Source organism: Verrucomicrobiia bacterium (assembly GCA_035946615.1).
Lineage (GTDB): Bacteria > Verrucomicrobiota > Verrucomicrobiia > Limisphaerales > UBA8199 > DASYZB01.
In genome coordinates this window covers 1-57,671 of sequence record DASYZB010000003.1, presented here as the reverse complement: position 1 = coordinate 57,671, position 57,671 = coordinate 1, and the positions used below count along the sequence as shown (strand labels likewise).

General features: G+C 58.5%; 51 protein-coding genes and 1 pseudogene (1 of these 52 running past the window's edge). 26 read left to right on the top strand and 26 right to left on the bottom strand.

The features are described from left to right. Positions 1-867, bottom strand: the 5' portion of a protein-coding gene (locus VG146_00530) for an acetate/propionate family kinase (protein HEV2390823.1). 366 nt of this gene lie to the left of the window's left edge; only the first 867 of its 1,233 coding nucleotides appear in the window; its start codon is at positions 865-867; its stop codon lies off the left edge, out of view. Positions 868-1,075: 208 nt separating this feature from the next. On the opposite strand from VG146_00530, the gene VG146_00525 reads away from it, so the two are divergent. After that, the gene (locus VG146_00525; protein HEV2390822.1) at positions 1,076-2,341 is read left to right on the top strand and encodes a Gfo/Idh/MocA family oxidoreductase; all 1,266 of its coding nucleotides are present in this window, start codon (positions 1,076-1,078) and stop codon (positions 2,339-2,341) included. Positions 2,342-2,345: 4 nt separating this feature from the next. Here VG146_00525 and VG146_00520 read toward each other — a convergent pair whose 3' ends face one another. From VG146_00520 to VG146_00500, 5 genes are all read right to left on the bottom strand, one after another. Next, the gene (locus VG146_00520; protein HEV2390821.1) at positions 2,346-5,012 is read right to left on the bottom strand and encodes a bifunctional YncE family protein/alkaline phosphatase family protein; all 2,667 of its coding nucleotides are present in this window, start codon (positions 5,010-5,012) and stop codon (positions 2,346-2,348) included. A 76-nt stretch (positions 5,013-5,088) separates the two neighbouring features. Beyond that, positions 5,089-6,450: a sulfatase-like hydrolase/transferase gene (locus VG146_00515; protein HEV2390820.1), complete on the bottom strand. Its 1,362-nt coding sequence runs from the start codon at positions 6,448-6,450 to the stop codon at positions 5,089-5,091. 142 nt (positions 6,451-6,592) lie between these two features. Further along, complete coding sequence (locus tag VG146_00510; protein HEV2390819.1) at positions 6,593-7,282, bottom strand: response regulator; 690 nt, start codon at positions 7,280-7,282, stop codon at positions 6,593-6,595. Continuing rightward, positions 7,248-9,935, bottom strand: coding sequence for a sensor histidine kinase KdpD (locus VG146_00505; GenBank protein HEV2390818.1), 2,688 nt, complete (start codon positions 9,933-9,935; stop codon positions 7,248-7,250). The genes VG146_00510 and VG146_00505 overlap by 35 nt, the downstream gene beginning before the upstream one ends. A gap of 27 nt (positions 9,936-9,962) precedes the next feature. Continuing rightward, the gene (locus VG146_00500) at positions 9,963-10,544 is read right to left on the bottom strand and encodes a DUF1080 domain-containing protein (protein HEV2390817.1); all 582 of its coding nucleotides are present in this window, start codon (positions 10,542-10,544) and stop codon (positions 9,963-9,965) included. 214 nt (positions 10,545-10,758) lie between these two features. On the opposite strand from VG146_00500, the gene VG146_00495 reads away from it, so the two are divergent. The 14 genes from VG146_00495 (at position 10,759) to VG146_00430 (ending at position 24,248) form a co-directional block, all read left to right on the top strand. After that, entirely contained in the window at positions 10,759-11,010 is a 252-nt protein-coding gene (locus VG146_00495) for a hypothetical protein (GenBank protein ID HEV2390816.1), read from the top strand. Continuing rightward, entirely contained in the window at positions 10,994-11,806 is an 813-nt protein-coding gene (locus VG146_00490) for a DNA polymerase IV (GenBank protein ID HEV2390815.1), read from the top strand. The genes VG146_00495 and VG146_00490 overlap by 17 nt, the downstream gene beginning before the upstream one ends. Before the next feature lie 259 nt (positions 11,807-12,065). Continuing rightward, positions 12,066-12,443 (top strand): NADH-quinone oxidoreductase subunit A, encoded by a 378-nt coding sequence (locus VG146_00485; GenBank protein HEV2390814.1) that lies wholly within the window; start codon positions 12,066-12,068, stop codon positions 12,441-12,443. A 15-nt stretch (positions 12,444-12,458) separates the two neighbouring features. Continuing rightward, positions 12,459-13,073 (top strand): NADH-quinone oxidoreductase subunit B, encoded by a 615-nt coding sequence (locus tag VG146_00480; GenBank protein ID HEV2390813.1) that lies wholly within the window; start codon positions 12,459-12,461, stop codon positions 13,071-13,073. A gap of 16 nt (positions 13,074-13,089) precedes the next feature. Then, entirely contained in the window at positions 13,090-13,710 is a 621-nt protein-coding gene (locus VG146_00475; protein ID HEV2390812.1) for an NADH-quinone oxidoreductase subunit C, read from the top strand. A gap of 112 nt (positions 13,711-13,822) precedes the next feature. Further along, positions 13,823-14,899, top strand: a complete 1,077-nt coding sequence (locus VG146_00470; GenBank protein ID HEV2390811.1) for an NADH-quinone oxidoreductase subunit D — start codon at positions 13,823-13,825, stop codon at positions 14,897-14,899. Positions 14,900-14,930: 31 nt separating this feature from the next. Beyond that, positions 14,931-15,569: a 4Fe-4S dicluster domain-containing protein gene (locus VG146_00465; GenBank protein HEV2390810.1), complete on the top strand. Its 639-nt coding sequence runs from the start codon at positions 14,931-14,933 to the stop codon at positions 15,567-15,569. Then, positions 15,566-16,732, top strand: coding sequence for an NADH-quinone oxidoreductase subunit NuoH (nuoH, locus tag VG146_00460; GenBank protein HEV2390809.1), 1,167 nt, complete (start codon positions 15,566-15,568; stop codon positions 16,730-16,732). Before VG146_00465 ends, nuoH begins: the two co-directional genes overlap by 4 nt. Before the next feature lie 31 nt (positions 16,733-16,763). Next, the gene (locus VG146_00455) at positions 16,764-17,255 is read left to right on the top strand and encodes an NADH-quinone oxidoreductase subunit J (protein ID HEV2390808.1); all 492 of its coding nucleotides are present in this window, start codon (positions 16,764-16,766) and stop codon (positions 17,253-17,255) included. After that, on the top strand, positions 17,255-17,566 hold the full coding sequence (gene nuoK / locus VG146_00450) for an NADH-quinone oxidoreductase subunit NuoK (GenBank protein ID HEV2390807.1): 312 nt from the start codon (positions 17,255-17,257) through the stop codon (positions 17,564-17,566). The genes VG146_00455 and nuoK overlap by 1 nt, the downstream gene beginning before the upstream one ends. Before the next feature lie 12 nt (positions 17,567-17,578). Further along, positions 17,579-19,702, top strand: a complete 2,124-nt coding sequence (gene nuoL, locus VG146_00445) for an NADH-quinone oxidoreductase subunit L (GenBank protein HEV2390806.1) — start codon at positions 17,579-17,581, stop codon at positions 19,700-19,702. Beyond that, complete coding sequence (locus VG146_00440) at positions 19,699-21,249, top strand: NADH-quinone oxidoreductase subunit M (protein HEV2390805.1); 1,551 nt, start codon at positions 19,699-19,701, stop codon at positions 21,247-21,249. Before nuoL ends, VG146_00440 begins: the two co-directional genes overlap by 4 nt. Before the next feature lie 6 nt (positions 21,250-21,255). Next, positions 21,256-22,761: an NADH-quinone oxidoreductase subunit M gene (locus tag VG146_00435; protein ID HEV2390804.1), complete on the top strand. Its 1,506-nt coding sequence runs from the start codon at positions 21,256-21,258 to the stop codon at positions 22,759-22,761. Then, positions 22,761-24,248: an NADH-quinone oxidoreductase subunit N gene (locus VG146_00430; GenBank protein HEV2390803.1), complete on the top strand. Its 1,488-nt coding sequence runs from the start codon at positions 22,761-22,763 to the stop codon at positions 24,246-24,248. Before VG146_00435 ends, VG146_00430 begins: the two co-directional genes overlap by 1 nt. A 168-nt stretch (positions 24,249-24,416) precedes the next feature. Here the strand turns inward: VG146_00430 and VG146_00425 are convergent, their stop codons facing one another. The 5 genes from VG146_00425 to rpmI all read right to left on the bottom strand — a co-directional run bounded on the left by VG146_00425 (position 24,417) and on the right by rpmI (position 29,969). Then, on the bottom strand, positions 24,417-25,583 hold the full coding sequence (locus tag VG146_00425) for a hypothetical protein (GenBank protein ID HEV2390802.1): 1,167 nt from the start codon (positions 25,581-25,583) through the stop codon (positions 24,417-24,419). A gap of 130 nt (positions 25,584-25,713) precedes the next feature. After that, a complete protein-coding gene (pheT, locus tag VG146_00420) occupies positions 25,714-28,233 on the bottom strand; it encodes a phenylalanine--tRNA ligase subunit beta (protein ID HEV2390801.1) in 2,520 nt (839 codons plus the stop codon). Positions 28,234-28,250: 17 nt separating this feature from the next. Further along, positions 28,251-29,327 carry a phenylalanine--tRNA ligase subunit alpha gene (gene pheS, locus VG146_00415; GenBank protein ID HEV2390800.1) on the bottom strand — a complete coding sequence of 359 codons (1,077 nt, stop codon included), beginning with the start codon at positions 29,325-29,327 and terminating at the stop codon, positions 28,251-28,253. A gap of 26 nt (positions 29,328-29,353) precedes the next feature. Then, positions 29,354-29,725, bottom strand: a complete 372-nt coding sequence (gene rplT / locus VG146_00410; protein ID HEV2390799.1) for a 50S ribosomal protein L20 — start codon at positions 29,723-29,725, stop codon at positions 29,354-29,356. 34 nt (positions 29,726-29,759) lie between these two features. Continuing rightward, positions 29,760-29,969 (bottom strand): 50S ribosomal protein L35, encoded by a 210-nt coding sequence (gene rpmI, locus VG146_00405; GenBank protein HEV2390798.1) that lies wholly within the window; start codon positions 29,967-29,969, stop codon positions 29,760-29,762. 328 nt (positions 29,970-30,297) lie between these two features. Here rpmI and VG146_00400 point away from each other — a divergent pair. The 7 genes and pseudogenes from VG146_00400 (at position 30,298) to VG146_00370 (ending at position 37,615) form a co-directional block, all read left to right on the top strand. Beyond that, positions 30,298-30,384 (top strand): annotated as a pseudogene (locus VG146_00400) (DUF3641 domain-containing protein). Between the two features lie 147 nt (positions 30,385-30,531). Then, positions 30,532-33,291 (top strand): twin-arginine translocation signal domain-containing protein, encoded by a 2,760-nt coding sequence (locus VG146_00395; protein HEV2390797.1) that lies wholly within the window; start codon positions 30,532-30,534, stop codon positions 33,289-33,291. A 786-nt stretch (positions 33,292-34,077) separates the two neighbouring features. Next, complete coding sequence (gene ispF / locus VG146_00390; protein HEV2390796.1) at positions 34,078-34,560, top strand: 2-C-methyl-D-erythritol 2,4-cyclodiphosphate synthase; 483 nt, start codon at positions 34,078-34,080, stop codon at positions 34,558-34,560. A gap of 7 nt (positions 34,561-34,567) precedes the next feature. Then, a complete protein-coding gene (locus VG146_00385) occupies positions 34,568-34,840 on the top strand; it encodes a hypothetical protein (GenBank protein ID HEV2390795.1) in 273 nt (90 codons plus the stop codon). A 12-nt stretch (positions 34,841-34,852) separates the two neighbouring features. Beyond that, positions 34,853-35,629 carry a gamma-glutamyl-gamma-aminobutyrate hydrolase family protein gene (locus VG146_00380; GenBank protein ID HEV2390794.1) on the top strand — a complete coding sequence of 259 codons (777 nt, stop codon included), beginning with the start codon at positions 34,853-34,855 and terminating at the stop codon, positions 35,627-35,629. Continuing rightward, the gene (locus VG146_00375) at positions 35,626-36,987 is read left to right on the top strand and encodes a sigma-54 dependent transcriptional regulator (protein ID HEV2390793.1); all 1,362 of its coding nucleotides are present in this window, start codon (positions 35,626-35,628) and stop codon (positions 36,985-36,987) included. Before VG146_00380 ends, VG146_00375 begins: the two co-directional genes overlap by 4 nt. A 313-nt stretch (positions 36,988-37,300) precedes the next feature. Then, positions 37,301-37,615 (top strand): RNA-binding protein, encoded by a 315-nt coding sequence (locus tag VG146_00370; protein ID HEV2390792.1) that lies wholly within the window; start codon positions 37,301-37,303, stop codon positions 37,613-37,615. A 158-nt stretch (positions 37,616-37,773) separates the two neighbouring features. Here the strand turns inward: VG146_00370 and VG146_00365 are convergent, their stop codons facing one another. After that, on the bottom strand, positions 37,774-38,301 hold the full coding sequence (locus VG146_00365; protein HEV2390791.1) for a metallophosphoesterase family protein: 528 nt from the start codon (positions 38,299-38,301) through the stop codon (positions 37,774-37,776). After that, positions 38,298-38,963, bottom strand: a complete 666-nt coding sequence (locus VG146_00360) for a DUF6580 family putative transport protein (protein ID HEV2390790.1) — start codon at positions 38,961-38,963, stop codon at positions 38,298-38,300. The genes VG146_00365 and VG146_00360 overlap by 4 nt, the downstream gene beginning before the upstream one ends. A gap of 365 nt (positions 38,964-39,328) precedes the next feature. Between VG146_00360 and VG146_00355 the strand changes: the two genes are divergently transcribed. After that, entirely contained in the window at positions 39,329-40,690 is a 1,362-nt protein-coding gene (locus VG146_00355; GenBank protein HEV2390789.1) for a Gfo/Idh/MocA family oxidoreductase, read from the top strand. Positions 40,691-40,767: 77 nt separating this feature from the next. On the opposite strand, the gene VG146_00350 is transcribed toward VG146_00355, so the two are convergent. The 4 genes from VG146_00350 to VG146_00335 all read right to left on the bottom strand — a co-directional run bounded on the left by VG146_00350 (position 40,768) and on the right by VG146_00335 (position 47,203). Further along, a complete protein-coding gene (locus tag VG146_00350; protein ID HEV2390788.1) occupies positions 40,768-41,985 on the bottom strand; it encodes a glycoside hydrolase family 27 protein in 1,218 nt (405 codons plus the stop codon). 115 nt (positions 41,986-42,100) lie between these two features. Next, complete coding sequence (locus tag VG146_00345; protein HEV2390787.1) at positions 42,101-43,555, bottom strand: DUF1501 domain-containing protein; 1,455 nt, start codon at positions 43,553-43,555, stop codon at positions 42,101-42,103. Positions 43,556-43,558: 3 nt separating this feature from the next. Beyond that, positions 43,559-46,711 (bottom strand): PSD1 and planctomycete cytochrome C domain-containing protein, encoded by a 3,153-nt coding sequence (locus VG146_00340; protein ID HEV2390786.1) that lies wholly within the window; start codon positions 46,709-46,711, stop codon positions 43,559-43,561. A 177-nt stretch (positions 46,712-46,888) separates the two neighbouring features. Beyond that, positions 46,889-47,203, bottom strand: a complete 315-nt coding sequence (locus VG146_00335) for a hypothetical protein (protein ID HEV2390785.1) — start codon at positions 47,201-47,203, stop codon at positions 46,889-46,891. A gap of 125 nt (positions 47,204-47,328) precedes the next feature. Between VG146_00335 and VG146_00330 the strand changes: the two genes are divergently transcribed. Then, on the top strand, positions 47,329-48,069 hold the full coding sequence (locus tag VG146_00330) for a DUF1080 domain-containing protein (GenBank protein HEV2390784.1): 741 nt from the start codon (positions 47,329-47,331) through the stop codon (positions 48,067-48,069). 8 nt (positions 48,070-48,077) lie between these two features. Here the strand turns inward: VG146_00330 and VG146_00325 are convergent, their stop codons facing one another. From VG146_00325 to VG146_00310, 4 genes are all read right to left on the bottom strand, one after another. Continuing rightward, a complete protein-coding gene (locus VG146_00325) occupies positions 48,078-49,178 on the bottom strand; it encodes a type II secretion system F family protein (GenBank protein ID HEV2390783.1) in 1,101 nt (366 codons plus the stop codon). 318 nt (positions 49,179-49,496) lie between these two features. After that, complete coding sequence (locus VG146_00320) at positions 49,497-50,087, bottom strand: NAD(P)H-dependent oxidoreductase (protein HEV2390782.1); 591 nt, start codon at positions 50,085-50,087, stop codon at positions 49,497-49,499. A 117-nt stretch (positions 50,088-50,204) separates the two neighbouring features. Continuing rightward, positions 50,205-50,540 carry a hypothetical protein gene (locus VG146_00315; protein HEV2390781.1) on the bottom strand — a complete coding sequence of 112 codons (336 nt, stop codon included), beginning with the start codon at positions 50,538-50,540 and terminating at the stop codon, positions 50,205-50,207. Positions 50,541-50,630: 90 nt separating this feature from the next. Continuing rightward, on the bottom strand, positions 50,631-52,220 hold the full coding sequence (locus VG146_00310; GenBank protein ID HEV2390780.1) for an alkaline phosphatase family protein: 1,590 nt from the start codon (positions 52,218-52,220) through the stop codon (positions 50,631-50,633). Between the two features lie 193 nt (positions 52,221-52,413). On the opposite strand from VG146_00310, the gene VG146_00305 reads away from it, so the two are divergent. After that, complete coding sequence (locus VG146_00305) at positions 52,414-52,710, top strand: hypothetical protein (protein HEV2390779.1); 297 nt, start codon at positions 52,414-52,416, stop codon at positions 52,708-52,710. A 3-nt stretch (positions 52,711-52,713) separates the two neighbouring features. On the opposite strand, the gene VG146_00300 is transcribed toward VG146_00305, so the two are convergent. The 4 genes from VG146_00300 to mutY all read right to left on the bottom strand — a co-directional run bounded on the left by VG146_00300 (position 52,714) and on the right by mutY (position 56,685). Next, complete coding sequence (locus VG146_00300; GenBank protein ID HEV2390778.1) at positions 52,714-52,908, bottom strand: hypothetical protein; 195 nt, start codon at positions 52,906-52,908, stop codon at positions 52,714-52,716. 69 nt (positions 52,909-52,977) lie between these two features. Beyond that, on the bottom strand, positions 52,978-53,859 hold the full coding sequence (locus tag VG146_00295; GenBank protein ID HEV2390777.1) for a glycosyltransferase: 882 nt from the start codon (positions 53,857-53,859) through the stop codon (positions 52,978-52,980). Next, positions 53,859-55,301, bottom strand: coding sequence for a sigma-54 dependent transcriptional regulator (locus VG146_00290; GenBank protein ID HEV2390776.1), 1,443 nt, complete (start codon positions 55,299-55,301; stop codon positions 53,859-53,861). The genes VG146_00295 and VG146_00290 overlap by 1 nt, the downstream gene beginning before the upstream one ends. Before the next feature lie 277 nt (positions 55,302-55,578). Further along, a complete protein-coding gene (gene mutY / locus VG146_00285; protein HEV2390775.1) occupies positions 55,579-56,685 on the bottom strand; it encodes an A/G-specific adenine glycosylase in 1,107 nt (368 codons plus the stop codon). A 278-nt stretch (positions 56,686-56,963) separates the two neighbouring features. On the opposite strand from mutY, the gene VG146_00280 reads away from it, so the two are divergent. Continuing rightward, positions 56,964-57,422, top strand: coding sequence for a hypothetical protein (locus VG146_00280; protein ID HEV2390774.1), 459 nt, complete (start codon positions 56,964-56,966; stop codon positions 57,420-57,422). 9 nt (positions 57,423-57,431) lie between these two features. Here VG146_00280 and VG146_00275 read toward each other — a convergent pair. Further along, positions 57,432-57,671 (bottom strand): hypothetical protein (locus tag VG146_00275; protein ID HEV2390773.1); only part of this gene is annotated, 240 nt, incomplete at its 5' end.

The window sequence follows — 57,671 nt, the reverse complement described above, 5'->3', positions numbered from 1 at the left end:
GAGCAAGTCCTGCATATCCGAACTGGTTTCAGAAATGCCCAGCAATCCGGATTGAAAATTGACCATCTCATTCCAATGCCGCGCGTCAAGACGTTCAGTCCTGGCCAAGTACCAAACTAACCCTGGGTCCAGGTCGCCTGAACGAGTGCTCATCGGGATGCCTCCGGCTGGCGTCAGGCCCATGGTCGTATCGACAGGGCGCCCCTCACGAACGGCGGCAAGGCTGGCGCCGTTGCCCAGGTGCGCCAGCACCAGCCGGCCACGGGCTATTTGAGGCCCCGCAACACGCGCCAGTTCTTCGAGGAGATAGGCATAGGATAAACCGTGAAATCCATAGCGGCGGACTCCTTTGGCTGCGTAGCCTCGCGGGATAGCCAGCAGACGCGCCACGGGCGGCAGGTCGTGGTGGAAGACCGTATCGAAACAGGCGATTTGGGGCACATCGGGAAACCGCTCCTGAAAGGCCTCTGTCAGGAGAGTTTCTTCGGGCAGGTGTTCCGGATCGAATGGTTCGAGCTGATGCAAGGCCTGGACCAATTCAGGGGTGATGCGTTGGGGTTGTGTGTAGTTTGGCCCTCCGTGAACCACTCGATGGCCAATAGCGGCCAGGCCCGATTTCGTCATCTTTTGTTCAACCCAATCCATCAACACCCCGACTGCTGCCCGATGGTCCGGGGCCTTTACGACGCGGGTGAAGGAATCAGCGCCGGTTGGCCCTTTGACACGAAACCGCGGGTCCTCAAGCCCGATGCGTTCGATTCTCCCCTCCAGAACCCGGCGCAATCCCTGAGCCGCCTCGAACAGAGCAAACTTGATGCTCGACGAGCCGCCATTGATTGTCAGGATGCAAGCCTTGGCCGGATTCATGACAGGCACTATCGATAGTAACGCAGAGGCGCCAAGGTGCAATGGTTCAGGTCAGGGCCAATGACAAGGTCAGGGCCAAACCTTTGTAGGAGAGACTCCTTACGTCGTCTCCTACACTCAGGAATGGCGCTCGCTGGCGCGCCATCTTGTGCCGGTCCTCGGGGAATGGCCTGTTGACATCCGTGTTTTTCCGGCGTTATCTCGTGTCGTGAACACGCAAATTCCACAGAAATTCCACTCCCAAAAGGAAACCTGCGCATCGGGCAGCCTGGACATCACCCGGCGTAAATTCCTGGCCGGCGCCGGGTCTGCCGCGCTCGGTTTGACTCTTCTGAAACCGCAACTGGCTCGCGCGGCGCAGGAAAACTCCAAGCTCAATCTCGGTGTGATCGGCTGCGGCGGGCGCGGGGCCTGGATTGCCGAGCTGTTCGCTAAAAATGGCAACTATAACGTGGCCGCCCTCGGCGACTATTTCCAGGATCGCGTAGATGCGGCCGGCACAAAACTCAACGTCGCCCCTGCCAAACGGTTCACAGGATTGTCGGCATACAAACGGCTGCTCGATGAGAAGCTCGACGCGGTCGCCATCATCTCCCCGCCTTACTTCCACCCGGAACATGCCGCCGCAGCGGTCGAAGCGGGCAAACACGTTTACCTGGCCAAACCGATAGCCGTCGACGTTCCAGGCTGCCGGTTGGTCGAAGGGAGCGGGCGCAAAGCGACCGCGAACAAATTGACCTTCCTGGTCGATTTCCAAACACGCGCCATGCCCGCCTACCAGGAGGTGCTTTCGCGCATTCATAAAGGTGACATTGGCAAGCTGGTTACTGTCTATGCCGAATACCAGACCAGCCTCATGTTCGAGGACCGCGACAACCAACTCCGCAAGGACCCGAAAAATCCCGAGACCCGCCTGCGCGCCTGGGGCATCGACCGGCTCATCTCCGGCGATGTGATTACCGAACAGAACATCCACGCCCTCGATGTCGCCACATGGATTGTTAATGACCATCCGCTTCGCGCTTACGGGCGTGGCGGGCGCGCCCGCCCGTTCCTGGGCGATTGCTGGGACCATTATTCGGTGCTCTTTTTCTTCCCCAACGATCTCATGGTGACCTTTACCTCGAAACAGGTCGGCTTTGGCTTTGATGACATCATGGTCCGCGCACACGGGACCCTTGGAACGGCTGAAACCAATTACGGCGGCAAATGCTGGCTGCACAGCCGCGATGATGTCTTTGAGGGCAAGACAGACAATATTTACCAGGTCGGCGTCGAGCATAATATCGCCACGTTCTATGAGAACGTCACTCAGGGCGAATGCTCGAACCCCACGGTGGCGCCCAGCGTCCGCAGCAATCTGACTACCATCCTGGGCCGCACCGCCGTTTACAAGCAAACCGAGGTGACCTGGGACGAAATACTCAAGGCCGGTGAAAAATGGGAGTTAGACACAACCGGTCTGAAGACATAAGGCGTTACTGCCCAAGCGCGCGCGTAAAGAGCATCCGATGGATGGGCGCCGGGTAAGGCTCGCTTGGACGCGCCTCAGCCCACAGAATCCGGTTCAATTCGTCCTCCGGGGCAAGGTCGTAGGCCTTGAAATTCATCCGGCTCGATTCCTTCGCATAAGGTGATTTGGCGGTGTTTCTGGCATTGAGATCGACTTGCGGCGTTAAGACCGCCCATTGCGTCGCTATCGGCTGACTTTGGAAACAGTTGAACATGGGAGTCGCGCCGGCATCAAACTGGGTCAGCGGAGGCAGGCCGAGTATCAGCTCGATGGTGCGCACCATGCTGGCGGTGGTGTAGAGGGTGCTGTCAACGAAGTGGCGTTTGCAATAGGGGCTGATGACAAAGCCCGCCGTCCGATGCGCATCGACGTGGTCCGGACCATTCTGGGTGTCATCTTCAATAACGAAGATGGCCATTTGATTCCAAAACCGGCTATGGCTGGCCGCCTCAACCAATTGGCCAAGGGCCAAGTCGTTATTGCCCACACAAGCCTCGGGGGTCGGGGCGCCGGGGCGGGTGCCTTGGGTATGGTTTTCGCCCAGGGCCATGATGCTGAACCGGGGCATATCGCCGCTCTGTTCGGCGCGGTAGAGGTCGGCAATCCAGTGCTTCACCCGCGCGGTATCGCGGCCTCCGCTCCAATCGCCGCGGTTAACTGAAGGCACCCGCTGGGACCCTTCGCCGTAGGTCTTAAAGCTCACCCCATTGCGCCGGCACAGGTCCCAGAGATAACCGTTGACCGGAGTTTCCATCTCCTCGTTGCCGGGGAGCCGGCCATGTCTCGAATAGGAAATGATCCACGAACGCTGGTTGAAATCAGTCGCCATAGCAGCGTCGCACCAGCTATGACCATCCACGCTCACCTCGCTGTTGCTGAAAAGGTCGTCGAACAGCACATACTCGCGCGCCAAGGCATGCTGGTTCGGTGTGACCTTTTCGCCGTAAATGGTCAGCTTCGGGTCGCCATTGCCCAACGGGCGGCCCTGAGCATCGGTCATGTCGCCCAGGACTTGGTCGTAAGTGCGGTTCTCTTTAATGATGTAAATGACGTACTTGATCGGACACGGGTCGCCCACGTGCGCGGGAATGACAGTGTCACCGGGCAAGGGAGCCTGCATCAGGTGCTCGGGGTGATAAGATGAATTGCGCCGAACCTGTTCGGTATACGCCGCCATCTGGGCGGTGTCTGGCCGCGGGATAAATGAGATGCTCCCTTCGAAAATGCGGCCCGTTGTATCAAAGCCCACGCCCCGGTAGCCTTTGGTGGGCGAGGAGAATTTAGGCGGATAGCTTTGCCGCGACATCAGGCCCTTGCCGTTGGCAACCAGAAGAAATCTGTTGTCCGGCGAGACGGCCACAGCGGTTGGATACCAGCCGACTGGGATGAATCCATTTACAACGGAAATCTTCTCCCCGTGCCGGCTTGCATCCTCCATCAGCGCGCCCGAGATATCGGCCACCAGCACACTGTTCTGGTCCGCGTTGACCACAAATAGCGTTTTGCCGTCCGGTGAAACGGCCACACCGCAGGGAGTGCTGCCCTCGGGCGACTGCGGATAAAGGGAGGTGCTGATAATCTCACGGGACCCCTCCCACAAGCGCCGGGTCGGGCCCGGCTCCTCGCCTGGTCTTTCGATGTGGCCGGTGGCAATTACATGCACCGTGTTATCGCCGGCGCACGCCACAAACAATCGTCCATCAGGGGCCAGGGCCATATCATTGGGGCGAACCCCGACCATCAAATCGCGCACGCGGCGCTGCAGTTTGGTGTCAATGATGCTCACGCTGCGGCTGCCCCAATTGCTCACATAAAGGTGCCGGCCATCCCCCCCAATGAGACAGGAATGCGGATGTTGGCCCACGGCAATCGTCCTCTCCAGCTTCAACGTCTCGGGTTCCAAAACCCAGACCTCGTGGTTGGCTTCATTGCAGACATAAATAATTCCGCTAGAAGCCTGAACGGTCATGCCTGCCAAAAACACAAAATTCTCGTCCGGATTGGGTTGGACCTCCTTCTCCAGCTCGGCCTTGCCGCTGCTATACTTGAAAACGTAAATCGCCCCACGGTCTCCCCCGGTAACATAAAACTTCTTGCCGTCCGGAGCGAAGGCCAAGCCGTTGAATGCTTCCTTAAGGGAGATGAACTGCATGGTCCGTTTGCCATCCAGGCCGACGAGGTTCACTCCCGCCTGATTGTAACCTGAGCAGACAGCCACTACTGCTTTGCCATCGGGCGCGATGACCATTTTTAAAGCCATATCGCTGATGCGCACAGCCTCACCGGCGGGGGATAAACCTAAGCCGTTGAAGAGCAGATTGCGGTTCGGCGCCAGATGCTGCCGGGTGCGGAATGAAGGGCTATCGACATCCTCCCCTGGCGCGCGCGTTTGCACAGCGATTGGCGCCCGTGCCCGCGCCTGGCCAGTTTTGGGAGCATCGGCCACAGCGCTCCCGGGCTCGGCTTGAATAGCCTGCCGGGCAAAGCACGCGCTACTGAACACCCCGGCAACAAAAGCCAGAACCAACCAACCCCCGCCCGACGAAGGAATTCCATAGCACCGCCTGGAAATACCCTTGCAGAAACGCAGGACTATCGAAAGGGATGGCGTACCCCGAGAAATAGCATTCATAACGGGATTCTAGCCTGCGTGCCGGCCAGGTCAACCATTGCCCGCCACGCAAGCGCTCCGGTCGCGACCGGAAAATCTATCTGGCGGGTTCCAGTGCTTGCAGGCGGGTGACAATATCCGGGTGCAGCGCCGCGAGATTTGTCCGTTCGCCTGGGTCATCCTCGATATTGGCCAGAAACCATTTCTTATCGCGCGGGGCAAGTTTTTGCTTGTCGGCCTGATCGTTGGGATTGTGCAGCAGTTTCCAGGGGCCCTCGCGGACAGCCCATTGGTCATTGAGCCGCCATTGGAGCACATCATTCGGGCTGGGCGCCTCGGCAGACTCGATTGCCGGCACGAGGCTGCGCCCGTTTAATTGGGTTTTGGGCAAAGCCACGCCGCAAATTTGCGCCAGTGTCGGCATCCAATCGCAGGCATGGGCCACCTGGCCGCGCACCTGGCCTTCCGGTAAGTGGCCCGGCCAGGAGATAATAGCCGGCAGCCGGATGCCCCCCTCGAACAGGCTGAACTTGGCCCCGCGATAGGGCCCGCTGCTCCCGCCACCATAATGGGCGCGCTCCTCGACCGAATGCCCGTTATCGGATTGGTAAACGATAAGCGTCCGCTCACGCAGCCCGGAATCTTCCAGGAACTTCATCAGCCGCTGAACTCGCTCATCGAGCGTCGAGACAAATGCCGCGTACAAGTTGCGCGGGAACTTCAAGTCATGATAATGCTCGATCCATTTGGGGTCTCCCTGGTACGGGTAATGGGGCATGTTCATTGCAAAATACATGAAGAATGGACGGTCGCGATTGGTCGAAATGAAGGCCTCGGCCCTTTCGACCATGAGGTCTGGAAAGTAATGGCCCGGCAGACGGACGCGTTGGTTGTTTTCCCAAAGGTCGTGCCGGTTTGGCCCCGCCCAATAGAAAAAATGGGTCCAATTATCGATGCAACCGCCCATGAAACCGAACGAGTAATCGAACCCATGGTCCAGAGGACGATGCCCGGCGCCGAGCCCCAGGTGCCATTTGCCGATATGCGCGGTGGCATAGCCTGCGGCGCGGAACATGTCGGCCAGGGTCTTTTCACTCGCGGGCAAGCCCTGTCCCGTCAATGTGTCCAATTGATCCGCCGCTTCGGTCGGCGGGGCGGCTCCATTATTGGGCATGCCGGCGAGCCAGGGGTAGCGACCCGTAAGCAGGCCGGCGCGCGAAGGCGAACAGACCGGGGCGGCGGAATAAAACTGGGTGAAGCGCACGCCCTGGGCGGCGAGCCGGTCCACACCAGGGGTCACCAAGTCCTTGGCCCCGTAGCAATTGGCGTCCACGCTTCCCTGATCGTCTGCCAGGATGAAGATGACATTGGGGCGGGTTGGCACAGGCGCGCCCCGGGCGGTGAAACTGAGTGAGAGCGCCGCAATGAACGCGATTGCGCTGATAGAAAGCCTGGCCATGGACAACTAAGTAGCAAGGACCCTCAAGCAGAGCAAATCTTTGTACTAATCGCGCATTAACCGCGAATGGCCGCGAACTGGGGAACTTTTTACAGGTCGGGCGGCCAGATTAGGATTTGCGTTCGTTAGCGTTCATTCGCGGTTACAAAAGAGCAAGGCGGTAGCCAATCCCCGGTTCGGTTCGCAGGCTCTGCGGGTTAATCCCAGCCTCGGCGAGCTTTTGGCGCACGTGGGCTAAATGGACGCGCAGATACTGCGATTGCTGTTCGGCGTTTGGACCCCAGACCTCCCGCAGAAGTTGACGATGGCTAACCACTTTCCCCACATTACGCGCCAGCACCCGCAGCAGCGCGTACTCAATTGGGGTCAGATGAATCTCCCGCTCTCCGACCCTGACCAGCCGGGCTACGAAATCAATGCGCAGCGAGCCTGCAATAAACTCGGGCGCCTCGCGCGCCGGGTCAGCGCGGCGCTGGATAGCGCGCAAGCGGGCCAGCAGTTCAGTCGAATCGAATGGTTTGGTGACATAATCGTCAGCCCCTGCGTCCAACGCCGCCACTTTGTCCTCGGGATCATCCCGCACGCTGGCCACCAGCACGGGCACCCGGCTCCATTCACGAATCCGGCGCAAGACCTCGCGCCCTTCCATGTCGGCCAGTCCCAAATCCAGCACCACGACATCAGGCCGGCAGAGGGCGGTTTGGGAAATTCCAAGCTGGCCGCTATCGGCTTCGACAACGCGGTAGCCTGCCCCTTCCAACCCGGCGCGAAGCAGGCGTCGAATCTGCAGTTCATCGTCAATGATGAGAGCGGTGGGGAGACTCGGCTTCATGAGGGGTTAGTTCCAGGGTTTCCACGGGCAGCACGAGGCTGAACTGCGCGCCGCCACCTTCGCGTGGCCGGGCGAAGGCCTCGCCGCCATGGGCGCGAGCAAACCCGCGCGCAATCGCCAGGCCCAGACCGGACCCGCCGGCCGGGGCGGATGGGCCGCGCGCAAACTTTGCGAACAGCGCCTCAGGGTCACCTTCCGGCAGACCCCGCCCGCGATCGAGCACAGAAAGGTCGAACTGTCCCGAGGCGACCCGTGCCCGGAGAGTGACTTCGGTGCCTGGCGGGGTGTGCATTGCGGCATTAATCAGTAAGTTCGCAAGCGCTTGCTCGATCAGCGCCTGGTCCACTTTAACAAGGGGCGGGTTGGGTTGAATCTCTCGCACCAGAGGATGGGCGGCAAGGGCGCCGCCAGTCAGGTCCAGCGCTGCGGAACATATCTCCGTCACGTCGGACCAGTCGAGTCGAGGCTGGACGGTTCCCGCCTCGAGACGCGTCATGTTCAGAAGGTTATTCACGACTCGATTGAGCCGTTCCAACGCGGTGCGGAACTCGGCCAAAGTGGTCGCGCGGTCATCGCGATTCGCTTCAAGGCTGTCCGCCACTGCTTGCAGCGCGGCCAAAGGGGTCTTCAACTCGTGTGAGACGGAGTTCAGCAAGGTCTTGCTGAGCCGCTCAGATTGGGCGATCAATTGCGCCTGCTGCTCATCATCCCGCAGGCGCTGCCGATCGAGCACCAGCGCAATCTGCGGAACGAAGGCATCGAGCAAATCCCGTTGGGCAGGGGCGAGCGGGCCGGGCTCACGGAACCGCAGGCTCAATACGCCGGCCACGCGCTCGCCGGCCACCAGGGGCAGGTGCAATCCCTCGGCTGAGGGGAGGGTGTCGGTGGCCCGCCCGGCCGGTTGCCGATGACGGTACGCCCAGCTTGCCACGCTTTGCTCCTTCTCGGGCAGCGCCCACGTGCTTGCGAAATAAGGAGTCAGCGGAGAAGAGTTGTCATCGCCTGGCAGCGAAACGGCGACCTCAGCGAGGAAGGTCTTGCTGACTTCGCGAACGACAATGGCCAGCAGATCGGCAAGGTCGGTGCCTTTGGCCAGTTCACGCGTGAGCAAATAAAGGGCGGTGGCACGTTGCTCCCGGTGCCGTTCGGCAGCCTGCTGGGTCCGCAACCGGGCCGTCAAATGGCCCATTGCCAAGGCGACCAAAAAATAGGTCAGAAACATCATTGTATCGGCGCCGTTGGAGATACGCAGCGTGTAGCGCGGTTCAGTAAAGAAAAAGTCCCACAAAAGTGCCGTTAAAGTTGCCGCCGCCAGCGTTGGGCCGCGTCCGACAAATATCCCGAGCCCAACCACAGCGACGAGGTACAACAACGAGACAGGGAGGTAGCCGATCCATCTTTGAAGAATCAGGTTAATGACCGTGACAGCCGCGACCACTCCGGCGGCCACAGCGTAGCCGCGAGCGTCCGTAATGGCAAAACGCGGGACCTCCAGCCGGCGCCCCCTCACCGGTTCTTCTTCAGCTCTGACGACATGAACGTCAACCTGCCCGCTTTCGCGAATCAGCCGATTCAGAAACGAGCCGCCGCGCAAGAGGTCCAGCACCCGCCAGCCCGCCGGTTTGCCCACGATCAGCTCGGTTGCGTTTTGTTCCCGCGCCACGCGCATAAGGCCGCGGACCACATCATCATCGGTGGTCGTGAGCACCTGCGCGCCCAGTTCGCGGGCAAGGCTCAGATGCTTGGCCAGCCGGCCCTGGTCATCTGAGGAAAGCTGGCGCGGCAGCTCGACATAGACCGCCAGCCATTGCGCATGCAGTTCCCCGGCCAGGCGTCGGGTCCAACGCAACAACGCGGCTGAGGTGGGACTGGGGCTTAAGGCGACCAGCAGGCGCCGGCCCGATTTCCACGGGTCCGTAATGCCCAGCGATTGGCGGTAGCCCAGCACATCCTGGCCCACGTGCTCGGCCGCAAAACGCAGCGCCAGTTCCCGCAACGCCGCGAGATTGCCCGGACGGAAAAAATTCTCCTGCGCCGCCCGGGCCGATTCCGGAACATAAACTTTGCCGGCGGCCAGGCGGGCGCGCAGCTCCTCGGGCGGCAAATCCACCAGCTCAAATTCCGCCCCATCCAGCGCGGTATCCGGCAGCATTTCGCGAATCGGGACGCCGGTGATTTGGCGCACGGCTTCGGCGCGGCTTTCAACATGCTGCACATTGAGGGTGGTGAAAACGTCGATACCGGCTTCAAGCAACTCGAGCACGTCCTGATACCGCTTGGGATGCCGGGCGCCGGGCGCGTTGGTGTGCGCGAACTCATCCACCAAGGCCAGTTGCGGGCGCCGGGCCAGAACGGCATCCAGGTCCATCTCCGTCAGAGTCACACTGTGGTACTCGACGGTGAGCCGGGGGATGACCGGAAGACCCTGGGCCAGCGCATCGGTCTCCTTGCGCCGATGGGTTTCCACATAGCCGGCGACCACGTCGCGCCCGGCGGCCAACTCCCGCCGGGCAGCTTCGAGCATGGCGTAGGTCTTGCCCACACCGGGAGCCATGCCGAAAAAGACCTTCAACTTCCCGCGACGTGATTTGGCCTCCTCCTTTTGCAAGGCGGCCAGCATCGCGTCTGGATTCGGGCGCTGAACCTCGGTCATGTTTCCAATAAGGAGATGATGCCAGTATCAGTTCAAATCCAAATAGCACAACTCCTTGGCTTCAACCTTCATGCCGGGATTGTGACCCTGGATCGCAAAGTGGCCGCTCTTGTATTCGGTGTCATCATAACTCATAACCAATTTGCCATCGATCCAAAACTGAATGTGTGCGCCCACGGCCCGAATGCGATAATTAAACCATTCACCGTCTCTGGTGAGCAGTTCTGCCGCTTTGCCGGTCGGCTTGCCCGGTTTCCAGAGCCATCCGGTATAGCCTTCGCCGTGACTACAAATCTGAGCCTCGTAACCCCGTGGAAAGTCATTCTCGTCATCTACTGGCGAATTGGCGCGAAAATAAAACCCGCTGTTGGGTATCGCTCCCTGGCTGGTCACGCGGAACATGCCCTTTGCCTCAAAATTTGTACATGCGGCGTCCGTATAGATGTGGCCCATGCCCCCAATGCCCACCAGGACTCCGTCTTGGACTGACCAGGTTGCCTTGCCGCGAACCGTCCAGCCGCTGAGGTCTTTGCCGTTGAACAAAGAAATCCATCTCGGTTTGGTTTCTCCGCCGGTCACGGCCAGCATCGTCCAAATCGAAATTGTCAAACATTTCCTCATCGGATTTCCCGGGAAGCTTTGCAAAATCTTGCTTTGCTGACCAGCGACCCCGTTGCTGCTGGTAACCTTGAATTCCATGAGCATCCATGGTACTGGCTCCTTCCGATTTGTCGAGGAATCCTGTTGGAGTTTCCGGGACTTCTATTTTTGAGAGAACCTGCCAATCTTTTCTAGGGTGTTTCGTGTCGTCTTTCATTTGGACATGGACGCGTTCTATGCGTCTGTGGAGCAAAGGGACAACCCCGCGTTGCGAGGCAAGCCGGTTATCGTGGGCGCGCCGCCAATCCAGCGCGGGGTGGTCTGCGCCAGCAGCTACGAAGCGCGGAAATTTGGCGTCCGTTCGGCCATGCCCAGCGTGACGGCTGGGCGGCTTTGTCCCAGCGGCATCTTTGTCCGGCCGGCGGATGGAGCATTACCGGCAGGAGTCGCGCCACATTATGAACCTCCTCATTGAGATGGGCGCGAACATCGAGCAAATGTCCATTGACGAGGCGTACCTGGATGTGTCGGCCATGTGCCAGGCAGAGGACCAGGATGGGTCCCTGCTTAAGTCCGTGCCTTTTGCGCAAAAGCTGAAGGAGCGTATCCGCTCAGAGCGCCAATTGACGGCCACAATCGGGATAGCCTCAAATAAATTGCTGGCCAAAATCGCCAGCGACCACAAGAAACCGGATGGCCTGACGCTTATCCCCGAAAAACAGAAGCTGGAGTTTTTGCGCCCGCTGCCGGTGCGCGCCTTATACGGGGTAGGCAAGGTGACGCAGGGGATTTTGAACCGGGTCGGGATTGAGACCGTCGGCGACCTTCAGGATTATCCAGGGGATTTGCGCGCGCTGGTCGGCTCGTTTGGGCCAAAGCTCAAGGAATTTGCGTTCGGCCAGGATGACCGCGCTCTGGACTCAGGTGATGAGATCAAGAGTATCAGTGGTGAGGAGACGTTTTTGAAAGATACCCAGGATCGGAGGGTGCTGCGCGGCTGTTTGCGCGCGCAAGCCGAGGACATCGCGGCGAGGCTCAAGCGCCGGCGCCTGGGCGCCCACACAGTGCAAGTCAAAATCCGATATGGCGACTTTACCACACTCACGCGGCAGATCACGGTCGAATCTCCGCTGACGGAAGCCCGGGAAATTTACCGGCTGGGCTGCTTTCTGCTTGGCCGTGAGAAGCTGGTGTCACGCCCGCTGCGATTGCTGGGCCTTGGCGTGGCCGGCTTGCGCGAACCCAGCGCTGAACAACTGGTGTTGCTTTAAAAGGGAAACCTCCGGCGACCTGTAAGAGCCTGCTTCAAGAATAGAACTGCCGCCATTCGTCCTCGTCCTCGTTCTTGTTCTCGAAAGAGCTGAAAATCGAGGACGAAGGACGAGGACGAGAACGAAGAGGAACGGGAGCCATCCATTTTTAAAGTACGCTCTAAGTGCCTCGTTCACGGTTTAAAACCCTTTGGCTTCCTTGACTGCCCCAGCTTCGGCTGGTACGGTCTGCTTATGTGGATGTTAATGAGATTGAATTATGCCGGCTGAAAGCCAACCCTATTTATTCATTGTTCTTTTGCTGGCTGGCGCTGTGGTTTTCGCCTTGGCTCCCTTGGCCCTGGCGTGGCTGTGGGCGCGCAAGTTTTCCCCTCGCAAACCGGGTCCGACCAAGAATGCCATCTACGAGTGCGGTTTGGAATCCAAAGGTGATGCTTGGGTGCAGTTCAAAGCCGAGTATTACATCTATGCGATTATCTTTTTGATCTTTGATGTCGAGACGCTGTTTGTGCTGCCGTTTGCTGTCTCGTTCCGAGGGTTGTCCGCCGGGGGTTTTCTGGCGATGCTGGTCTTTCTCCTGTTGTTAGCTGAAGGACTGGCTTGGGCCTGGCAGAAGGGGGTTTTAACGTGGAAATGAGGTGTTTTTTCTGCCATGGATGATGGACTGCGCAGCGAACTGAGCAAACAGGGTATCTTCACCACCACGCTCGAAGACCTCTACAACTGGGGCCGCAAGAATTCCATTTGGCCACTGGGTTTTGGCTTGGCCTGCTGCGCCATTGAAATGATAGCCGCGTCGATGGCCCGATACGACCTGGCCCGTTTCGGGGCTGAGGTGTTCCGTCCCTCGCCGCGCCAGGCGGACCTGATGATCGTGGCGGGGACCGTCACCAAAAAAATGGCGCCGCAAGTGGTCCGTTTGTACAACCAGATGCCCGAGCCGAAATATGTCATCGCGATGGGGGCCTGCGCGATTTCCGGCGGGCCATTCAAGCAAGGCTATAACGTGCTCAAGGGCATCGACCGCTACATCCCGGTGGATGTCCACATCCCGGGCTGCCCGCCACGACCCGAGGCGCTGCTGCACGCGCTGATGACGTTGCAGCAAAAGATCGATGACCAATCCCTCACCGGTGAACATCGCCCAGCCCATCTGGTTGCCGAGGCGCCCAGCGAATTTCCCGTCCCTGCCTTCGGTGATCACGACCTGGTTCCCCCGAACAACCCTCAACTGTGGCGGCCCCCGGCTCTGAGGAGGAGCGAATAGGGAATCGAAACGCTTAATGGAACCTTTGGAACAAATCAAAGCACGAGCTGAAGCAGCCGTCCCTGGCGCCCGCATCGAGGTGATTGCCAACGGCAGCCCCTCGGGGCAGCATTCGTTTCTCGTGGATAACAAACACGCGTTCGCTGTGGCTCAATTCCTGAGGGACGACCCGCTGCTTCGGCTGGATTATGCCTCGAATGTCACGGGCGTGGATTGGCTGGATGCGGTGATTAAAGAAAGCATCAAGAGCAAGCAAACTATCGAGGGAGCGGAGCGGGAGATTGTGCAGACGACGGAGACAAAGAAGCCTGGGTTTTTGGAGGCCGTTTACCACCTTTACTCCATGGAATTAAGGCATGGCCCGCTGGTTCTGCGGTTGCGCACCCAGGACCGGACTGAGAATAACCATCTGCCCTCCCTTACGCCGCTGTGGCGCGGGGCCGAGTTCCAGGAACGGGAAATCTACGATCTATACGGCATTATTTTTGATGGTCACCCCGACTTGCGCCGTCTGCTGATGTGGGAAGGCTTCAAAGATTTCCCGATGCGCAAAGATTATGTCGAGCCCGACGATTACGAATACGAGCCGACGCCTCACGACGAGGTGCTCGAGCGGGCTAAAGAGCATTACAGCTAACGCGCAGATGACCACCACTCCAGATAGCCTGCAAGAGACCGCCAAGCTCTACGAGCTTCGTTCGAAGGCCTCGGGCAACGGCGAGATAGCCGGCGAGTATCTGGAAGTGTCGATGGGGCCGCAGCATCCCTCGACTCACGGCGTGTTTCGCATGGATGTGGTCCTGGATGGAGAGCGGGTCCTCAAGCTCAAACCGGTGTTTGGTTACCTGCACCGCAATCATGAGAAGATTGGAGAAGGAACAACGTTTCTGGCCTCGATGCCTTATACGGACCGGCTGGATTATTTCTGTTCGCTGACCAACAACTGGGCCTATGCCTTGGCGGTCGAGAAGCTCGCCGGCCTGCAAGTTCCCGAGCGGGCCGAATACATCCGCATCATCGCCGCCGAGTTGACGCGCCTCCTGAACCACACCTGCCTGGGCGGCTTTCTGCTCCAAGACATGGGCGCCTCGGGCACGCCGCTGATGTATGCTTTCCGCGAACGGGAGAAGATACTCGACCTATTCGAGTCGCTCACCGGGGCGCGGATGATGTGCAATTACATGCGCTTTGGCGGCTGCCGCTGTGACCTGCCCCCCGGCTGGCTCGAACAAGCCCGCCAAGTCACGGCGCAATTCCCGCAGTTCCTGGACGAGTTCGAGGCGCTGCTGAATGAAAACGAAATCCTCATGTCTCGCACGCAGGGGGTGGGCGTCCTGCCAGGCGCTCTGGCCATCAACGCCAGTGTCACCGGGCCGATGCTTCGCGCCAGCGGCGTCAATTATGATATTCGCAAGACGGACTCCTACGGCATTTATGAGCGCTTTCAATTCCGCGTTCCTCTGGGTGAGCACGGGGATGTTTATGATCGCTACATGATTCGCGTGCTGGAGATGCGCGAATCCACAAAAATTCTCGAACGGGCCTTGCGCGATATCCCCTCAGGCCCGATTATAGACCCTAAAGCCAAGCTGCGCGGGTTCCGGCCCAAACCGGGCGAGGCATACGGGCGGATTGAAGGCCCTAAAGGCGAGTTGGGTTTTTATCTAATTAGCGACGGCTCGCCCAACCCGTATCGCTACCGGGTGCGTCCGCCGAGCCTGATTAATTTGACGATATTGGAAGACATGTGCCTTGGGCATCATGTGGCGGATGTGGTCATCATCCTGGGCAGCGTGGATATTGTTTTGGGCGAGGTCGATCGATGAATTCACCGCGCCGCTTGGAGTTGGTTTTATCATGTTAGGCGAAGGCATCATTAAAGGTTTAACCGAAACGGCCCGCAATTTTCTGGGCAGCTATGTTCATGAAGAGCGGCTGGTGACCGTTCAATATCCGGAAGAGCGCCTCCCGCAAAAAGAGGCGGCGCGCAATTTTCCATTCCTGGTCTATGACGGAAGCGACTGGCAAAAGGGGTTGCGCTGCGTTGCGTGCCAGATTTGCGAGAAGGAATGCCCGCCCAAATGCATTTTTATCGTCAAGGACACCGCCAAGAAACCCGATTACATTGGCAAACTACAGTTTCAGCCCAAGGTCTTCGACATCGATGTCTCGGTGTGCATGAGCTGCCAGATTTGCGTCGAGGTCTGCCCATTCGACGCGATTAAGATGGATGTCGAGTATGAACTGAGCACGGAGGATCGTTTTGCGCAATTGCTGCTCGATAAAAAGCAGCTCGCCAAATCCAATCAGTACTATCACAAAATCCATCCCGCGGAGGCCACAGAGATTGATGGCCGCCTGGCTGCTGAGAAGGCCAAGGCGGAGGCCAAAACCAAGGCGGATGCGGAAACCAAAACCAAAGCGGCTGCAGCGCCAAAATCCGCAGTCACCCCCGTTGCGCAAAAGCCTGAGAGGGTCCCCGCTCTAAGCCAATGACGGACCAGCTCTTCGTCGCGCTCAAGCACTGGCTGGTCGGCGCCGCCCCGGCAGGTTGGCAGCCCGTTTTATCGGCGTTGATTTCCGTTGTCGCGCTCATTGCGGTTTTCGCATCGCTATTTGCCTTAACCACTATTCTCGAACGCAAGGGCCTGGGCCGAATCCAAAATCGCTATGGCCCAAACCGGGTTGGCCCTTGGGGCGTCCTCCAACCGCTTGCGGACGGGTTAAAGGCCCTGACCAAAGAGGACGTCGTTCCACGCGCGGCCGATTGGTGGGTTCATTTCCTGGCGCCGCTGGTGCTGGTGGCGCCGGCCTTTCTGGCCTTGGCCGTGCTGCCAATGGGCAGAGGCATGGCCGCCGTCGATCTGGATTCGGGCGTGCTGTTCTTCTTCGCGGTGGGCGCGGCCACCGAGTTGTCAGTGTTCATGGCCGGCTGGGCCAGCCGCAACAAATACTCCCTGTTGGGCGCGATGCGGGCGATGGCCCAGATGATCAGTTATGAAGTGCCGCTGATACTGGCGTCGGTGACAGTGATAATGATGGCCGGCTCGCTCTCAACGGTCACCATAGTCCATGCGCAGACCGGCTACTCCGGTTGGGTGCCGCACTGGTTTGTTCTGACGCCCTGGGGTCTGGCCGGTTTTGTCCTCTTTATGATCGCGGGTGCAGCCGAATCGAACCGCTCCCCTTTCGACTTGCCTGAGGGTGAATCAGAGATTATTGCCGGTTATTACACCGAGTATTCCGGCTTTAAATTCGCATTATTCTTCTTGGGTGAGTACATCGGCATGTTCGCTGTGAGCGGGCTGGCCATCACTCTCTTTCTGGGCGGCTGGCATGCCCCGCTGCCATTTCTGACATGGGTCCCCTCGTACGTGTGGTTTTTTGCAAAACTCCTGGCCCTCATTGCAGTCTTTATTTGGGTGCGGGGCACCCTGCCGCGGCTGCGCATGGACCAACTCATGAACTTCGCCTGGAAATTCATGCTGCCGATGGCGCTGCTCAACATTCTCATCGCCGGGCTTTGGCGTTTTTTGCCAAACGAACTCGAACGCTGGCTGGTCTGTAGTGTGGGAACGGTTGGGTCTTACGTCGTGCTGGCCCGGACTCTGTTCGCTCGCAGCAGCGTTTCCAGGCGGACTTATCATTATGCCGATTGACTAATTGTTGAATCGTTGCTGATCCTAACCTATGCCCATTTTCCTGCTCATTGCCCTGATGACTCTGGCCGGGGCCATTGCGGCAATCACCTTGCGCAACCTGGTCCACTGCGCGCTGGCTCTTACTGTGACCTTCGCGGGACTCGCCATGTTTTATCTTCAACTCAACGCCCAATTCGTCGGGTTCGCCCAAATCTTGGTTTATATCGGGGCCGTAGCCATCCTCATTGTGTTTGCGATTCTTCTGACCCGTGGCGGCGAGCCACAAGTTCAGGCGGTTTTCTCATCCTCCTGGGCCGTCGGCGCGATCATTGCCCTGGCCGTCTTTGGGATTTTGACAGGAGTGATTTTTTCGACAAGGGCATTGCCGAAGCGTGTCGCGGCGGCAGCCGAAGCGCCGGTTCGGCAAATTGGGGATGAACTGATGAACCATTATGTCTTGCCCCTCGAAGTGGTGGGCCTGTTGCTGACAGCGGCCTTAATCGGCGCGGTCATTATCGCCATGCACAACAGGGAGGCTTGATGGTACCCTTGCAGGCTTATTTGCTGGTTTCGGCGCTACTGTTCGCCATCGGCCTGGCGGGAGCGTTGACGCGCCGCAACGCCATCATCGTTCTGGTGGCCATCGAGTTGATGCTCAATGCCGCCAACCTCAATTTCATCGCCTTTTGGCGGTACGGTCCGCATCCCGAATCACTCACAGGCGTTCTGTTCGTGATTTTCTCAATCGGGGTTGCCGCCGCCGAGGCCGCTGTTGGACTGGCGTTGATTATATCAATTTACCGGCATTATAAAACCTCGAACGTGGACACCATCAATTCGATGAAAGGCTGACGGCTAAAACGAGTGAACGGGATTTTGCACAATCTCTGGCTCATTCCTGTCTTCCCGCTGCTGGCTGCGGCCCTCAGTGCTGTTTCCAAACAACGCCACCGGCTGTTTGCCGCCTCGCTGGCTATCGGCTCGATGGGCTTGTCGCTTATTCTGTCGTGCGCCGCCTTTGCCGCCGTGCTGGCCCGCTCCCACCAGGGCCTCACCTCACGCGAGGTTTTCAATTTCCCATGGTTCCAAATGGGAGAGGGTTGGGTGAAACTAGGCTGGGTTCTGGACCCGCTCACGGCGATGATGCTGGTGATGGTCTGTTTGGTGGGGTTGCTCATCTTTATCTATTCGCTGGGTTACATGGCCCACGACGAGAATTTCACGCGCTTTTTCTGTTTCCTCTCGCTGTTTGCCGCCGCGATGCTGGGGCTGGTTATTGCCAACAGCCTGCTGCTGTTTTTCATGTGCTGGGAGTTGGTGGGCCTGACCTCCTATCTGCTCATCGGGTTCTGGTATCATAAACCCAGCGCGGAGCGCGCGGCCCTAAAGGCCTTTATCACCACCCGAATTGGCGACCTCGCCTTTTTGCTTGGCATCGTTTGGCTCTACTCCCAAACCGGGACGCTGCTTTTTTATGATGGTGGCCGGGGTTGCATCGAACAATCGGCTCTAGGCGCTTTGCTCAGCCGGACCACTGCTCTGGGTATGGCTGCATCCACCGGAATCGGACTGCTGATCTTTTGCGGCGCCATCGGCAAATCAGGCCAAGTCCCTCTCCATGTCTGGCTGCCTGACGCCATGGAGGGACCTACTCCGGTCAGCGCCCTGATTCACGCGGCGACCATGGTGGCGGCGGGGGTGTTTCTCGTCGCCCGAGTTTATCCGTTGATGGCTGTCTCGCACGGCGGGGCCCCGAGTGGCGCTCTGATCGTGGTGACCTGGGTTGGAGCCATTACGGCGGTGTTTGCGGCCACTATCGCTGTGGCCCAAATCGACATCAAACGCATTCTCGCCTACTCGACAGTGTCGCAACTGGGTTTCATGATGATGGGTCTGGGCGCCGGTGGAGTGGCAGTGGGCATGTTCCATCTCATGACGCACGCGTTTTTCAAGGCCCTGCTGTTCCTGGGCGCCGGTTCCGTCATCCATGGCTGCCGCGACGAGCAGGATGTCCGTTGTATGGGCGGGCTGCGCCGGTTTATGCCATTGACTTTCGCTACATACGCCATCGGCATGATGGCTCTTAGCGGCGTGCCGCTGTTCTTCTCCGGCTTTTGGAGCAAGGACGAAATTCTCCATGCAGCCCATGGCTGGAGCATTTCGCGGTTGCCGTTCTATCTCGGTGCGGCGGGCGCCTTTCTCACCGCCTTTTACATGACCCGACAGGTCTTTTATGTCTTCTTCGGCAATTGCCGGCTGGCCCTGGGAAAGACGACCGCCTCCGAGCAACGCACCATGGCCCACGCCGGCCTTCCGGCCAGGGAACATCCGCACATCGAGTTGCCCGCTGAGCCGCATGAAAGCCCTCTGGTCATGATTGTTCCTCTGGCGGTACTGGCCTTCTTTTCGATCGTGCTCGGCTTCATTGGCACGCCGATTTGGCCGTGGTTCCAGGCATTCCTTAATGGGGAACATGTCTCGGCGAACGCCGCGGCGCTTTTTGAAAAGGGGATGCCGGCGCTTCTGCTGACTTCCTCAATCATTGTCTTTGCGGGCATCGGGCTGGGCTGGTGGTTCTACGGGCGCCAACCGGTTGCCAGCAGCGAGGAACCCGACGTCCTCGAATGTCTTTGGCCTAACCTTTTCCGGTTGCTTCACCGGAAGTATTTTGTCGATGAAATCTATCAATGGGCAGTTGTGGGCCTGAACGACCTTTGGGCAAAAACCTGTGCCTGGCTCGAAGAGCACGTTTGGAACGGAGCCGTCAACCTGGTTTCTTATATCGCGGTTGGCCTGGCCTGGCTGGATCGGTTGCTGGACGAATACGTGGTCAACCTGGGTTTTGATGAGAGTTGTCGCGGCCTGAGACGCGGCGGAGCGCTCTTTTCCAGGATTCAGGATGGCCGGGTGCAGCATTATTTGCGAATCCTCAGTGTGGCCCTGGGCATCCTGGTCTTGATTTTGATTTGGGGGTGCCGCGCATCATGAACGGATTCCCTTGGCTAACGGTCATCACATTGGTTCCCCTGGTCGGAGGGGTGGTCGTGCTGGGTTTATCGGGAAGAAACCTCGCCCGGGTCACGGCCTTTGGCTTCAGCCTTCTCGCCCTGGCTTTGGCCCTGATGCTGTGGGGAAAATTCGACTCGGGCTGGGCCGATCTCCAGTTCCAGGAGCGGATTGCCTGGATTCCCATTCTGGGCGTGCAATATCACACGGGGGTGGATGGCCTGGGTATTTTGATGGTGCTCCTCTCAGCTATCGTTGTGCCGATGGCCTTGCTTGCTTCGTGGAATATCGAGGCGCGCGAACGGCTTTTCTTTGCATTGGTGCTCTTCCTGCAGGCCGGACTGCTTGGCACCTTCACCGCGCTCAATTTCTTCCATTGGTTCATTTTTTGGGAACTCAGCCTGGTGCCCGCCTTTTTTCTGATTAAGTTATGGGGAGGGCCGTTGAGCAGTTCTGCAGCCACACAATTTTTTGTTTATACCATGGTGGGCAGCGTGGCCATGCTCCTGGCGTTCCTGGCCATCTTCCTGGCGACGGGTAAATTCGATTTCACAGACCTCGCTGATCTGGGCCGCAACGGCGCGCTCATGTCTGCCCTCTCGACAAAACTGGGCTGGTACAGTTTAACGGCCAAGCGCCTGGCCCTGGTTATTTTCACCGGCGCTTTCCTTGGTTTTGCGGTGAAAGTGCCATTGATACCTCTGCACACCTGGTTGCCCGCTGCCTATTCGGAAGCGCCGACCGGCGTCACCATGTTGCTCTCCGGATTGATGTCCAAAATGGGCATCTATGGTTTCCTGCGCATTTTGCTGCCGATTTTTCCGCAAGAGATGCGCTGGGCCATGACGCCGCTGCTGTGGCTGGCGGTTATCACCATCGTGGTTTCCGCGGGAGCGGCCTTTGCCCAGCGCGACATCAAACGGATGCTGGCCTTTTCTTCCATCAACCACTTGGGCTACTGCCTTTTGGGCATCTTCGCCGTCCTGAGCGCCAGCACCATGGCCGCATCGCCTCTTGCCGAGAAAGCCGCCACACTCAATGGCGTGTTCCTGCAGATGTTCAACCACGGCCTCACGGCTGCTACTTTGTTTTGGTTCATCGGTTTTCTCGAACAACGCGGCCACGGCCTGCGCGGCCTCGAAGATTTTGGCGGCCTGCGAAAGGTCGCCCCGGTCTTTTGCGGTCTGATGGGCATTGCCCTTTTCTCTTCGCTCGGTCTTCCGGGCCTGAACGGGTTTGTGGGAGAATTCCTCATTTTCAAAGGGGCTTTCGCGCTGGCTACCTGGGCGACGGCTTTGGCGGTGCTTGGTTTGCTCATCACGGCCGTCTTTCTGCTGATGATGTTGCACCGGGTATTTAATGGCCCTCTGAATGAGAAATGGTCCGCCATGCCCGATTTGACGGCTGCCGAACGGGCGATGGTTTTACCGGCTATTGGCCTGATGTTTCTTTTGGGGATTTATCCCCAACTCGTTCTGGGCATGATAAACGGCACAGTTCTGGGGATTGTCCAGCATCTAAGGTTTTGACCGACCATGCTGGCCTGGACCATCTATATTTCCTTCCTTGGGGCGGCCGTGCTGCCGCTCTTGCCGGCGAAAGACGCGCGGGCCGCCCGCCTGCTCGCCCTCTCGACCGCCGCCCTCGGTTTGAGTTTCGCCGTGGCGGAGACACTCCAGGCCGCGCCCGGCCAACTCGAGACGATTGTCAATGTCCCGTGGATTCCATCGATGGGCATTCGATTTCATCTCGCCGCCGATGGTATCAGCCTGACTCTGGTTCTGTTGACAGGCATTGCGGCCATCGCTGGCATCCTTTTTTCCTGGAACATTGAGTATCGGGCGAAGGAATTCTTTGCATTGTACCTGGCCCTCATCGGAGGGGTTTATGGTGTCTTCCTCAGCTTCGATTTGTTTCTGCTGTTTGTGTTTTATGAGATTGCGATTATTCCAAAATATTTTTTGATAGCCATTTGGGGCTCGACGCGGCGGGAATATGGCGCGATGAAGTTGGCTCTCTACTCGTTTGGCGGCAGCGCCATGGTGCTCATTGGTTTATTGGCCGCCTTTGTCATCGCCGGGGGGCACACCATGAGCTTGCAGCAACTGGCTGAGTTCCCTTTCCCTCACGCGTTCCAGATGTGGGCCTTCCCTCTTGTGTTTGTTGGATTTGGAATTCTGGCCGGCCTTTGGCCCTTTCATACCTGGGCGCCGACGGGCCATGTAGCGGCACCGACTGCCGCTTCCATGCTGTTGGCGGGTGTTGTGATGAAACTGGGCGCCTACGGCTGCCTTCGGGTGGCGATGACTCTTTTCCCTCAAGGATTGGGGCCATGGGGCTTTCATGTGCTCGGGTTCGCCTCCTGGCTGGACCTGTTCAGCGTGCTCGGGCTGATTGGGATTCTCTATGGCGCGACGGTCGCGCTGGTTCAGACGGACTTCAAATATGTTATTGGCTACTCGAGCGTGAGCCATATGGGTTTTGTGTTGCTGGGCTTGATGACCTTGAACCCCATTGGGCTCAGCGGCGCTGTGCTGCAGATGTTCTCACACGGGATTATCGCGGGGCTGCTCTTTGCAGTCGTCGGGCGGATGGTCTATGACCGCACGCACACCCGGCAACTCGCCAATCTCGAGCGAATGAATTTGAGCCGGTTGATGCCCTTTGCGGCGGTCACATTTACTGTGGCGTGTGTTGCCTCGATGGGTCTGCCCGGGTTCAGCGGGTTTGCGGCGGAGTTGCAGGTCCTGGTCGGCGCCTGGCGGGCCTTCCCCACCTTGGCAGTTGTAGCGGGTATCGGCCTTGTTGTAGGAGTGGCCTACACATTACGGGCCCTGCTTAAGGCATTTTTCTCCGATCAACCAGCCGCCCCAGCTCATTCGGGTATGCCGCCCATTACAATGCCCGAAAAGATCGGGGCGGTTATTCTGATGGTAACCTCACTGCTGATTGGGCTGTTCCCCAGTCTGCTTCTTAACCTAATCGTCCCCAGCCTCAGCTCCTCGCTCTTCAACGGCTTGAGGCAAATTGCCGGACCATAATGAGCTATCTCGAAATTCTCAAAGTGGCGATGCCCGAGATGATTCTCGTTGTCACGGTCCTTGTAGTCTTGTCGGCAGACCTGCTGAGCCTGGGCGGATTGGACCTGCGGTTTCGAGCGCTGATTGGGGCCATGATTTCGTCGGCCGGCTGCCTGGCGGCCATCGGGTGGATGCTTGCCTTGCCGCAGCAGGCCAATCTCATGGACGGACTGCTTGTGCTCGACCCTCTCAACAGGGTTGTCAAAATCGCCCTGCTCGGTTTAACGGTCTGCGCCCTGGTGCTTTCAATCGACGCCGACTTTACTCCGCATATGGGGGAGTACTTCGCTTTGGTGCTCCTGGCGGCCATTGGCATGATATTCCTCGTCAGCGCCCAGGATATCCTGATGATTTTCCTTTCACTTGAATTAACCAGCCTCTCGCTTTATGTGCTGACGGCTTTTAACAAGCGCAGCCGGTTCTCGGCGGAAGCCGCGCTCAAGTACTTCCTCTTTGGCGGCCTCTCAGCCGCGGTTACCCTTTTTGGCTTGAGCTTGCTCTACGGATTGTCCGGCGCGACGAGCCTGGCTGGCATCGGCGCGGCCATACAAGGGCCGGGGCTTGACCCGCTTCTAGCCCTGGCCATTGTCATGACCGTTATCGGGTTTGGCTTCAAAGTTGCCGCTGCCCCATTTCATCTCTGGGCCCCGGACACCTATGAAGGCGCGCCTGTCCCCAGCGCCGCGTTTATCGCGTCTGCCTCGAAAGTGGCTGGTTTTTTTATTTTCGCTCGTGTGATGATGCTCGGGTTCAAAGGCGCAGAGGGAAGCGGCGCCTGGCATGCCTACGTGCCGGGGTGGGTGCCGGTGCTTGCCATTGTGGCCGCAGTTTCGATGGTGCTAGGCAATCTGGCGGCTATCGTCCAAAGCAGCGTCAGGCGTTTGCTGGCTTACTCTGCTATTGCCCATGCCGGTTACATGCTGCTGGGCGTGATGAGCCACTCGATGGCTGGTATGGCCGCCCTGGTCTATTACGTTGTGACCTACGGCCTGGCTACCCTGGGCGCCTTCGGCGTCGTCTCGGTGGTGAAACACCAAACCGGCGGCGACACCCTCGCTGATTTCGCCGGCCTTGGCCGTCGCGCCCCCTTATTGGCTTTTGCGATGCTTATTTTTATGCTTTCGCTGGCAGGTATCCCTCCGTTGGCAGGTTTTTTCGGCAAGTTTTACCTCTTCAGCGCAGCGCTGGCAACGGGCCACTCCGATTTGGGTTTGCTTTGGCTGGTGGTGCTGGCCTTGGCCATGAGCGCGGTCTCACTCTATTACTATCTCCAGGTGCTCAAACGCATTTACGTGACGGACGCCCCAGGCCCTGTCGCGGTTGCCACCACGCCCGTTATCACCCAGGTGCTGGTCACTGTTCTGGCGCTTGGGGTCGTTCTGCTCGGCTTCGCCCCCAACTCGCTGGTCCAACCATTAACTGACGCCGTAGGCCTGATGGTCCGGTAGCGCGGACTCGGGGGGCGAAGATGAGGCAGCTCTCCTCCAAATGGCGCTGGCTTACACAGCGGCCTACCCAGAGGAAATCGACCCGGATTTGCAACTGGCGGAAAGCCGGCGAGGATTGGGGTTGTCGCGAAAGCTGGCTCTAAAAAGCCAGCCAAACGCGAATGGACCTTACCTCGCCTTGACACCAAAAAACAGGATGACCAGGTCGATTACAAACAGGAGCACAATGGTCACCTCGAGCAGCAACATCCATCGATTGTTTTGATCGTGATTGAGCAGTTGATACAGGTCGTCCAGCGTCTGGAGTTTGCCATCAATCGTGCGGTGCCAGTCCACCAGGTGAAAGCGAGCGGAGACATTCTCGTAAATGCGGGCCAGGTGCCAATCGCCAAAGAATTTGGTGATGTTCGATAGTTCATCGCTGAAGCGAGCCAGATCAATGCGAATCTCGCGCAACTCCCTCAAAATACTGGTCCGGAGCCGGAATGAACGGCCCGTCAGGTCCCGATAAGCTCTTTCGAGCGAGTCATCCAGCAGCCGGTCGTAGGCCTCGAGCTCGGCGAGTTGCAAATTCGCCAACTCCATCACATAAAGCGTTTCGTCGAAGTTTTGCCGCTCGTCCAGGATAAGCGCCGCGTCCCAGTCCACCACCACCAGGTCGTGTTCGTAGTAGCTCAAGTACCGGCCCGTGGATTCCTCGGCCTCTTGCTTCGACAAATGGTCGATATCCGGCTCCTGGGTTAGCAGGGAAGCCACTGACCGCCGGTTGGCCTGCAGCCAGTTCTCTGTCCGCAGCGGGGCGCCGTCTTCGGTCAATAAGGGCGAGTTAATGCAAAAAACGGTATAGGCCTCTTCCTCGGCCAGGTTGGCCACCGGGCGGATGTAGAATGGAGCCAGCTCGCGCCGAACCTCCTCGGCCAGACGCCGGACTTCCTCATTCAACGAGCCATTGCTGAACTGGAGATCATGGTAATCCACCAGGTCCTCGACCTGTCCCACTTCGAACGGAACACGAATCGTGACGCTGATGGCGCCCACCGGCAGAATCTTTATCCCACGCTCGATACGCACCGGTCCATTGGAGCCAATTCTCTCGAGCGGGGGTAGCCGCACCATTTGTGGGCGGTAAAAGAACAAATGACGCGGACTGCGTTTGCTGGCATCCACCGAGAATTGGGCGACAGGTTGGCCGAGCAACTCCCGGACTGGCTGACGCACCATCTCGTAGGCCATGTCAAATGCGTAGATATACACCACCTCGCCCATGTAGCGCTTCACCTTCGGCAAGGAACTCTTGCGCTCGGCTGCAGGGGGTTGAGTAACGGAAACAATCATACGCACCACCAACTTACGCCAGCGTCATTCGAAAGTCTAAGAACAGTAACAATTCGATGTAAGTGGCTTGGCGGCAGGGTGTTTCCCGTTGCCAAGTTCCAAAACCAAATCTCCAAACCAAATCCTACTCCTATGCCCGCACCGTGGCGTGGAGCTTTTGCTTGAGTTGTTCGGTGACTTTCTGGTGCGCCAGGTTTGCTTCCGTGTCGGTTAGCGTCCGTTCCGGGCTTCGATAGGTAAACGCATAAGCCATGCTTTTCTGACCGGCCGGAACATTTTTCCCTCGAAACACATCGAATAATTCGACTGACTCAAGGTTCGCTGGTTTGGCCTGTTTAACGGCTTGCACGACCGCTTCGTGTGTGGTCGCCTCAGGGACAATCATCGCGATGTCGCGGCGGATGGCCGGGAAAGAAGGCAACGCACGGAAAGCGATGGCGCGATTGCGCCGGGCCAGGAGGATATCCAGATTCAACTCGGCCAGCAAAACGGGATCACGCAAGTCATAAGCTTTCGCCAATGCCGGACGCAGTTGGCCCAACTCGCCGAGCTGGAACCTACCCAGCGTTATCGTAGCAGATTCGATAAACACTGCGGAGCTTTCGGCGCGCCGGGCGTAGCTCACGCCGCGTAACCCGAATTGCTCGAAAAACTGCTCAAGCACGCCTTTCAAGTCGTAGGCATCGAGTTTTTCTTCACGCTCGGCGCCGGTCCAGAAAAGCGGGTTGCGCCGCCCGGTGAGGGCCACAGCCAGGCGCCGTTCTTCGCGGACCTCTGCGGCTGGCGCACCGGCGGGACCGCTGGTTGAGCTCGGCGCCGAAGCCGCATTCGAGAAGACCCGGCCCATCTCGAACAAGGCCACTTCATGGTTATGGTGATTCGAGTTGTGCCGCAAGGCCTCGAGCAAGCCGGGCAGCAAACTCGGGCGAAGCACATTCATGTCGCTGCTCAGTGGATTTGCCAGCGGCACTATCCCCTCAGTTGCCACCAAACGCGCGGCGGCATCGGAAATGAGCGTCTGGCCCTGCGCCTCAAAGAGGCCTAATCCGGTGAGGATTTGCCGGACTCCGGATAGTTCGTCATGGACCGAATCATAGGGATTGGAGCCCAGCGCTCCTCTGGGTGGAGTGGCCGGGATTTTATCCACACCATACAGCCTGGCAACCTCTTCAATGAGATCAACCTCCCGCTTGAGGTCCACCCGGAAACTGGGTATGCGGAAGCTCGACGGCTCAAGCGGGCTCTGGGGCGCCCCCACCGGACGCGGTTTGCGGCCAAATGGTTTTAACTCAAGCTGGCCCATGTATTCCTCGATCTGTTCGGGTGAGAGAGTAGTCCCCAGCAGCGCATTGACCTTTTCGTGGCGCAGCCGCACATCTCTTAATGCGGCAGGTTTGGGGTATGCATCAACGACACCTGCGGCGAGGGTCCCTCCCGCCGTTTGAACAATCAGATGCGCGGCGCGACGGCTGGCCCAGTCGCAAATACTCACATCACCGCCGCGCTCGAAGCGATACGAGGATTCGGTGCGCAGTTCCAGCTTCTTCGATGTCGCCCGGATGTTCTGGGGCTTGAAATAGGCGCTCTCGATCAGGACATCCTTGGTATTGAGATGAATCTCGCTGTTTTGCCCGCCCATAACTCCAGCCAGGGCGACGGGCTTGGTTTCATCCGCGATTAAAAGCATCTCGGAGGTTAGCGCGCGCTCCTGCCCATCGAGTGTGATGAATTTCTCGCCCTCGCGCGCCCGCCGGACAACAATTGCCGGCATCGAGCCTGTCGTGGCCAGCAGATGATAATCGAACGCGTGCAGCGGTTGGCCGGTTTCGAGCATGACGTAATTGGTCACATCAACCACGTTATTGATGCTCCGCACGCCAACCATTTCGAGGGTGTTTCGCAACCAATCCGGGCTCGGCGCGATGCTCACCCCCTGAATTACCCGGGCGGCATATCTTGGGCAAAGCTTCGGGTCTTCGATGCGCACCGCCACCAGGTCAGAAACGCGCGGAGTTGCGGGTGTTGTGCCCGGAGCCCCTTGCTTTTCGGCATCGCCGGTTTCAGGCATTCTCAACTGATTCCCTGTGGCGGCGGCAATCTCACGGGCAATTCCGATTACGCTGTTGAGGTCTGGCCGGTTGGGCGTTATCTCAAGGTCATAAACCACGTCCGTGCCGGGCCGCCCCAAATACTCGGCGAATGGCTGGCCGACCCGGGCGTCTGGACGCAGGATGAGCAGGCCCTCCGTGTCGTCCGCAAGGCCCAGCTCCTGCGGCGAGCACATCATTCCTTGCGACTCGACCCCGCGTATCTTGCCCACCTTGATCGTGAGGGGCGCCCCGCCCGGCTTTGCGGGCAGCGTGTGGCCGGGCAAAATAAGAGGGACCTTGTCGCCCACTTTGAAATTGTGCGCGCCGCAAACGATCTGGCGTTCACCCCCGCCGTCATTCACCCGGCACAGAGACAACTTATCGGCGTTGGGATGTTTATCGCAGGCCAGGACCTCGGCAACAACAATGCCATCGAACTCGCCGCCAAGTTTTTGAACCCCCTCGACCTCGATGCCGAGCATCGTGAGCCGCTCAGCGAGATGTTCGGCAGACCAATCGAAATCGATGTACTGCTTGAGCCAATTCAGAGTGACTTTCATCGAAATGTCCCCAAACGCTAAAACTGCCGCAGAAAACGCAGGTCGTTTTGGTAAAAGAGCCGGATATCATTTATGTCGTAACGGATCATGGCAATGCGTTCGATGCCAAAACCGAAGGCCCACCCGGTCCAGGTTTCCGGGTCATACCCCACATTCTCAAATACCTGCGGGTGCACCATTCCGCAGCCGGCGATTTCCAGCCATTCTTTGCCCATCTTGCGCGTCAATGCGCTGCTAAAATCGATCTCGAAGCTCGGCTCGGTATAGCTGAAATAATGGGGACGAAACCGGATGCGGGTTTCGGGCCCCATCAGCTCTTTGAAAACAAATTCAACCGTCCCTTTCAGATCGCTAACCGTCACCCCACGGTCCACATACAACCCTTCGACCTGGTGGAACGTCGGATTATGCGTGGCGTCGGCGTTGTCGCGCCGATAGACCCGCCCAGGCACAATAATCCGCACCGGTGGCGTCTGTTTTTCCATCACCCGAATCTGGACCGACGAGGTATGGGTCCGCAGCAGCAGGCCTGCGTTGCTTTGGCTCTCCTTGGCCGCTGCAGTCGCGAGGTAAAAGGTGTCCTGCGTGTCGCGCGCCGGATGGTCCGCCGGTGTGTTCAACGCGTCAAAACAGTAATACTCGTTTTCTACCTCGGGCCCGTCTGCCACCACAAAACCGATCTTGCGAAAACTGCGGATGATGTCTTCGGTCACTTGCGTCAGCGGGTGCAGCTTGCCCAAAGGCCGGCGCCTGCCCGGAAGGGTAAAGTCAGTGGGTTCCTGCGGGGAAGCGCTCTGCAATTCGAGTTGAGCGCGGCGCTCGGCCAAAACCGTTTCGATCTCCGCCTTGGCGGTGTTGACGGCCTTGCCTGCAGCCGGCTTTTCCTCCTTGGCCAGCTCGCCCAATTGTTTGAGCAGCGCCGTAAAGCCGCCGCGCGCGCCGAGGTAATTGACGCGGGCCTGTTCGAGGGCGGCCAAGTCGATGGCAGCGCGCAACTCAGCTATGGCCGCTTGTTTCAGCGGTTCGATTTGCTCGAGGAATCCAGCCATTGTTGCGGCATTAAACGAAATGGGCGCCCATTGCTGGCCGCCCATCCTGCCAATCGGTAATCGGAAATGACTTAAGCCTTGGCCGCTTTGGCCTTCAGGGCGTCTTGGGCGACCTTGACCAACTCGCTAAAGGCCGCGCCGTCCGTCGCCGCAAGGTCCGCCAATATCTTGCGGTCCAGGGCAACTTTGGCCGCTTTCAAGCCTTCCATAAAGCGGCTGTAGGTTATGCCTGCTGCGCGGGCGGCCGCATTGATACGGATTTGCCATAAACCCCGGAACGTGCGCTTTTTGGCTCGCCTGTCGCGGAAGGCATATTGGCGTCCATGATCGACCGCATCAGAAGCATACCGATACAGTTTCGACCGGCGCATCCGAAAGCCTTTGGCCGCCCGTATCATCCGGGTCCGTCGTTTGCGGGAAGCTGGCGCGTTGGTTACTCGCATATGTTAGTCGATAGTTGAAAGTGGATTGTGGCGGTTAGTGGCTGAACGGCAGATTCTGCTTGATGCGGTATTCGTCGGTCGAATGCACGCTCGTCGCCCCGCGCAAACCCCGCCGTCTCTTGGGGTTCTTGGTCTGCATCAAATGACGGCGCCCCGCGCTGGTGCGAAGGACCTTGCCTCCCGCGGTAATTTTAAACCGTTTGGCCACCGATTTCCTGGTCTTAATGCCTTTGGGAAGTCTCATAATACGTTTAGTTTTCTTTCAAAAAGAGCGCGCAATATAGGATGCCCGCAACCCGGAAGCAAGAGAGATTTTGAGCTTCAAGGCTTCAAGCTTCACGGCGGCGCGGCGTGGTGCCTGCTCTCGCCGGCCGCCGCATCCCAACCACGAGAGGGGCGGACGCGCGCGCGACGTGCCCGGTGGTGGCTGATGGCGAGGAGTTTGTTGGTGGGGCTTTTTAGGATCGGAGACGCGACGCGCAGGGCAGGACTTGAGCAACGCCATCGAAATCCATGGACTCTGCAAGCCAGATTAGCCCTGTCACGGGGGCCTGAAAGCACGACGCAGACCCGAGGAATACATGTCGCTGCTTGCCAACAATTTTAATCCCGCTACTGTGAACGGGCTCATGTGCTACACGAGCTTGAACGTGGGCTGGATGAGCTATATGACTGGCGCATTGTCGATCCGTTGGTCACATTGGGAGATCGGGAAACCATTTGCTCATTGCACAGACAATTCAAAGTGAGGGTTCGGCTGCCAAATAGAGATAGTTCGGCACTTCAATCCAAGAGGATCCGTTGACATGATTGCAAAAAATTCGCGCCGCGATTTTCTTAGGACCACGGCAACAGCTTCCGCAGCAGTGGCCGCAGTTAGTCTGTTTCCCGGAACTCTATCCGCCCGAGGGAAAGCCAGGGGCGTTGCTATTGTTCTCGATGCGGAAGAGGCCAAACAAAAAGCCGTTCAGTGGGTGGCAGAGGAATTGCTAGTTTCCCTTAGAAGCCGAGGGGCGGCGGCGGAAATTTTTCACCGCTTGGAACAGGCGCCCGCCGGCTGGGATTGCGTCATTGTCGCTACTGCTGGTTCGAGCAGCGGAAAGCAGGCGCTGGCTGCAACGGGTATTTCGTTGGCGGATGTTCCGGAAGCCGTCGCTGTGGCGCGCGGCAAGATGGGTGACCGTCGGTTTGTGCTGGCGACAGGATCGGATGTGCGCGGACTGGTTTATGCGGCCCTGGAACTTGCGGACCGCGTCAACTTCGCCGTCGCTCCCCTCGATGAGTTGGGCAACATCCAACGGACGGTGGAACAGCCCGCCAATCGCATTCGCAGCATCGCCCGGGCTTTCGTCAGCGAAGTTGAAGACAAGCCGTGGTTCAATGATCGGGAGATGTGGCCGCGCTATCTGACCATGCTGGCGACTCAACGCTTTAACCGCTTCAATCTCAGCCTCGGCATCGGTTACGATTTTTTACGAGACGTGACCGATGCCTACTTTTTATTCGCGTACCCGTTTCTGCTATCCGTTCCAGGATACGATGTGCGAGTGCCTGAATTGCCGGATGCTGAGCGCGACGGCAATTTGGAGATGCTCAAGTTCATCAGCGAGGAAACCGTTGCGCGCGGCCTGCAATTCCAATTGGGCATCTGGATGCACGGCTATGACTGGTCCAGCAGTCCGCGGGCAAACTACCGAATTGCCGGATTGTCAGCACAAAACCACGGCCCTTATTGCCGGGACGCGGTGCTGGCGCTGTTGAGGGCCTGCCCCGCCATCAGCGCCATTACATTCCGCATCCATGGTGAAAGCGGGGTTCCCGAGGGCAGTTACGATTTTTGGCGTATGGTTTTTGAGGGAGTGGCCAAATGCGGCCGCAGGGTGGAAATTGACCTGCACGCCAAAGGGATCGATGAAACGATGATTGACTCGGCGCTGGCTACGGGGATGGCCGTAGATGTCGCGCCGAAGTACTGGGCCGAGCACCTTGGAATGCCTTATCATCAGACCGAAATCCGGGCACTGGAGCGGCCTCGGCCCGGTAGAGAGGGTTCGGGTTTAATGAAACTGAGCAGCGGGTCGCGCAGTTTTCTTCGGTATGGTTACGGCGACCTGCTCAAGGAAAATCGCCGCTATACGGTGATGTATCGCATCTGGCCGGGGACGCAACGGCTGCTCTTGTGGGGCGACCCAGTGACTGCCGCTGCCCACAGCAGGGCCTTTAGCTTTTGCGGCAGCGCTGGTGTTGAAATCATGGAGCCCCTCACTTTCAAGGGTCGCCGAGGCTCAGGCATCCCCGGTGGCCGCTGCGCCTACGCTGAGGTGTCCCTCAAGCCGCGCTGGGACTGGGAAAAATACCTTTATACGCTGAGGCTGTGGGGACGTTTGATGTATAACCCTGAAAGCGCCCCGGACATTTGGCAGCGGATGTTGCGAAAGACTTTTGCAAAAGGGGCCAAGGCAGTGGAACTCGCATTGGCAAACGCCAGCCGCATCCTGCCCATTATCACCACCGCCCACGCGCCTTCCGCAGGAAACAACAGTTACTGGCCGGAGATGTATTTTAACCACTCGCTCATCGATGCTGGCCGCCCTAGCCCGTATGGTGACAGCCCTGCGCCGAAGGTGTTTGGCAACGTGAGCCCGCTGGACCCGCAATTATTCCTGCGCATCAATGATTTTGCCGGCGAATTGCTCAAAGGCGAACACAGCGGGAAATACACTCCAATCGAAGTCGCGCGATGGATCGAAGATTACGCCGAAGCTGCAGCGAAAAACCTCGCGCTGGCCGAAAGTAAGGTTAGGAACAACAACACAGCGGAATATCGACGCATGGTGGTTGACTTGAAAATCCAAATCGGACTTGGGCGATTTTTCGGCGCGAAGTTTCGCTCGGGTGTTCTCTACGGATTGTTCGAACAAAGCGGTGATCGCGCTTCCCTGATTGAATGCATAAGGGTATATCGCCGCGCCCGCAACGCATGGGCCGAACTGGCAGAGCAAGCGCGCAACGTTTATCAAGCTGATGTGACCGTGGGCGAGCTACCCCATTTGCGCGGCCATTGGCTCGACCGGCTGCCCGCCATTGACGACGACATCGCTTTATTGGAGAAGCGGCTGGAGCAAACGAGCGGAGAGGCTGGCAACGCCATTGGATCGGAGCACATTCGATTGTGCATCCAGGAAATCCTGGACCGACCGCGGCGACCCATTGTTGTTTGCCGTCATTCGCCGCCGGCTCGCTTCCGCGCCGGCCAACCGCTCGAGATAGAGTTAATATTGCAAAGGTCATCCCAGGCCGTTCGCCTCTACTATCGCCACGTGAACCATGGTGAGCGATTCGAGAGGGTCTTTATGCAAGCGGAAGGGAATCACTTCGGCGCCACCATCCCGGCGGCTTACACGAATTCGCCATACCCGCTCCAATATTACTTCGAGATACGGCAGGACGCCCAAAACTCATCGCTGTATCCCGGATTCGCCTCTAATCTCGCTAACCAGCCTTACTTCGTGGTGCGCCATTTTCATAGTGAAACGGTGGCAGCGGGGCCACGTCTCAATTGTTGACAATTGGCTTTTTTCAACTTCGCGCGTCCTTTGGCGCAGTGGCCCTTTGCCCCCGGTCCTGAAGGGTCACCAGCGAATAGGCCCCTGAATAGGCCCCTCTCCCCGCAGACTGGGAGAGGGAAGCTTGGCGGGGCGACTAAGCATGAATTTGATGCAGAACTGCCCGCGCTGCTTGAGCGCATCAAGCAAAACCCGGCTAAAGCCCGCGTGTTAATGAGACGCGAAATCGAGTATGAAATGTCCAGACTCAGATTTCCTGATCTCTACCGGCGCGAAGTGCGGGCGTTCGGGAGGAACGTCATTCTCCATCCCAGTTGTAATCATATCCGGCTGGGGGCTCATAGTTACAGGGATCGGAATCGGAAGCACCATCCCAAAAACTTTTGATGAGGCCCGCATGCCCATCGACAAAGCTCAGCGCGTTTTTTGCGTTGGGATAGTCTCGGTTAATTACCGGATGCCACGAGCCGCCAAAGAATGCGGGCCACTCGCCAACCAATACCGCCTTGGCCGGACTTTTGATGGAACCCAGCTTCTTGCCTGTTATGCGCGCAATGGCCCCTGGCCCCACCTCGTATCCGTTGAAGGTGTAACTCGTGAAGGCGTGCCCAATCTGCTTTGAAAGAATCCGATCCGAGGGACAGATGAAGACTTTCTCATTAGGCGATGCAGGGCCAAATAAGCATCAAGTTGATGATCGCCAAATTCGCGGTGGCTCGAGCTGAGAGTGTCGGCCCGACGGCAAAAGTGCTTGGTAGCTTTGGCCCCTCTGCCTATAGTTGGCCCATGGTTCATGTGGGCATCGGTTACGACGTTCATGCTCTGGCCGAGGGACGAAAGCTGGTCCTGGGCGGGGTTGACATCGAGCATCCAAAAGGCCTCGAAGGCCATTCGGACGCCGATGTGTTGATGCACGCCGTCTGCGATGCCATCCTCGGCGCCCTCGGCGAAGCCGACATCGGCCATCATTTCCCTAATACCGACCCACGCTGGCAAGGGGCCCCCAGCCGCGTGTTCCTGCGGGAGGCCTCGCGCCTGGTGGCGTTGCGTGGCGGCAAACTGATCAATATCGACGCCACCATCATCGCCCAGGCGCCCAAGCTCTTCCCCCACATTGAGCAGATGAAACGCAATATGGCCGAGGCCCTCGAACTGAATGTCCAACGAATCGGGATCAAAGCCACGACCAACGAAACCTTAGGGTTTATCGGGCGTGAAGAGGGCATCGCGGCGATTGCTGTGGCGGGCGTCGATTTGCCCGAGCATTGATGCCCCCATGCCTAAGGCTGAGATCAGTTGGAAACGCACCACTCCCGGGGGCCTTACCCTCCAGGTCTATGCGCAGCATGTCGGACGCGATTGGCTCTTCTTTGCGCGTGAAAAACGCTACGACCAATGGCAGGCCGTTCCCGAACCGCCTTTGGATGATTGGCTGGAGCTGCTCGACGCCGTCCAGCGCCGCATTAACCGCCGCCGCTTGCGTCCCGAAGAAGAAGCGCGCGTCAAAAAATCCATTCGCGAACGCTTTCCCGAAGCGGCTTTCGACTGAGTTGATTGCAACATGACCAAACGACCGCTCATTTTGATTTCCCCAGACATTGAGGGCAAAGGGAAGGAATTTGGGGACCTCTCGATCAGCCTTTCGGCCAATTACCAGCAAGCCATTCTTGCCGCAGGCGGGTTGCCCCTGATAATCCCCGTGACGGTGGAGCGGGAATGCATCGCCGACTGCGTGCGCCGATGCGACGGCGTGCTGTTGACCGGCGGGGATGATGTCGATCCGCGCCTCTACGGGGATGTCTTGCCCGCTGCAGTGCGCCGCACGGTCGGCGTCACCCCTGATGGTGGCGGGCGGGATTACCGTGAGCTGGTGCTTATTGACGAGGTCTTTCGCCAGCGCAAACCGTTGCTAGCGATTTGCCGCGGGCACCAAATCCTTAACGTGGCCTTGGGGGGTGGGCTGGTGGCCGATATTCCCAGCCAGGTGCCGGGGGCGTTGCGCCATCGGCGCATGGATAAACGCAGTGAAATCGTTCACGAAGTGCAATTGACACCGGGTTCAGTACTGGCCAAGATAACCGGCAAGAAGAATCTGGGCGTGAACAGCACGCATCACCAGGCAATTGGCCGGGTGGCCGCCCCGCTTCGTGTGGCGGCCACCAGCTCGGATGGCATCATCGAGGCGCTCGAACTCCAGCCGGGTGGAGTGCGCTGGTTGCCGTGGCTCTTGAGCGTGCAATTCCACCCGGAACGCTTGGCCGGGCGATTTGCCGAACACCAGGCTCTCTTCGGCGCGTTCACCCGCGCCTGCGGGCGAAATCGCATACATAACTTATGAAGGGCAAAATTCTGATCGTAGATGACCAGGCCGACTTCCGCGAGTTGCTGAGGCTCAGGCTGGGGACCGATTACCAGGTCAGCGAGGCCGCCAACGGCGCTGAACTGCAAAAAACTCTCGCAGAGGACCCGCCGGACGTCGTCCTGCTGGATGTCAAACTGCCGGACGCCAATGGCCTTCAACTGCTTCCCAACATCAAAAAACGCTGGCCTCAGACCGAGGTCATTATCCTCACCGGCGCCCCGGATGATCATCAGGCCGTCTCCTGGGCCGTCGAAGCCACCAAGAGCGGGGCATTCAATTTCGTTCGCAAAGGCGCCGGCTTTGATGGGGACAAACTGGTGGTCGATGTCAATAACGCGCTCGAACATAAAGAGCAGACGGAAGCCAACAGCGCGTTGCGCCGGGCGCTGGGCACCATCAGCGGCACAACCGCTCCGGTATTCCGCAGCGCTGCCATGCAGGATGTCGTGCGCACCGTTCAACGAATCGGCACCAGCGACGTGTCCATCCTCATTACAGGTGAAAGCGGCACCGGCAAGGAAGTCATTGCCGATTTGATCCACTCGGTCAGCCCCCGCAATAAGGCGCGTATTATCAAAATCAATTGCGCCGCTTTGCCTCGCGAACTCATCGAAAGCGAACTGTTCGGTTCCGTTAAAGGCGCATTCACCGGGGCGCATGCGGACCGCGAGGGGCTGTTCCGCCAGGCCGAAGGGGGCACGTTGCTCCTGGATGAAATCTCCGAAATGCCTGTCGATACTCAGAGCAAACTGCTGCGCGTCTTGCAAGACCAGGAAGTCCGGCCCGTAGGAGGCAAAACCGCTTACAAAACCAACTGCCGCCTCGTGGCCGCCACCAACCGCAAGCCGGAAGAGGCCATCCGCGACGGCAAGCTCCGCGAGGACTTGTTCTATCGGATCAGCGCCATTTCCGTTCACCTGCCCCCCTTGCGCGAACGGCGCGAGGATATCCTGCCCCTGGCCGAATCTTTTCTGCGGCGCTTTGCCGCCCAGGCCAACCGCACTATAAAAGGCTTCACCTCGATGGCCGCTGAACGCCTCACTGCCTTTGATTGGCCCGGCAATGTGCGCCAATTGCAAAACGAAGTGCAGCGCGCCGTGTTGCTGTGCGAAGGCGATGAAGTGGATTCCACCGACCTGTCCATCACCAAGGCGCGCGTCATCGGCGAAGAGTCGCAGGACACCAACTTTACCCTGCTCGAAGGGGTTGAGCGCAATGCTATCGTGCAAATGCTCAAAGAAACCGGCAACAACAAGCTGGAAACCGCCAAGCGCCTGGGCATTGGCCGGCAAACTCTCTACAACAAAATCAAGGCCTACGGCATCGAGGTCTGAAGGCCTGTTTTAACAATAGATTACCGTTCTGCGCTCTCCCTCTCATCCCCAGGAGGAGAGGAGGCCCCACTCGCTGTACCTGGACAGTGAAAAGTGTTAAGCGTCACCAGCGAACAGACACCTGTTCATCGACCTTGATGCTAATTTGTTGGGTTAATTATTCTTCTTGACTTGGCAGGCGGTTTTGTTCTACAAAAGGGCAACTCAGCAAAAACCTGGTGACGCGGGAATTGTCCTTTGGTTTAGGGGCGATTTGAGACCAGCGCCTGGGAACGGCCACCCGGTTGGAGCGAGAAACAGAACAGAGAACATTATGCCGGCCAGACTATTCGTCGGGAATCTACCATTCACGACTACCGAAAACGATCTGCAGGATTACTTCGCCCAGGCGGGCGGGGTCGTTGCAGTCAACATCATGCAGGACCGGACGACGGGCCGGTCCCGGGGTTTCGCCTTCATCGAAATGGGGACCCAAGAGGATGCCAGCAAGGCCATTGGGATGTTTCATCAGAAGGATTTCCAAGGCCGCGCGCTGACCGTCAATGAGGCCCGTCCGCGCGAGGAACGCCCGATGGGCGGCGGCGGACGCGATGGCGGCGGTGGCGGTTACCGTGAGCGGCGCCAGTAGCAAAGCAGAGCAGATGAGCAACCTGCCGTAAGCCGATTATCGAGCGGCGGCGTGCTCCCTGCGGTTATTGGACGACTCTCTCGTCCTGGTTTTTCGTCCGATCATAGCAGTCGACGCCAGGCGTCGGCTGCTACGGACGAGCAGCGGCAATTCTGTTTTTAAAGCAGGCTCTCAAGCCGGAAATATTCCGGCCAGATAGCGTCCTGTTCGCAGTGCAGGATAGCCACTGTGCGTTCCATGCCGAAACGGGATTTGCCGGCGTAACCGGGATTGAAGAAAAGAGGCGGGCCAATGCGTTGGCTGAATGGTTTATGCGTATGGCCAAAAACCACCACGTCGGGTCTGTCGCCGGCGATGCGTCCTTGCAGCCAGTCAGGCAAGCGCGAGGGTTGCACGATGTGGTGAAGCAGGAACCTTCTCCCAGTCACCTCGATGAATTCGGTCAGGTTGAAGTGCAATCCAGGATCGTCGGTGTTTCCTAAAACCGCAGTAACGGGCGCGATGTCCTCGAGTTGCCGGATGATGCCGGTGCCCCCAATATCTCCAGCATGCAGGATATGGACGACTCCGTCAAAAAGCGCTTTGATTTGAGGATCAAAGTAGTTGTGTGTATCTGAAATGACCCCGATTTTGAACGCGGCAATGCGCCGGGCGGTTTGGTTTGGGGCTGGCGGATTATCCCTCACGCATCCCGAGGTTCCGCGGCCTGGTCGCCCTGCGGTTCTTCGGCAGGGGCAGGCGATTCCTTGGGTTCCTTTTCCTGTGCTGACTCGGAGGATTCAAGCCATTTCATGGCGCCCACAAACAAGCCGGTGAACAAGCCGCCGCTTAAAAGGGTATTGCGAAAGAACTGCCAGGTCTCAGGCCAGCCAGCGGTCCCTTTGGTCAGCGCAATCAGCCAACCGGCGAAGGTTTTGCTGTATTCAGGATTTCCAAACGGGTTGAAAAACCAGGAGGCGGTATTGGTGATCAGATAAAAGAGCAGCGCCCCAAAAACGCCGCCGCCCAGCAGCGCCATAAATGAACAGTTGGGTTTGAATTTGCGCCCCAGACCTATCAAACAGGCATAGGCGGCATAATTGACCAGTTGATATTTCAAGGCCGTTGTGTCGAAGACCTGCCAGCCCAGATCGAAGCGATAATACAGGTCCAAACCAATATCGGTGAGCAGGAGCGCGCCTAGCGGAAGCCACCACGCTATGCGGCCTGGGAAATAGAGACCGGCGCAAAAGCACAGCGCATATGCGGCGCTGAAGTTTTGCGGCAGCATGCCCGGGATGCGTGTAAGCGCAAAGGCCAGCATGAAGGCCAGAGGCATCATCCATTTGCCTTTCATCAGCCGGAGCATACGCCCGCGCTTAAAAATGACAAGAGGCGGCGCGCCTGGGCTTCGTCCCAGCCCTGCATGAATTAAATGCCTAATCCGGCCTTGTTGCGCCAGTGTCCGCGCCGCCTCTATGTCTTACTCTTACTCATACTCATACCCTTACTCCTGCTCCCACTCGCCCGCCGAGGGGGCGTTACCGGCGCCAGACGGGCCCTCCTCGTAAGCGGCCTTGGGGAAATCGCCGCCTCGAGACTTATATTCGATTTTTTAAACCAGGCCAGATTAAGCTGGTTTTCCGCGAGGGTTGCTTTAGGATTCGCCTCAGCCGGCGCCTGCATTCCACCGGCGTTGCCAAATGACTGTTGAGACCCAACTCAAGAGCTTATATGAAATCCAGCCATTCCAATCCACTCGATCCAGTTTCACGACGTCAGTTCCTGAAGAACTCCTCACTCGCCGCCGCCGGCGCTGCGGCTTTGGCGCAGATGCCTTTTGTCATCACGGGCCATGCCGCGCCTGACGACCCAATCCGCATCGGTCTCATCGGCTGCGGCGGACGCGGGACCGGCGCTGTGGCCGATGCCCTGGGCGCCGCGACCGACGTGAACTATCCCCAGGCGGGTTACCACACCGAGAACATCAAAGCCGATGCCAGCGCGGCGAGCAAAAACGTAAAAGTTGTTGCCCTGGGTGACGTGTTTCCTGATCGCCTCAACGGCTGCCGCGAGCAACTCCAAAAGCTCAACATGTCCATCCCCGATGAGATGTGCTTCACGGGCTTTGATGCCTACCAAAAGCTGCTGGCGGTCCCGGACATCAACTATGTCATCCTGGCCACGCCCCCGCACTTCCGCGCCACGCACCTCAAGGCTGCCATCGAAGCGGGGAAGAACGTTTTCGCCGAGAAGCCATGCGCGGTCGATGGCCCCGGCATCCGGTTGGTGCTCGAGGCCGGGGAATTGGCAAAGCAGAAGAACCTGGGCATCGTAGCGGGCACCCAGCGGCGCCACATGCGCAGCTATGGGGAGGCAATCAAACGGCTCCAGGATGGCGCGGTGGGCGAGATTCTGGCTGCCCGCGCGTATTGGGACGGGGGCGTGATCTGGGTGGTGGAACGTCAGCCCGGCTGGAGCGATATGGAGTGGCAACTGCGCAATTGGAATTATTTCACCTGGCTGGGGGGCGACCACATCGTTGAGCAACACGTCCATAACCTGGACGTGATCAACTGGGTCATGGGTGCGCACCCCATCAAAGCCCTGGCCTTGGGAGGCCGGCAGGCGCGGCCCAACAAGAATTACGGCCACATCTACGATCATTTTGCCGTCGAGTTCGAATATGCCAACGGCGCGCGGATGTTCAGCCAGTGCCGCCAAATGAATGGCTGTGAAGGCAAGGTCGAGGAGGCCGTTGTGGGGACCAAAGGTTCGAGCAATTGCAAGGACTGGATACGGGCCAGCAACAAGCAGGTGCTCTGGAGATTTCGCGAACGCGACGTCAATCCCTACCAGCAGGAGCACCAGGACCTGATGGCCAGCATTCGCGCCGGCGCCCCGCTGAACGAGGCCAAAAACGTCGCCGAAAGCACCCTCACCGGGATCATGGGGCGCGAGTCCGCCTATAGCGGGCGCTCGATTGAAGCGGAGGAAGTCCTTAATTCCACCACCCGCTTGGGACCGGAAAAATACGAGATGGGAAGCCTGCCCTTCCCCGAGGTGGCCATCCCGGGCCAGTACAAGTTTGCGTGAGCCACGCCGTGGCACGGGCGTCTCGCCCGTGGGAACTCGGGCAAGATGCCCGAGCCACGGTCTGAGGCTCCGTCTCGCTAAAGAATTTTTTCGAAGCCCAGGCGCCCGGGCGACAGTCTGTAAAGCTTGGCGCCGTGAGAAGCGATCTGGGGCGCGAATTCACCGTCGGCTTTGCCCAGGTCTTTGCGAAACCAGAGGTCGCGCACCTGGGACGAGCCTCCGAGGTTTATGGGCACTTTGTCGGGTACCTCCTGCGTATTGAAGAGGGCAAGATACTCGTCGGTTGAACCCGGCACCTGGGCCACCCAGGCAAGCAGACCGTCCCGGTTGAACAGCTCGTGGTTGCCGCTACTACTCTGGTTTACCGAGAGCACTTCCGGGTTCGTCAGCAAGGAGAGCGTAAAGTCGTCCAGCCTGGTCATGTCCGAACCCAGAATCAGTGGGGAACGGGCGATGCACCACAGGGTCAGAAGCGTGTACTGCTCGTCATGGGTGAAGTGGGTGGTCCGCTTGCCCATATCAATCACCCCAAGCGGCAGCATATCGGCGTCGGGAAAATGACCGGGCCCGCGATAAGGAGTCCACTGACGCAGCCGCTTGAATTGCGCCAGCAGTTCGGGCCACTTGTCCCAGAAATCGTCGCTAATACGCCACATATTGGCGTGCTGTGAAATGTGTTCACCCGCCGTCAGGGGTGTGGCTCCAGGAGAGGTGCTCAATACTATTGGCCGCCCAGTCCGGTCGATAGCCTTTCGTATGGCTTCGATTTCCCCCCTGTGATATGGCCGGCTCAGGTCGTCCACTTTCACGAAATCCACTCCCCAAGAGGCAATCAATTCGAACACCGAATTATAATATTCCTGCGCGCCGGGCTTGGACATATCCACACCATGCATATCGGTGTTCCAGGCGCAGAAACTGTTCGCGTCGGCGATGTCTGCGGCGTGGAACGGTGTGCCCTTAATGGCCGTATTCTGCGCAACAGCCAAGCGCGGTATCCCGCGCATAAGATGAATGCCAAACTTCAAGCCCTTGCCATGGATGTGCTGGGCCAGGGCCTCGAAACCCGAGGGAAATCGGTTGCTCGCGGGCAGAAGCCGGCCCCATTCGTCCATCGTCAACCTGGCGCCTTTCCGGTACTCAAAGCCCCTGGCTTGGGGTTCGTACCACTGGATATCGACCACAATGTAACGCCACCCAAACCGCGCCAGCTTTTGAGCCATCACATCCGCCTGTGCTTTCGTCTGCGCTTCGGTAATGGTGGTGGCAAAGCAATCCCAACTGTTCCAGCCCATAGGCGGAGTGGGCGCCCAGGCATGGAAATCGGTTCCACCGAGCGCCGCTAGCGCCGCGCCTAGACAGAGAAGAACCAGGGAATGGGTCCCAGCGAGCTTCATAAATCAGCCCTGGTCAGGAAACCACCCCGTGGGCGACCTCGCCGGAGACATCGGTGAGGCGGAAGTCGCGCCCCTGGTAACGAAAAGTGAGGCGCTTGTGATTGATGCCGCACAGGTAGAGCATGGTGGCGTGGAGGTCGTGGACGTGCATTTCCTGGCCGTCTTCAAGATAGCGGTAGCCGAGTTCGTCTGTGCTGCCCCAAGTCAGGCCGCCTTTGACACCGCCACCGGCCATCCAGATGGAAAAGGCGTTGATATGGTGGTCGCGGCCAGAGCCCTGGCCCATGGGGGTGCGGCCAAATTCACCGCCCCAGATGATGAGGGTCTCGTCGAGCATCCCACGCTGCTTGAGGTCTGCCACCAGGGCGGCGGAGGCCCGGTCAACCTCTTGGGCGGCGACTGGCATGTCTTTGACGATGTCGCTGTGGTGGTCCCAGGCGCGGTGGTAAAGCTGGATGAAGCGCACGCCACGTTCGGCCAGGCGGCGGGCGAGCAGGCAGTTTGAAGCGAAGGTGCCTTCTCCTGGGTGTTTGACACCGTACATGTCCAGGATGTGCTGCGGTTCGGAATTCAGATCGGCCAGTTCGGGCACCGAGGTCTGCATGCGGAAGGCCATTTCGTATTGGGCGACGCGGGTTTCGATTTCCGGGTCCATCTGGCGAGCTTCGAGCATGCCGTTCAACCGATTGATTTCCTCGATCACCTGCCGCTGGGTGCTTTGACAGACCCCCTCCGGGTTGCCCACGTAGTGGACGGGAGCGCCCTTGGATTGAAAGAGGATGCCTTGGAATTTACTGGGAAGAAACCCGCTGGACCATTGCCGGGCGGAGACCGGCTGGAGGCCGCTTTTGCCCGCGGAAGTCAGCACGACGAAGCCGGGCAAATCCTGTGTGTCGGCGCCCAGGCCGTAAAGGAGCCAGGATCCCATGCTGGGCCGGCCTTTGATGCGGGTGCCGGTGTTCATGAAGGCGTGGGCCGGGTCATGGTTGATTTGCTCGGTGTGAAGCGAGCGGACGATACAGATATCGTCCGCGATGCCGGCAATGTGGGGAAAGAGATCGGAGATTTCCTGGCCGGATTGGCCGTGCTTTTGGAATTGAGTGAACGGACCCCGGGCTTTGAGGACCGCCCCCTGCAATTGGGCGAGCTGCTGGCCCCGCGTGTAGGAATCAGGAAACGGCTGGCCGTCGAGGCGCTGAAGTTCCGGTTTATAATCGAAGCTTTCGAGGTGCGAGGGCCCACCGGCCATGCAGAGGTGGATGACGCGCCGGGCGCGGGGAGGAAAATCGGGCGGGTTAACCACTCCACGCCAGCGTTCGGATTCCGGTGGCGCCGGGAGGGTCTCTGCTGAAGCGGGCTGGAGCAGACAGGCGAGCGCAATGCCGCCCAGGCCGTAGGCGGCGCGACTCAGGAAGGTGCGGCGGTTAATGCTGAGCTGAAACTCACGTTCATCGAAGTAAGGCGTCATAAGTCAATAACAGGTAATTGTTTCGTGCAGGTTCAGGATGACGCGGCAGAGCTGGGTCCATGCGGCAACGTCCTTTGGGTTTTCATCTTTGGGGGCGGGCGCGATGCCGACGTGGAGGAGCTTTGAGACATCTGCGGGATTCTGCTTATAGGTGGCCTCTTGAACGGAGAGAAACTTGAGAAGGGACTCTTTCTCCCGGGCTGTCGGAGGGCGAGCCAGGGCGCGGTAAAAGGCCCTGTCAAGCCTTTGGGCATCCGATTCCTTGGCCGGGTCCAGGAGGTGTGCAGCCCAGACGCGCGCGGCCTCGACGAAGGTGGGGTCGTTTAGGAGAGTAAGGGCCTGTTGGGGAGTATTTGAGACGACGCGGCTGGCGGTGCATTCCTCGCGCGAGGGGGCATCGAAGTTGGCGAGCATCGGGTGGAGGAAAGTGCGCTGCCAATGGATATACACGCCGCGCCGATATTCGCGCTGATCCTGGTCGGCTTGGTAAACGCGGTCGGGGAACTGCAAGTTGGCGTAGTAACCGGCCGGCTGATAAGGATGGACACTGGGGCCGCCCAAATCCGGATTCAGCAGGCCAGAAATGAAGAGCGCATTGTCGCGAACGAACTCGGCTTCAAGGCGGCGCGGCGATTGGCGCGCCAGCAGGCGGTTGTTGGGGTCAATTTCCTTCAGATCAGGGCGAGCCTTGGAACTCTGCCGATACGCCGCGGACATGACCATGAGCTTCACCATGTGTTTGATGTCCCAGTCATGGGGAGGGGGGTGCTGAAGGGTCGAGGGCTGCTGGAATTCTGGATGCATGAACTCGCTCGCGAGCCAGTCCAGCAATTCGGGGTGGCTCGGCCATTCACCCTGGCCGCCGAGATCATCCACGACCGCGGAGATGCCGGCGCCAAAGAACTGCTTCCACAAGCGGTTCACAACGGCGCGGGCGGTGAGAGGGTTATCAGGAGAAACCAGCCAGCGCGCGAGGTCCAGCCGCGTGAGCCGATGGCCGTCGGGATTGGGAATCTGCGGCAGGAAATGCGGCACTCCCGGCTCCAGGACCTCGCCGGTGTCGTCCTGCCAATCACCGCGATGGAGCAGCCGGGTGACTCGAGGTTTATCGCGGGCGACCGTCACGAGCGTGAAAGCACGGCCATGCCGGCATGCATCAATTTGGCGCTGGAGTTCGCCGGCTTGCGCAACGAACTCCTCATCCGAGCGCGTGCTGAACAGGTAGGTGCGCGCCACGAGATTGGATTGAGAAGCAGACGCTTCGTTTGGGATGCGCAAGGCGGTTTCGAGAGAGTCGCCGATACCGGAGTCGAGCGGCTCAGGGGCGGCGAAGGGGGAGAGCGAGACCCGCGCCGAAGCGACGGGCAGGCTGCCAAAATCCAACTCCAGGACATCGCCCGCCTTGGTTTCAACGGGGCTATCCAGCAACCAGACCGCCTTCTGGCGGGTGTCGTTAATTGAGATGAGCCAACGCCTCGCTACGCCAAGGATGGGAAAACCGTTCGAGTAAATCTCCTTTTTATGGTCGGCGTCGGCATGGTTGAACGACAGCTTGGATTGGTTGTTACCGTCTGATGATTTCAGAGTTGCCGAGAGGGTGATCGAGGCTTCCGTCCTCTGGGGCGGGTCTCCTGCCTTTTCGCTTGGCGTTTCAAGGGGCGTGATTTCGAGACGCATTGCGGCTATCGGCCAATTTGAGACCGGCAACAGGAACCGGACCTTTTTTCGCTTCCCCTCTGCGAGCAAAACAGTGCGGTCAGCCTGGACAGTGAAATTGGTTTGAACTGCACGGTCGGGCTTCTCGGTTTCAATTGCAACCTCGGGAACCGGTGTTTGCCAGCCGCTCGGATTCTGGCTCAAGAAAGCCAGGCTCGACTGGCGCCATTGTTCAAATGGTTGCTTCAGAGAGGCGTCAGCCTCGAGTTTCGCAGCAGCCTGCGCGCAGAGCGCGTCGGCTTTGGCTTCGAGCTTCTTGATTCGTCGCTGCAGGTACGGGCTATTGACCTCAATTTCCGGGGGAAAAGGCGAGTCATTGTCGATGCCCTTGAGTTCCGCATTCGGGGTGTAGCCGTAGTCCTCATAGACGCCCCATTGCTTGATGTCAGCGAAGAAGGCCTCCATCTGGTAAAAATCCTTGGATGTGAAGGGATCAAATTTGTGGTCGTGACATTCGGCGCAGCCCATGGTCGAACCCAGCCAGGCCATCGAAACGGTGCGGACGCGGTCGGCGGCATATTTTGCGAGGTACTCTTTGGGTTGGGCGCCGCCTTCTCGGGTAACCATATTGAGGCGGTTGAAACCTGTGGCGATGCGCGATTCGGTGGTGGGGTGCGGTAGCAGGTCCCCGGCAAGCTGCTCGACGGTGAACTGGTCGAAGGGTTTGTTCGTGTTGAACGAGTTAATCACGTAATCACGGTAGGGGAAGATGTTGATGTTTTGATCGCCGTGATAACCGACCGTATCGGCGAAGCGCACGACATCGAGCCAGGGCACGGCCATTCTTTCTCCGAAATGCGGTGAAGCCAGAAGCCGATCCACCTGCCGTTCGTAACTCTCCGGACTGGAATCGGAGACAAAGGCCGCGACTTGCGCCGGCGTCGGCGGCAGCCCAATCAGGTCCAGGCTCAACCGGCGCAACAGCGTCGCCTTGTCAGCTTCCGGTGAGGGCTTGACACCCTTCTCATCGAGCTTGTGAAGAATGAACGCATCAATGGGATTGCGCACCCAACCTGGGTTTTTGGTCGGTGGCAGTTGCGCGCGAACCGGCCTTACATACGCCCAGTACGGTTCGTATTTCGCCCCCGCCTTAATCCAGTTGCGGAGGATTTCTTTTTCTGCGACAGAGAGCTTCTTATTCGTCTCCGGCGGGGGCATGATGATTTTCGGGTTGGTCGAGAAGATATGCTGGATCAGCTTGCTCTGGGCGAGGTTGCCGGCAACGATAGCCTTGTGCTCGAGCGCCACCTCGCGCACATCCAGGCGCAGGTTGGCTTTTCGGTCCTCTTTGCCCGGGCCGTGGCAGACGAAGCAGTTTTCTGAAAGGATGGGGCGGACGTCGCGGTTGAACTCAATGGTTGAGTTGGCGCCGGCCCCCGCGAGCGGGGCACAGAGCAGAAGAACCGGAAAGATGGCAACTCGGTTACGGATCCGCCTCATAACAAAACCAGCACACACCACAGCCGACGCTGAGTCTCCGCCCCGGCCCCGGACGGCCCTCGCGCGTGCGCCGGCCTCAATTCGTTTTCGTAATCTTTACTATAACACCTTCGAAAACCCATCGCAATAAGCCTTTTGCGTCGACTGTCGGGCTGGCGGTGGGAGCAGGCGTAAGTACTATGGCCCGGCTCGCACGCGATAGAAACGCAACTGGTTGGTGGCGGTTGAGTCTGTGGTGATAAATGGATTGCCCGGCGCGTTAGTGACCAGGAGGGAGAGCCAGTTGGTTAACGTGAGGGAGTACTCAACCGTATAGGTTTGTCCGGCAGTGCCACTGAGGACAAATTGAAATTGGTTCGCCGAAAGGCGGGCGGGAGAACTCAGCGCGGGGCTGAGCGGGGTCGCAATGTATTCGTAGGCGCCCATATCCACGGTTGCGGCCGAAATGCGAGTATCGCCGTTGAGGTCCAGGGCGCCGGTCATCCAAGCCATATTGGCGCCGGAAATGATCCGGCAGTTTGCCGTAAATTAAAGATTGAAAGGAACAGCAGGCACCACCTATGGTTTCCCCACATATGCTTAAACACGTTTCTCTCACGACCTTTGCCGTCTTGGCGGTGATCGCCGCCCCCGTTCGGGCGCAAGATAAACCAGCCGTCGCTCCCACTGCGGCGCTTCTGGGGCAGCCCGATGCCAATGGCTTCATCAGTCTTTTCAATGGCAAGGACCTGACCGGCTGGGAAGGTCTTAAGGGCTACTGGTCTGTCAAGGACGGCGTTATCGACGGCAGCGAAACCAGGGATCACTCGGTCCAGACTGATCTCATTCTGAGCGCCTCCAAGGAGCACCCCGAACGGTTTGTCAATTTCGAGCTCCACATCAAATGGATGCTCGTCAGCCCGGAAGGCAACTCGGGCGTGCAGTTCCGTTCGGTGATCAACAATCCGAAGACCCTTCACGCGGGCGGCTACCAAGCCGACATCGATAGCGGCGGCCGATACACCGGTTCGATCTATGACGAATCGGGCATCGCCGGCGGACGAGGCACGATGAGTAACCGCGGCGAAAAGACCACTTGGGACAACGAGAATAAACGTCACAACGACCCGCTTCCGGAAAGCGCCGACGACCTCGGAAAGCTTCTACACAATAAGGGCGGTTGGAACGACATCGCCCTCATCGTCAATGGAGACCACGTTTGGTACAAGATCAACGGTCGCCTGATGACTGAGATGATTGACGACAGTCCAAAGGCCGTCCTCAAGGGCGGGGTGATCGCGCTCCAGATGCACGCCGGCTTCACGATGGATATTGAGTTCAAGGATATTTCCATCAAGTTCCTTGGTGGAAATCCGTAACCCGTCGTTCACATCCGGCCTGGACCAGCCCCGCCGAGGCCGGTGGCGATGGTAATTAACGGCAGGAACATTGCCACAACAATACTCCCGACAATAACCGCCAGGATCAGAATCAGAATCGGCTCCAACAAAGATGTAAGGCCACTCACGGCATTATCAAACTCATCCTCGTAATTATCGGCGATTTTCATCAGCAGCTCCGGCAGGGCCCCGGTCTGCTCGCCAACATCCACCAAACCCGCGACCATTGCAGGAAAGACCCCGGACGCCTTCAAACCGGGGGCTATCGGATCACCCTGCTTTACTTGTTCGTGCATTCGAGCAATCACGTCCCCAATGATGGAATTGCCTGCCGTTCCCTCGACGATTGTGAGGGCTTGGAGAATCGGCACACCGCTTCCGGCCAGCGTGCCGAACGTCCTGGCAAACCGCGAGATGGCCGCTTTGCGAAACAGCGGGCCAACTATCGGCAAAGAAAGTTTTACACGGTCGAACCATCGCCTCCCCAATTTGGTTCTGATGCCCATTATGAACACGCAAGCCACAGCCGCCCCTGCCAGCAAAACGAAGGGAAGTCGCTGCACAAGAAGGCCGCTCAACTCAAATACAAACCGTGTAAAGGCCGGCAGCGCGGCGCCGTCGAGCAATCCCTCGAACACAACCCGAAAGCGTGGCACGATGAACGTCATCAAAAGGCCCGTTATCCCGGTCGCCACCACCAAAACCGCGCACGGATAGACCAAGGCCGCTTTGACTTTGCCTTTTATCTTCTCCGTTTTTTCCATGAATTCCGCAAGGCGATGAAGCGCCAATTCCAAAGCGCCTGCGCTTTCTCCCGCTCGCACAAGATTCACATACAAGGGATTGAAGATTTTGGGATAGAACGCAATGGCCTCGGAGAACGAGCCACCGTTCTCAATTGAAAATCCGATTTCGCGGATGACGCCCCGCAAGGTCCTGCCTTCTTCCTGCTCTTCAAGAATCTTAAGGCTCCGCAGCAAAGGCATGCCTGCCCCGACCATGGTGGCCACCTGCCGTGTGAACACCACGAGCTTGGCGGCTCTGACTTTCCGGCGGGTGGCCAGCGGCATCAGGCTTCTGAGTCGCACGGTGTTCCCAAAAGGACGCTTTGGTGTCCTGCGAGCAGTTCGATCAGATGCCGCCTTAATATTTGTCGGGAAAAGCCCCATCTCCCTGACCCGTCGAACAGCTTCACTCTGATTTGCAACTTCAAGCATCCCCCGAGTTTCACTCCCTCGCGGGTCAATAGCGATATATGAGTAGTTAGCCATAGGCTTCCAGTCCCGCGTGCTGAGAGACCTTCAAAAACATCCTGTTCATCTCCCTTTTCTGACAAGGCAATCCCTGGAACGTCACGGGTTTTTTGACGACCTGGACAAGAACCCCTCCGCATAATGGCGGATAAGTCAGCGCAATCGGGCGAGGAAGCCGGGGTCCGGTCCCGCCAAGTCCGCCCGGCGCTGTTGGGAGAGGACGCGGCCATAGACGCGGGCATCGCGAATCAGCATCGCGAGCCTGTTGCGAAGTGATTCGCTCGCGATCTGGCCATCCTTCACATCGACATCCTCCGCAAATGAAATTCCGTAGGGCAACGTCCAGGCATAACACTGGCGGGCGACGGTGCGGAGTTGGTCGGTGACAGTGAGACCTTTTTCGTGGGAAGCGACAATCGTGGCGAAGAGTTTTCCGGCAAACTCGCGCCAGAAATGGTCCAGAAAATTCTTCGTCGCCCCGCTGAGGCTCCCGTGATAATCCGGGGTGCCCAGAACAATGACATCGGCACGGGACACGCGTGCCTGCAATTCGGCATAGCCGGGCAGCTCGTGGGCGGTGTCCGGATTATACAGCGCCAGCGGTTCATTCTGGAAATCCAGAACATCAACGCTGCAGCCGGAGGCCCGGAGTTGTTCGGCGACATGGTTGATGATCAAACGCGTCACAGACCCGCGTTGGAGGCTGCCGACGACAGCCAGGATATTCAGCGGTGCTTCGGCCATGCTCAAAGAGTAGGCACGAAGCCCGCAATTGTCGAATGGCCCTGGCCGACAAAATGCTCCGGCAGGAATGCCAAGGCACCCTGCCGGAGTTGTAGGCCGTATGGCTTGAAGTCGATGCTATTGGGGCGCGGAGTTGTTGCCGGCGCCCGAGTCGCTGTTGGTGGTGGTATTGCCCGAGCCGGCCCCGGCATTATTGCCGCCCGGGGTCGTTGCAGCACCGGTGTTGCCGCTGGTGCCGGTGTTGTTATTCTCGTTCTTGCTGGGATTGGCATTCTGCTGGCTCGTCCCACTGGTCCCCGTTTCATTTTGGGGAGTGTTCATTGTGCCGGTGTTTTCGCTCGTCCCGGTGCTGGTATTCGGGTTTTCAGATGTGCCGCCCTGGTTTTCTCGGGACGCACAGCCTGATGCAGCCAAAAGGCCGGCGACTGCCATTATTGCTATCAATTTCTTCATTTTAACTCCTTTCAAGGTTTGCCCTCCAAGCTTCCTTTGGAACCTTCTCCCCTCAATCAGGCATTCACCCGAGCCGCGCGCAAATTTCGCCTACCGGGATTTTCCTGGGGCGCCGCTTGCGCTTGCTGTCGCGGCTTGGATTTGCTCGCCGTTGCCCGCATCAAAGTAGAGCACGCCGCTGACTTCGGAATAATCCAGGTACTGGCGCCAGCCAAAATTTTCATCACGATAGGTTGTTTCTAAATGGTGGCTCGTGGGGTGAGCATTGCGTTCGGTATTCTCAGTCAGGGCCTCGTGAAGGACCCGGCCAGAGGGCTGCCTCTGCGGCGTCACGCCCAACAGCCACGTCACCGTCGGCGCAATATCAATGTTTCCTGTAGGAAGCGGGTCCTGGAAATCTCTGCGAAAGTCCGGGCCAGCGGCGATGCAAGTGTTGTGCATGTCAAAAGGACTGAGGCTGGCATGCATCCCCTGGCCTGGACCGTATTCGCTGGCATCGCTGTAAATGAGGCCGGGTGTGCCGTTGGCGCTCGAATCGGCTTTCCAGCGCATGGCACAGACAATATCAGGCGCCGCCGGAGAATCGATCTTGGCTTGTTCGAGCCGGAAGGCCCCATCGACGGGTATCCGTGTAAAGACCACTCCGCAGAAAGGTTGCGCCTGGAGCCAATGCGCTAACTGATTGATCTGTGTTGCGTCATGGCCGGTCACATAGAGAAACGCCGTGCCGCCATTGCCCACCACCATCACCTCGCCCGGGTGCGGGCCCGCCGCAGAAAATGCCCGCGCGGCCTTGAATCCTGCCTTGCGCAGCAGGGCGGCCACAGGCGCGGTTTGAAAAATTGTGGAAAAGCCGTGGTCGGAAACCACAATGACGTCCGTTTGTTCGCGCACCCCTTTTTTATCCAGGGCTGCAAGGACCTGGGCGAGGTTCTGATCGCAAGACAGAATCGCAGCGAGAGACGTTTTCGAACCCGGCCCGGTATGGTGCTGGGAATAATCCGGTTCACTTAACCATAACCACGATAAAGCCGGGACGCCATCATCCCATAACGGCCCAACCAGCGCCTGGGTGGTCCACAAATCCCGCTCGCGCTTGGGAAGACCCACTGGGGGAAACTTGCCCAAAGCGCCATTCAATTCGCCTGCCATAGCCTTGGGAAGGACATTCCCCTCGAACAAATCCACCCCGAGCCCGCCGTTTTCTCCTGCGTGACGGTCCAGCAGCAGCGTCACGGTTTTCGCCCCGGCAACAACCGTCCGAAGCGTATGCGCATGGAGAGTCTCGGCCAAGGTCGGGCAGCGCAGAAACTGGCTATCAAGAATTTCATCGCCCCGGCGCACCTCAGGCGGGTTGGCCGTCATGATAGGTTTAGTGAGTGAAATGGCGGGACGATACTCTTCGTTTCCAACGATCCCGCTCTGCTCGGGATACATACCCGTTGCGAAGGCTGTGCCGTTGACTTCGGTCGAGCTGACGTAAACGGGATGGTGATGGGCAAAGGTGACGCCCTCTCGGGCCAATTTCATGAGGGTTGGAGTGGTCTTTTCGGTGACGAAATCGGGGCGCATACCGTCCCAGACCAGCACGACAACGTGAGCGGCCTTGCCGGCGGCCAGGAGCCCGGACTGTGGAAAAAGCAGTAAAAAGACGGTCAATAACTTTGCAATACGCAACATGGTCACACCTTCGCGAACACACGGCAGGACCGCAAGAGAAACCCTCTTTTTGCGCTGTAAATATCTGGTGAATGGTTTGTTGCCGGACCGTAACACACTGAGGCGAGCTGTTGACGGAGAGGCCCGGGAGACTACGGAGACATCTCCTCCGATGTTTTCAGGCTGATTGTAACATGCCTGTCAGCGATTTGTCATGGACGCCACTTACGATCACGACATGGAAAAGCTCCAATTATTGAAATGCACCTTGGTGCTGCGCCAGTTGGACGACATTCCCGATGCGACGCTGCACGCCCGGATTCTTGATCAAGGCGAAGCAGCCATGACCCTTGCGCGCCAGACCGCCTTTCCAATCCTGGTGTTCCCCTGTTTGTTCGAGGAACGCGCGGTTGCCGTCTTGTGGGAAAACCGGCAGCGGATGGACCGATATTGGAACCCCGCCGGAGAAATTACTTCCCCCTTTCGAGCGATCTCTGCCCTCCGAGATTGAGGCTTAATGGCCCAGCAGGCTCGATGGGGAATTCTGGTGGAACACAGACCCTAACCCGGAGGCCCAGGCGGTAATCAGAGCCACCGCTCCAATCAACACAAGGACGGCCAAAGTGGTCAGCAGCACCGCCCTGGTTTTCACCCGCCGCTCAATCGGTGTAGCTTTGGGAAATAATCTCGCCCCGAGTATTCCAAGCATCCGCCATTTATGGTCCCCCCGAGTTTGGAAATCAAGGAAAAAGCCAGGAGGCAAGACGCCCATACTTTGTCATGCGCCCGGGGCTCCACTACCCATTTCCTTTCCGCTTCTCTGGTTCTTGGGTCCCGGCCTTGGCGGCGGCTGGCGCAGGAGCATCTTGTAAACCCAGGTTTCGAGCGGGCGCAAAGGGCGCAGAAGCGGGTAGAGCCGGGAGTAGATCAACCAAATCCGCAGCACAGAAAGAAACATCGTCAGCGAGGTGCGGAACAGGGTCACCTTCGAGCCAATCTTGTCGGTCCATTCGGTGGGCACTTCCAGGACGGAGAACCCGGCGCGCTTAAGCGAGTAGAGCAGGTTGATATCAAAGGCCATATCCGCAATGCGCAACGCTGAATGAACGCGCTCGACGGCCTGGCGCCGCATGACCTTGGCCCCGCACTGCGTGTCCTTGATGTGCATGTGGAAGAACAACTCGACAACGCGATGGAAGGCGCGGCTGGCAAACTGGCGTTTGCTGGTTTGCTCGACATGCAGTACTGCCCCGGGCAGCCAGCGCGAGCCAATGACACAGTCGGCCTCGCCGAGGTGCTTCACCAACTCGTGAAAGGCCCGGGGCGGAGTGGCCCCATCGGCATCGACATAGCCCACCACGTCAGCCAGCGGCGCTAGTTTAAGCCCTTCAATCAGCGCGCCCCCTTTGCCGATGGGTTCGCGGAATTCCAATGCGCTGATGGCCGGGTATTGCCCTGCCACGCGCTGGACAACGCCCAGCGTGTTGTCCCGGCAGCCGTTAAGCACTACCACGAGCTGAAACTTGCCCCGATAATTCTCCCGGAAATAACGGCCATAGTCCCGCAAAACCGGTTCGATCCGGTGCTCTTCGTTGTAAGCGGGAATCAGCAGCAGCAAGCTGGGCTCGGCCGGGGGAGCGAGAGGGGAGGACTCGGCCATTACTTGATGTTGAGTTCTTTCTGGATGCCGAATTTTTCGACCCGCTTGCGCAAGGTCGCCCGCGTGATGCCCAGCAACTTGGCCGCATGGACCTGGTTGCCTTCCGTATCTTTGAGGGCCTGAATGACCAATTCACGTTCCACTGCGGGGATAATCTTGAGCTTCGGATCGCGGCGAGCCCACTGAAAAAGCTGCCGCGCCAGCACGGCCACATCCGTTCCGGCGGAATCACCCGGGGCCAAGGGGCTGGTCGTGGCGGAGCCAGCAACTGCGGCGCCGCTGATTTCGGCTGGCAGATCGCTGGTGAGAATCGCCTCGCCTTTGGCCATCACCAGGGCGCGCCGGATGACGTTTTCCAGCTCGCGCACGTTGCCCGGCCAATGGTGCTTTTCGAGCGCTTTGAGGGCAGAAGGGGCTATCGAGCGGGGCGGCACGGCCTGGTCCTTGGCGAATTTGCTCAGGAAATAATTCACCAAAAGCCGGATGTCTTCCCTCCGTTCCCGCATCGGCGGGATATGAATTCGGACCACATTCAGCCGGTAAAAGAGGTCCTCCCTGAACTGCCGGGCGGCGACGGCTTGTTCGAGGGGTTTGTTGGTTGCCGCGATGATGCGCACATCCACCTTGAGAGGCTGGTTCCCACCCACTCGCTCGAAGGTGCCCGACTGCAGCACGCGCAGGATTTTGGTTTGCGTGGCGGGGGTCATATCGCCGATTTCATCCAGGAACAGCGTGCCGCGATTGCATTGCTCGAACTTGCCAATGCGCTGGAGAGTTGCGCCGGTAAAAGCCCCGCGCTCGTGCCCAAACAGCTCGCTTTCGAGCAGTTGCTCCGGAATCGCCGCGCAATTGACGGCAAGAAACGGGTGTTGGCTGCGGTTGCTATGGTGATAAATTGCCCGGGCAACCAACTCTTTGCCGGTGCCGCTTTCGCCCGTGATGAGGGCCGTGGCATCCGAAGCGGCCAATTGCCCGATCAATTTGAACACCTGCTGCATCGGCTCGCTGCGGCCCACGATTCCCAGCTCGTAATCCTCCGATTCGAGCAACGGCTGATACGAGACCACCTGCCGCATGTCCAGAGCGGCTTTCAGGGCTTTGGAAACAATCTCTTTAAGCTTGGGCACATCGAACGGCTTGAGCAGATAATCGTATGCGCCCAGCTTCATCGCCTCGATGGCGGTTTGCGTGGTGCCGTAAGCGGTCATCAGGATGACCAGCAGTTTCGAATCAAGCTGGCGCAGACGCCGCAGGGTCTCCAGGCCGCTCATCCCGCCCATCCGCACGTCCATCAGCACCAAGTCCGGCTTGAGCCGCGGGAGGAGCCTCAAGCCCTCCTCCCCGCTCGACGCGGTCGTCAACTCGATATCCGGCGAATCAAAAATCCGCTGGAACGAGTATTGCACGTCCGCTTCGTCGTCTATTAACAGCAACTTGCTCATTGATGGTTCAGGATGCAAAACCCGAGGATAATAAACCACTCGGAATCGGACAGTGAAATCTTCAAGGGCGCACGACAGGGTTCTTCAAGGCTGTGCGACTCATTAACACTCGCTTCAGCGCTTGTCGTTACCCACATTTTCTTCCAGGAAGCCTGAGGACTTCTAATTGCAGGTGGTTTTCGGTGGCTTGGACCCAGAGCCAGCCTGCGGTCACCAGCGAACAGGCCCCTCTCCTTGACCCCGCAGGCTGGGAGAGGGAACCTGGCAGCGCGCGCTATCAGTGTACGGTGGTCGGTAGGCGCTCACTCCCTCTCATCCAAAGAATCTTCTTGTGGGCTCCTGTGAAAGGCAACCGCCTCGCTTGAGCCTGGGTCAACCAGCGCGCGCCAGATCGAGATGGTTTTCCCGCCAGGTTCGTCTGAACCTTGAAAACATCGAGCGTAATGCGATAGCGCGTAATCGAATGCCGGATGGTGCAGAACCGCTCGATCGACCGGGCGCTTGCGCCCAGGACCACCCGCGCCGCCTTCTTCATATTTGCTTTCCGATGAATCTCCACATTGGGAAACTCCCACAAAGAACCATTGATGCCCTTGGCAGGCCGCTGCCGCACCAAAAACCGGCCCTTATCCTCGACCACAAACGCGGCGAACCAGCGCGCGGTGGGCTTTGGCCGTTTTGCAAGGGCCGGTAAATCTGCTACCCGGTCTTCCTGGTGAGCGAAGCAAACTCGGGCCAGTGGGCAAAGATCGCAACGCGGCGCTTTCCTCGTGCAAAGAAGCGCGCCCAATTCCATCAGGGACTGGTTGAACTGCGAACAGACGCCTGAACGGCCATTCATCGAGGAGGCGCGCTGTACCAGCTCTTGGGAAATTCTCCACAACTCCGTCTTGGCCTTGGCCTGGCGCGGGTCGCTTCCAATACCGTAGAGGCGTGCCAGCACCCGGATGATGTTGGCGTCCAGGATCGGCGCCGGCTGATCGAAGGCAATGCTGCAGATTGCTCCGGCGGTGTAGCGTCCGATGCCCGGCAGCGCCAGGAGTTCATCCAACTTTGAAGGGACCTTGCCGGCATGCTCCTTAACCATCATCCGGGCGGCTCGCTGCATGTTGCGGACTCGAGTGTAATAGCCCAGCCCTTCCCAAAGCTTATGAATCCTCTGGGGGCTGGCTTTGGCCAACGCGCTCAGGGTCGGCAATGAGCGCATCCAACGATTCCAGTAGCCCAGGACCATTTTGACCTGAGTCTGTTGCAGCATGATTTCAGACACAAATACGCCATAGGGATCAGTGGTCTGCCTCCAGGGTAAATCCCTCGCGTTCCTGGGATACCATTCCAGCAGTCTTGAAACGATGGCGGCGATTTTACGCTGGTGCGGTGTCACAGATATAGCAAGTACAGCCACCCAGCGCTCGAAAGCAAGGCAGGACCAATCCCCGGCGCAAATCAGGTACTATTTGGCCATTTTCTTCCCTGAACGGGGTTAGTTGGGCCTTGGGCGGCATTTAAGCACTCTTCCGCCAAACACAATGGCGCTCCGTTTTATTTCCACTGCTCACGCACCAGTCTGGCGGGGACGTTGCCACGGGAATAGGGAAGGTTGACGCGCAGGCCGTTGAAGATGCAACATTCTGACAGGCGTGTGTTCGAACCGAACTGATCATGAAGACTCAAGCCCCTAAAGATGGCATCGATCGAACCGTGTTCCCGGATGGAAGGCCGTCGTCAGAATACACTATGAAAAGAGGAACGCGGCATGGGTTTTACCGCGTATGGCATGAAAACGGGGTACTCGCGCAGAAAGGCAATTACCACAATGGGTTGCTGGATGGGGTTGTTCGGAAATGGAACACAAAAGGGCAAATGTTGGGAATGTGCAAGTTCGACAACGGCACCGGCATGCTCCGAGAATGGTATGAAAATGGTCAACTCAGATACGAGTGGTCTCAACTGCAGGGCGAAATGACCGGCCGTATGAGATGGTGGGCCGAGGACGGAATGCTCTACGGACAACGGTACTATTTTGGAGGCGCTCCGATTTCCAAAAAGGCTTACGCGCAGAAATGTGAGAGCATGCCAGAACTTCCGCGGTTTGAGGATGAGAAGACCGAAATACCATAGGAAACTACGTTAGGCGATTGCGCCGAGCCAAACGGGAACAGGCCAAGTCTGCCCCGACACAAGACGACCTCGAAGAGCAAAAATGGTTCGACGAAGAGTGTAAGCTTGTGAGAGCGATCTCGATAATTGATGGCGGTCCGTGTTGAGTAATTGAGGGATTTGGTTTCGGATGTCAGGTGGTTTGGGTGAGGTGGATTTTTCGCTTTTTTCCTGCTCCAGCAGAAGGATAAGGCCGGAGCGGCCTTCGTG

Coding starts and splice junctions, on each gene's coding strand:
- VG146_00520 (HEV2390821.1), bottom strand. CDS start 5,012: ATGAATGCTATTTCTCGGGGTACGCCATCCCTTTCGATAGTCCTGCGT.
- VG146_00515 (HEV2390820.1), bottom strand. CDS start 6,450: ATGGCCAGGCTTTCTATCAGCGCAATCGCGTTCATTGCGGCGCTCTCA.
- VG146_00510 (HEV2390819.1), bottom strand. CDS start 7,282: ATGAAGCCGAGTCTCCCCACCGCTCTCATCATTGACGATGAACTGCAG.
- VG146_00505 (HEV2390818.1), bottom strand. CDS start 9,935: ATGACCGAGGTTCAGCGCCCGAATCCAGACGCGATGCTGGCCGCCTTG.
- VG146_00495 (HEV2390816.1), top strand. CDS start 10,759: ATGGACGCGTTCTATGCGTCTGTGGAGCAAAGGGACAACCCCGCGTTG.
- VG146_00490 (HEV2390815.1), top strand. CDS start 10,994: ATGAACCTCCTCATTGAGATGGGCGCGAACATCGAGCAAATGTCCATT.
- VG146_00485 (HEV2390814.1), top strand. CDS start 12,066: ATGCCGGCTGAAAGCCAACCCTATTTATTCATTGTTCTTTTGCTGGCT.
- VG146_00480 (HEV2390813.1), top strand. CDS start 12,459: ATGGATGATGGACTGCGCAGCGAACTGAGCAAACAGGGTATCTTCACC.
- VG146_00475 (HEV2390812.1), top strand. CDS start 13,090: ATGGAACCTTTGGAACAAATCAAAGCACGAGCTGAAGCAGCCGTCCCT.
- VG146_00470 (HEV2390811.1), top strand. CDS start 13,823: ATGGGGCCGCAGCATCCCTCGACTCACGGCGTGTTTCGCATGGATGTG.
- VG146_00465 (HEV2390810.1), top strand. CDS start 14,931: ATGTTAGGCGAAGGCATCATTAAAGGTTTAACCGAAACGGCCCGCAAT.
- nuoH (HEV2390809.1), top strand. CDS start 15,566: ATGACGGACCAGCTCTTCGTCGCGCTCAAGCACTGGCTGGTCGGCGCC.
- VG146_00455 (HEV2390808.1), top strand. CDS start 16,764: ATGCCCATTTTCCTGCTCATTGCCCTGATGACTCTGGCCGGGGCCATT.
- nuoK (HEV2390807.1), top strand. CDS start 17,255: ATGGTACCCTTGCAGGCTTATTTGCTGGTTTCGGCGCTACTGTTCGCC.
- VG146_00440 (HEV2390805.1), top strand. CDS start 19,699: ATGAACGGATTCCCTTGGCTAACGGTCATCACATTGGTTCCCCTGGTC.
- VG146_00435 (HEV2390804.1), top strand. CDS start 21,256: ATGCTGGCCTGGACCATCTATATTTCCTTCCTTGGGGCGGCCGTGCTG.
- VG146_00430 (HEV2390803.1), top strand. CDS start 22,761: ATGAGCTATCTCGAAATTCTCAAAGTGGCGATGCCCGAGATGATTCTC.
- VG146_00425 (HEV2390802.1), bottom strand. CDS start 25,583: ATGATTGTTTCCGTTACTCAACCCCCTGCAGCCGAGCGCAAGAGTTCC.
- pheT (HEV2390801.1), bottom strand. CDS start 28,233: ATGAAAGTCACTCTGAATTGGCTCAAGCAGTACATCGATTTCGATTGG.
- pheS (HEV2390800.1), bottom strand. CDS start 29,327: ATGGGCGGCCAGCAATGGGCGCCCATTTCGTTTAATGCCGCAACAATG.
- rplT (HEV2390799.1), bottom strand. CDS start 29,725: ATGCGAGTAACCAACGCGCCAGCTTCCCGCAAACGACGGACCCGGATG.
- rpmI (HEV2390798.1), bottom strand. CDS start 29,969: ATGAGACTTCCCAAAGGCATTAAGACCAGGAAATCGGTGGCCAAACGG.
- VG146_00395 (HEV2390797.1), top strand. CDS start 30,532: ATGATTGCAAAAAATTCGCGCCGCGATTTTCTTAGGACCACGGCAACA.
- ispF (HEV2390796.1), top strand. CDS start 34,078: ATGGTTCATGTGGGCATCGGTTACGACGTTCATGCTCTGGCCGAGGGA.
- VG146_00385 (HEV2390795.1), top strand. CDS start 34,568: ATGCCTAAGGCTGAGATCAGTTGGAAACGCACCACTCCCGGGGGCCTT.
- VG146_00380 (HEV2390794.1), top strand. CDS start 34,853: ATGACCAAACGACCGCTCATTTTGATTTCCCCAGACATTGAGGGCAAA.
- VG146_00375 (HEV2390793.1), top strand. CDS start 35,626: ATGAAGGGCAAAATTCTGATCGTAGATGACCAGGCCGACTTCCGCGAG.
- VG146_00370 (HEV2390792.1), top strand. CDS start 37,301: ATGCCGGCCAGACTATTCGTCGGGAATCTACCATTCACGACTACCGAA.
- VG146_00360 (HEV2390790.1), bottom strand. CDS start 38,963: ATGCTCCGGCTGATGAAAGGCAAATGGATGATGCCTCTGGCCTTCATG.
- VG146_00355 (HEV2390789.1), top strand. CDS start 39,329: ATGAAATCCAGCCATTCCAATCCACTCGATCCAGTTTCACGACGTCAG.
- VG146_00350 (HEV2390788.1), bottom strand. CDS start 41,985: ATGGGCTGGAACAGTTGGGATTGCTTTGCCACCACCATTACCGAAGCG.
- VG146_00345 (HEV2390787.1), bottom strand. CDS start 43,555: ATGACGCCTTACTTCGATGAACGTGAGTTTCAGCTCAGCATTAACCGC.
- VG146_00340 (HEV2390786.1), bottom strand. CDS start 46,711: ATGAGGCGGATCCGTAACCGAGTTGCCATCTTTCCGGTTCTTCTGCTC.
- VG146_00335 (HEV2390785.1), bottom strand. CDS start 47,203: ATGGCTTGGATGACCGGCGCCCTGGACCTCAACGGCGATACTCGCATT.
- VG146_00320 (HEV2390782.1), bottom strand. CDS start 50,087: ATGGCCGAAGCACCGCTGAATATCCTGGCTGTCGTCGGCAGCCTCCAA.
- VG146_00315 (HEV2390781.1), bottom strand. CDS start 50,540: ATGAAGAAATTGATAGCAATAATGGCAGTCGCCGGCCTTTTGGCTGCA.
- VG146_00310 (HEV2390780.1), bottom strand. CDS start 52,220: ATGTTGCGTATTGCAAAGTTATTGACCGTCTTTTTACTGCTTTTTCCA.
- VG146_00305 (HEV2390779.1), top strand. CDS start 52,414: ATGGACGCCACTTACGATCACGACATGGAAAAGCTCCAATTATTGAAA.
- VG146_00300 (HEV2390778.1), bottom strand. CDS start 52,908: ATGCTTGGAATACTCGGGGCGAGATTATTTCCCAAAGCTACACCGATT.
- VG146_00295 (HEV2390777.1), bottom strand. CDS start 53,859: ATGGCCGAGTCCTCCCCTCTCGCTCCCCCGGCCGAGCCCAGCTTGCTG.
- VG146_00290 (HEV2390776.1), bottom strand. CDS start 55,301: ATGAGCAAGTTGCTGTTAATAGACGACGAAGCGGACGTGCAATACTCG.
- VG146_00280 (HEV2390774.1), top strand. CDS start 56,964: ATGAAGACTCAAGCCCCTAAAGATGGCATCGATCGAACCGTGTTCCCG.